At 69.4% G+C, this 56,262-nt stretch carries 49 protein-coding genes and 6 pseudogenes (1 of these 55 only partly in view); 23 read left to right on the top strand and 32 right to left on the bottom strand.

Going from position 1 to position 56,262, the window contains the following annotated elements; all coding sequences use genetic code 11:
- Positions 1–130: 130 nt before the first annotated feature.
- Both GA0115254_RS09415 and GA0115254_RS09420 read left to right on the top strand, forming a co-directional pair.
- Positions 131–802, top strand: a complete 672-nt coding sequence (locus tag GA0115254_RS09415) for a TetR family transcriptional regulator (RefSeq protein WP_093894815.1) — start codon at positions 131–133, stop codon at positions 800–802.
- Between the two features lie 154 nt (positions 803–956).
- Positions 957–1,307 (top strand): Zn-ribbon domain-containing OB-fold protein, encoded by a 351-nt coding sequence (locus GA0115254_RS09420; RefSeq protein ID WP_370740845.1) that lies wholly within the window; start codon positions 957–959, stop codon positions 1,305–1,307.
- Between the two features lie 407 nt (positions 1,308–1,714).
- Here GA0115254_RS09420 and GA0115254_RS09425 read toward each other — a convergent pair whose 3' ends face one another.
- Positions 1,715–2,737, bottom strand: coding sequence for a LacI family DNA-binding transcriptional regulator (locus GA0115254_RS09425; RefSeq protein WP_093894817.1), 1,023 nt, complete (start codon positions 2,735–2,737; stop codon positions 1,715–1,717).
- Between the two features lie 407 nt (positions 2,738–3,144).
- On the opposite strand from GA0115254_RS09425, the gene GA0115254_RS09430 reads away from it, so the two are divergent.
- From GA0115254_RS09430 to GA0115254_RS09460, 7 genes are all read left to right on the top strand, one after another.
- The gene (locus GA0115254_RS09430; protein ID WP_093894818.1) at positions 3,145–4,431 is read left to right on the top strand and encodes an ABC transporter substrate-binding protein; all 1,287 of its coding nucleotides are present in this window, start codon (positions 3,145–3,147) and stop codon (positions 4,429–4,431) included.
- A 139-nt stretch (positions 4,432–4,570) separates the two neighbouring features.
- Positions 4,571–5,440: a carbohydrate ABC transporter permease gene (locus GA0115254_RS09435; RefSeq protein WP_093894897.1), complete on the top strand. Its 870-nt coding sequence runs from the start codon at positions 4,571–4,573 to the stop codon at positions 5,438–5,440.
- Positions 5,441–5,840: 400 nt separating this feature from the next.
- Positions 5,841–6,701 carry a carbohydrate ABC transporter permease gene (locus tag GA0115254_RS09440; protein ID WP_093894819.1) on the top strand — a complete coding sequence of 287 codons (861 nt, stop codon included), beginning with the start codon at positions 5,841–5,843 and terminating at the stop codon, positions 6,699–6,701.
- A gap of 46 nt (positions 6,702–6,747) precedes the next feature.
- Positions 6,748–8,001, top strand: a complete 1,254-nt coding sequence (locus GA0115254_RS09445) for a glycoside hydrolase 5 family protein (protein ID WP_093894820.1) — start codon at positions 6,748–6,750, stop codon at positions 7,999–8,001.
- Positions 8,002–8,058: 57 nt separating this feature from the next.
- Positions 8,059–11,088 (top strand): alpha-mannosidase, encoded by a 3,030-nt coding sequence (locus tag GA0115254_RS09450; protein WP_093894821.1) that lies wholly within the window; start codon positions 8,059–8,061, stop codon positions 11,086–11,088.
- 51 nt (positions 11,089–11,139) lie between these two features.
- Complete coding sequence (locus tag GA0115254_RS47440; RefSeq protein ID WP_093894822.1) at positions 11,140–11,418, top strand: gamma-glutamyltransferase; 279 nt, start codon at positions 11,140–11,142, stop codon at positions 11,416–11,418.
- 63 nt (positions 11,419–11,481) lie between these two features.
- Entirely contained in the window at positions 11,482–12,309 is an 828-nt protein-coding gene (locus tag GA0115254_RS09460) for an inositol monophosphatase family protein (RefSeq protein ID WP_093894823.1), read from the top strand.
- Here the strand turns inward: GA0115254_RS09460 and GA0115254_RS09465 are convergent.
- Together GA0115254_RS09465 and GA0115254_RS09470 are read right to left on the bottom strand one after the other, a co-directional pair.
- Positions 12,285–12,710: a VOC family protein gene (locus GA0115254_RS09465; protein ID WP_093894824.1), complete on the bottom strand. Its 426-nt coding sequence runs from the start codon at positions 12,708–12,710 to the stop codon at positions 12,285–12,287. The genes GA0115254_RS09460 and GA0115254_RS09465 overlap by 25 nt on opposite strands.
- Positions 12,707–13,510 (bottom strand): nucleotidyltransferase domain-containing protein, encoded by an 804-nt coding sequence (locus GA0115254_RS09470; RefSeq protein WP_176740051.1) that lies wholly within the window; start codon positions 13,508–13,510, stop codon positions 12,707–12,709. The genes GA0115254_RS09465 and GA0115254_RS09470 overlap by 4 nt, the downstream gene beginning before the upstream one ends.
- A gap of 159 nt (positions 13,511–13,669) precedes the next feature.
- On the opposite strand from GA0115254_RS09470, the gene GA0115254_RS09475 reads away from it, so the two are divergent.
- Together GA0115254_RS09475 and GA0115254_RS09480 are read left to right on the top strand one after the other, a co-directional pair.
- Positions 13,670–15,085 carry a phytoene desaturase family protein gene (locus tag GA0115254_RS09475; RefSeq protein ID WP_093894826.1) on the top strand — a complete coding sequence of 472 codons (1,416 nt, stop codon included), beginning with the start codon at positions 13,670–13,672 and terminating at the stop codon, positions 15,083–15,085.
- Positions 15,086–15,477: 392 nt separating this feature from the next.
- Positions 15,478–16,002 carry an O-acetyl-ADP-ribose deacetylase gene (locus GA0115254_RS09480; protein WP_093894898.1) on the top strand — a complete coding sequence of 175 codons (525 nt, stop codon included), beginning with the start codon at positions 15,478–15,480 and terminating at the stop codon, positions 16,000–16,002.
- Positions 16,003–16,356: 354 nt separating this feature from the next.
- Here the strand turns inward: GA0115254_RS09480 and GA0115254_RS45810 are convergent, their stop codons facing one another.
- The 5 genes and pseudogenes from GA0115254_RS45810 to GA0115254_RS09490 form a co-directional block, all read right to left on the bottom strand.
- A complete protein-coding gene (locus GA0115254_RS45810; RefSeq protein ID WP_256102476.1) occupies positions 16,357–17,208 on the bottom strand; it encodes a 3-keto-disaccharide hydrolase in 852 nt (283 codons plus the stop codon).
- 90 nt (positions 17,209–17,298) lie between these two features.
- Positions 17,299–17,490, bottom strand: a pseudogene (locus tag GA0115254_RS45815) (PKD domain-containing protein); the annotation flags it as partial.
- Between the two features lie 9 nt (positions 17,491–17,499).
- Positions 17,500–19,449 (bottom strand): annotated as a pseudogene (locus GA0115254_RS09485) (ThuA domain-containing protein); the annotation flags it as partial.
- A gap of 6 nt (positions 19,450–19,455) precedes the next feature.
- A pseudogene (locus GA0115254_RS47445) lies at positions 19,456–20,664 on the bottom strand (ThuA domain-containing protein); the annotation flags it as partial.
- A 20-nt stretch (positions 20,665–20,684) separates the two neighbouring features.
- Positions 20,685–21,662 (bottom strand): multicopper oxidase domain-containing protein, encoded by a 978-nt coding sequence (locus GA0115254_RS09490; RefSeq protein WP_093894828.1) that lies wholly within the window; start codon positions 21,660–21,662, stop codon positions 20,685–20,687.
- Between the two features lie 751 nt (positions 21,663–22,413).
- On the opposite strand from GA0115254_RS09490, the pseudogene GA0115254_RS09495 reads away from it, so the two are divergent.
- The 3 genes and pseudogenes from GA0115254_RS09495 to GA0115254_RS09505 form a co-directional block, all read left to right on the top strand.
- Positions 22,414–23,946, top strand: a pseudogene (locus GA0115254_RS09495) (OmpL47-type beta-barrel domain-containing protein); the annotation flags it as partial.
- 343 nt (positions 23,947–24,289) lie between these two features.
- A complete protein-coding gene (locus tag GA0115254_RS09500; protein WP_093894830.1) occupies positions 24,290–25,480 on the top strand; it encodes an ROK family protein in 1,191 nt (396 codons plus the stop codon).
- A gap of 54 nt (positions 25,481–25,534) precedes the next feature.
- Positions 25,535–25,804 (top strand): annotated as a pseudogene (locus GA0115254_RS09505) (macro domain-containing protein); the annotation flags it as partial.
- 93 nt (positions 25,805–25,897) lie between these two features.
- Here the strand turns inward: GA0115254_RS09505 and rpsR are convergent.
- Genes rpsR through rpmG form a run of 4 tightly spaced genes read right to left on the bottom strand, consistent with a single transcriptional unit; the run spans position 25,898 to position 27,790 of the window.
- On the bottom strand, positions 25,898–26,134 hold the full coding sequence (rpsR, locus tag GA0115254_RS09510) for a 30S ribosomal protein S18 (protein WP_093894831.1): 237 nt from the start codon (positions 26,132–26,134) through the stop codon (positions 25,898–25,900).
- Between the two features lie 48 nt (positions 26,135–26,182).
- On the bottom strand, positions 26,183–27,337 hold the full coding sequence (locus tag GA0115254_RS09515; RefSeq protein ID WP_093894832.1) for a CobW family GTP-binding protein: 1,155 nt from the start codon (positions 27,335–27,337) through the stop codon (positions 26,183–26,185).
- Positions 27,337–27,591 carry a type B 50S ribosomal protein L31 gene (locus GA0115254_RS09520; RefSeq protein ID WP_093894833.1) on the bottom strand — a complete coding sequence of 85 codons (255 nt, stop codon included), beginning with the start codon at positions 27,589–27,591 and terminating at the stop codon, positions 27,337–27,339. Before GA0115254_RS09520 ends, GA0115254_RS09515 begins: the two co-directional genes overlap by 1 nt.
- A 34-nt stretch (positions 27,592–27,625) precedes the next feature.
- On the bottom strand, positions 27,626–27,790 hold the full coding sequence (gene rpmG, locus GA0115254_RS09525; protein ID WP_093894834.1) for a 50S ribosomal protein L33: 165 nt from the start codon (positions 27,788–27,790) through the stop codon (positions 27,626–27,628).
- A gap of 66 nt (positions 27,791–27,856) precedes the next feature.
- Here rpmG and rpmB point away from each other — a divergent pair, with 66 nt between their 5' ends.
- From rpmB to GA0115254_RS09545, 4 genes are all read left to right on the top strand, one after another.
- The gene (gene rpmB / locus GA0115254_RS09530) at positions 27,857–28,093 is read left to right on the top strand and encodes a 50S ribosomal protein L28 (protein WP_093894835.1); all 237 of its coding nucleotides are present in this window, start codon (positions 27,857–27,859) and stop codon (positions 28,091–28,093) included.
- Entirely contained in the window at positions 28,093–28,398 is a 306-nt protein-coding gene (rpsN, locus tag GA0115254_RS09535; protein WP_093894836.1) for a 30S ribosomal protein S14, read from the top strand. The genes rpmB and rpsN overlap by 1 nt, the downstream gene beginning before the upstream one ends.
- Positions 28,399–28,894: 496 nt before the next feature.
- Positions 28,895–30,367: an AlkA N-terminal domain-containing protein gene (locus GA0115254_RS09540; RefSeq protein WP_093894837.1), complete on the top strand. Its 1,473-nt coding sequence runs from the start codon at positions 28,895–28,897 to the stop codon at positions 30,365–30,367.
- 20 nt (positions 30,368–30,387) lie between these two features.
- Positions 30,388–30,912: a methylated-DNA--[protein]-cysteine S-methyltransferase gene (locus tag GA0115254_RS09545; protein ID WP_176740048.1), complete on the top strand. Its 525-nt coding sequence runs from the start codon at positions 30,388–30,390 to the stop codon at positions 30,910–30,912.
- A gap of 105 nt (positions 30,913–31,017) precedes the next feature.
- Here the strand turns inward: GA0115254_RS09545 and GA0115254_RS09550 are convergent, their stop codons facing one another.
- Entirely contained in the window at positions 31,018–31,602 is a 585-nt protein-coding gene (locus GA0115254_RS09550; RefSeq protein WP_093894838.1) for a TMEM165/GDT1 family protein, read from the bottom strand.
- Between the two features lie 337 nt (positions 31,603–31,939).
- Between GA0115254_RS09550 and GA0115254_RS09555 the strand changes: the two genes are divergently transcribed.
- Positions 31,940–32,344 (top strand): (2Fe-2S) ferredoxin domain-containing protein, encoded by a 405-nt coding sequence (locus tag GA0115254_RS09555; RefSeq protein WP_093894839.1) that lies wholly within the window; start codon positions 31,940–31,942, stop codon positions 32,342–32,344.
- Between the two features lie 85 nt (positions 32,345–32,429).
- On the opposite strand, the gene GA0115254_RS09560 is transcribed toward GA0115254_RS09555, so the two are convergent.
- Complete coding sequence (locus tag GA0115254_RS09560; protein WP_093894840.1) at positions 32,430–33,179, bottom strand: SIR2 family NAD-dependent protein deacylase; 750 nt, start codon at positions 33,177–33,179, stop codon at positions 32,430–32,432.
- Between the two features lie 68 nt (positions 33,180–33,247).
- On the opposite strand from GA0115254_RS09560, the gene GA0115254_RS09565 reads away from it, so the two are divergent.
- The gene (locus GA0115254_RS09565) at positions 33,248–33,442 is read left to right on the top strand and encodes a DUF2191 domain-containing protein (RefSeq protein WP_093894841.1); all 195 of its coding nucleotides are present in this window, start codon (positions 33,248–33,250) and stop codon (positions 33,440–33,442) included.
- On the opposite strand, the gene GA0115254_RS09570 is transcribed toward GA0115254_RS09565, so the two are convergent.
- Entirely contained in the window at positions 33,417–34,619 is a 1,203-nt protein-coding gene (locus tag GA0115254_RS09570; RefSeq protein ID WP_093894842.1) for a hypothetical protein, read from the bottom strand. The two genes, GA0115254_RS09565 and GA0115254_RS09570, sit on opposite strands and share 26 nt — an antisense overlap.
- A 192-nt stretch (positions 34,620–34,811) precedes the next feature.
- Positions 34,812–35,306 carry an NUDIX domain-containing protein gene (locus GA0115254_RS09575; protein WP_093894843.1) on the bottom strand — a complete coding sequence of 165 codons (495 nt, stop codon included), beginning with the start codon at positions 35,304–35,306 and terminating at the stop codon, positions 34,812–34,814.
- A gap of 132 nt (positions 35,307–35,438) precedes the next feature.
- Between GA0115254_RS09575 and GA0115254_RS09580 the strand changes: the two genes are divergently transcribed.
- Entirely contained in the window at positions 35,439–36,554 is a 1,116-nt protein-coding gene (locus tag GA0115254_RS09580) for a glycerate kinase (protein ID WP_093894844.1), read from the top strand.
- 67 nt (positions 36,555–36,621) lie between these two features.
- On the opposite strand, the gene GA0115254_RS09585 is transcribed toward GA0115254_RS09580, so the two are convergent.
- From GA0115254_RS09585 to GA0115254_RS09595, 3 genes are all read right to left on the bottom strand, one after another.
- Positions 36,622–37,131: an SRPBCC family protein gene (locus GA0115254_RS09585; RefSeq protein WP_093894845.1), complete on the bottom strand. Its 510-nt coding sequence runs from the start codon at positions 37,129–37,131 to the stop codon at positions 36,622–36,624.
- Between the two features lie 128 nt (positions 37,132–37,259).
- Entirely contained in the window at positions 37,260–38,219 is a 960-nt protein-coding gene (locus tag GA0115254_RS09590) for an MASE1 domain-containing protein (protein ID WP_093894846.1), read from the bottom strand.
- Between the two features lie 110 nt (positions 38,220–38,329).
- A complete protein-coding gene (locus GA0115254_RS09595) occupies positions 38,330–39,157 on the bottom strand; it encodes a PP2C family protein-serine/threonine phosphatase (RefSeq protein WP_093894847.1) in 828 nt (275 codons plus the stop codon).
- A 185-nt stretch (positions 39,158–39,342) separates the two neighbouring features.
- Here GA0115254_RS09595 and GA0115254_RS09600 point away from each other — a divergent pair, with 185 nt between their 5' ends.
- Positions 39,343–40,374 carry a zinc-binding alcohol dehydrogenase family protein gene (locus tag GA0115254_RS09600; protein ID WP_093894848.1) on the top strand — a complete coding sequence of 344 codons (1,032 nt, stop codon included), beginning with the start codon at positions 39,343–39,345 and terminating at the stop codon, positions 40,372–40,374.
- A gap of 127 nt (positions 40,375–40,501) precedes the next feature.
- On the opposite strand, the gene pssA is transcribed toward GA0115254_RS09600, so the two are convergent.
- From pssA to GA0115254_RS09650, 10 genes and pseudogenes are all read right to left on the bottom strand, one after another.
- Entirely contained in the window at positions 40,502–41,323 is an 822-nt protein-coding gene (pssA, locus tag GA0115254_RS09605; protein WP_176740052.1) for a CDP-diacylglycerol--serine O-phosphatidyltransferase, read from the bottom strand.
- Positions 41,324–41,345: 22 nt separating this feature from the next.
- Positions 41,346–41,993 (bottom strand): phosphatidylserine decarboxylase, encoded by a 648-nt coding sequence (locus GA0115254_RS09610; RefSeq protein WP_093894850.1) that lies wholly within the window; start codon positions 41,991–41,993, stop codon positions 41,346–41,348.
- A gap of 181 nt (positions 41,994–42,174) precedes the next feature.
- Positions 42,175–43,380, bottom strand: a complete 1,206-nt coding sequence (locus tag GA0115254_RS09615) for an acyl-CoA dehydrogenase family protein (protein ID WP_093894851.1) — start codon at positions 43,378–43,380, stop codon at positions 42,175–42,177.
- A gap of 2 nt (positions 43,381–43,382) precedes the next feature.
- Positions 43,383–43,910 carry a MaoC family dehydratase gene (locus tag GA0115254_RS09620; RefSeq protein WP_093894852.1) on the bottom strand — a complete coding sequence of 176 codons (528 nt, stop codon included), beginning with the start codon at positions 43,908–43,910 and terminating at the stop codon, positions 43,383–43,385.
- A gap of 2 nt (positions 43,911–43,912) precedes the next feature.
- Complete coding sequence (locus tag GA0115254_RS09625) at positions 43,913–44,932, bottom strand: HpcH/HpaI aldolase/citrate lyase family protein (protein WP_256102473.1); 1,020 nt, start codon at positions 44,930–44,932, stop codon at positions 43,913–43,915.
- On the bottom strand, positions 44,929–46,941 hold the full coding sequence (locus GA0115254_RS09630) for a protein meaA (RefSeq protein WP_093894853.1): 2,013 nt from the start codon (positions 46,939–46,941) through the stop codon (positions 44,929–44,931). Before GA0115254_RS09630 ends, GA0115254_RS09625 begins: the two co-directional genes overlap by 4 nt.
- A gap of 1 nt (position 46,942) precedes the next feature.
- Positions 46,943–48,280: a crotonyl-CoA carboxylase/reductase gene (ccrA, locus tag GA0115254_RS09635; protein ID WP_093894854.1), complete on the bottom strand. Its 1,338-nt coding sequence runs from the start codon at positions 48,278–48,280 to the stop codon at positions 46,943–46,945.
- 358 nt (positions 48,281–48,638) lie between these two features.
- Positions 48,639–49,435: pseudogene (locus GA0115254_RS09640) on the bottom strand (GNAT family N-acetyltransferase).
- A 128-nt stretch (positions 49,436–49,563) separates the two neighbouring features.
- On the bottom strand, positions 49,564–50,379 hold the full coding sequence (locus GA0115254_RS09645; RefSeq protein WP_093894855.1) for a TetR family transcriptional regulator: 816 nt from the start codon (positions 50,377–50,379) through the stop codon (positions 49,564–49,566).
- Positions 50,380–50,470: 91 nt separating this feature from the next.
- A complete protein-coding gene (locus GA0115254_RS09650) occupies positions 50,471–52,252 on the bottom strand; it encodes a 3-hydroxyacyl-CoA dehydrogenase family protein (protein ID WP_093894856.1) in 1,782 nt (593 codons plus the stop codon).
- A 340-nt stretch (positions 52,253–52,592) separates the two neighbouring features.
- Between GA0115254_RS09650 and GA0115254_RS09655 the strand changes: the two genes are divergently transcribed.
- Positions 52,593–53,165: an adenylosuccinate lyase gene (locus GA0115254_RS09655; RefSeq protein ID WP_093894901.1), complete on the top strand. Its 573-nt coding sequence runs from the start codon at positions 52,593–52,595 to the stop codon at positions 53,163–53,165.
- 39 nt (positions 53,166–53,204) lie between these two features.
- Here the strand turns inward: GA0115254_RS09655 and GA0115254_RS09660 are convergent, their stop codons facing one another.
- The 3 genes from GA0115254_RS09660 to GA0115254_RS09670 all read right to left on the bottom strand — a co-directional run.
- A complete protein-coding gene (locus GA0115254_RS09660; protein ID WP_093894857.1) occupies positions 53,205–53,747 on the bottom strand; it encodes a GNAT family N-acetyltransferase in 543 nt (180 codons plus the stop codon).
- 65 nt (positions 53,748–53,812) lie between these two features.
- Positions 53,813–55,417, bottom strand: coding sequence for an alpha/beta hydrolase (locus tag GA0115254_RS09665; protein WP_093894858.1), 1,605 nt, complete (start codon positions 55,415–55,417; stop codon positions 53,813–53,815).
- Positions 55,418–55,570: 153 nt separating this feature from the next.
- Positions 55,571–56,262, bottom strand: the 3' portion of a protein-coding gene (locus tag GA0115254_RS09670; protein ID WP_093894859.1) for an Rv2578c family radical SAM protein. Its footprint extends 358 nt past the window's final position; 692 of the gene's 1,050 nt are visible here — the last part of the coding sequence; its start codon lies beyond the right edge, outside the window — the gene reads right to left on this strand; its stop codon occupies positions 55,571–55,573.

A 56,262-nucleotide genomic window follows, 5' to 3' on the forward strand; every position in this document is an offset into this window, starting at 1 on the left:
TGGGTGCGGTTCGTATCGACGACATTATGGCACTCAGTACCCTCTGTAAAGGAACTTGGTGCCAGAAAGGGTCTTCCGGTGCTACGTTCCCCGCATGACTGACGCACACAGGCCAGGGAAGAAGCCCCCCATGCGGGAGGTGCTCGCCGAGGCGGCCTTCCAGCTCTTCCTGGAGCGGGGCTTCGAGCGGACCACGGTGGACGACATCGTGGCGCGGGCCGGGGTCGGGCGCCGGTCGTTCTTCCGGTACTTCCCCTCCAAGGAGGACGCGGTCTTCCCGGATCACGAGCGCTGCCTCGCCGACATGACGGCGTTTCTTGCGGCGGCCGGTGACACGGAGCCGGTCGACGCGGTGTGCGACGCGGCCCGGCTCGTGCTGCGCATGTACTCCGCAAACCCGGAATTCTCCGTCCAGCGCTACCGGCTCACCCGGGAGGTGCCCGGGCTGCGTACCTACGAACTGTCCGTGGTGCGCCGTTACGAGCAGACGTTGGCCGGTCATCTCCGTGACCGGTACGGCGAGTCGGGGGACGGGGCGCTGCGGGCCGAGGTGATCGCCGCATCCGTGGTGGCCGCGCACAACAACGGGCTGCGGAGCTGGCTGCGTTCGGGCGGTGAGGGGGACCCGGAGGCCGCGGTGGATCACGCACTCGGGCTGGTGCGCCAGGTGTGGGGGAGTGCGCCGGCCGGGGGCGCGCCCCCGGCCGCCACCGACGGTGACGTGGTGGTCATGGTTGCCGCCAAAGGGGCCCCGATGTGGCGCGTCGTGCAGCAGATCGAGTCGGTCATCGGCCAGGGCTGACACCGGGGCCGACCTCGGTTTGGTACTGAGTGCCTTTACGTTTCGACACTCAGTGCCCTATGGTGCGGACGCGCCGACGCGCAGGTGCGGCGCATCCGAGCCGAGCGCAGGGGGTCGAACCGTGTCCCAGTCATCAAGTGGCACCGTGCAGACGGTGCATGAGGAAGCCGGCCTGTACTACCAGCGGTGCCGCTGGTGCGGCACGGCCTCCTTCCGGAGGCTGCTGTGTCCGGTGTGCGCATCGAGTGATCTGATGCCCGAGCGCAGCGCCGGTCTGGGTGTTGTGGTGAGGTCCGGCGTCGTCCATCGCTACACGGACGCGGCGCGCAACGAGTCCCTGGTCCGGCTCCCCGAGGGCTTTGTGTTCCGTTGCCGTGTCGTGGGCGCCGCGCCGCACGAGGTGTCGGTCGGCGCGCGGGTGCGCCCGATTGCCGGCGGTGATCGGGACACGGGCGAGGTGGTCTTCGAACTCTGCGATCCGCCCAGGCGCGACGACTGGTTCTGAGGCTGCGCGGGACCGGCCTGTGCGCCGCCGGGTGTGCTCGCCGACCGGGCCGCGATGCTCGCCTTGTTCTCCGCCGACTACGTCCCCACCGCTCGCGCCAAGGGGCTGTCCGGACGGGCCGTCGTCGGCGGGCACGCGCTGCGCAACTTGCTCGTCATCGTCGTGACCGTCCTCGATCTCCAGCTCGGCAAGGGGTGCGCGCCAGTCACCCGGGCCCATCCCGCCCGCCGGTCGCGCAACCGCAGCCCAGCAGGGCGTTCACGCAGGAGCGCGACCCGGTACGGTCCGGATACCGAGCGCGTCGCGGGGCCGCTCCGGGGCGTGATCGCCGGAATCCGGTATCCCTACGCTGCCACGGCCCGGCAGCCGGTAGCCGCACTCGGCTCGGCCGACGCGACGGGCTCGCCTCATGAACCGCCGTGCGCCGCCGCCGTGCTTCCGCGTTCGATCAGCCCGGGCAAAGGTACTTGTACGGTGCGGGCGGCGCCGCCGTCGAGCAGCGAGGTCAACTCCCGCGCGGCGATCCGCCCGAACGCGATCGTGTCCCGGGACAGCGCGGTCAGCCAGGGGGCCGTCAGTCGGCACAGCGCGGAGTCCTCCCACGACACGACCGAGACATCGTCGGGGACGCTGCGGCCGAGGCCTGCGATGACCGCGGCTCCGGCCGCGGCCATCACATCGTTGTCGTAGATGATCGCGGTCGGCGGGGTGGACTGTTCCAGCACTCGGCGGGTGACGGCCGCTCCCTCCGTGTCGGAGTAGTCCGTGGTCACCGAGTGGGCCTCGGCCAGCCCGCGCCGGTCGGCCTCGATCCGCAGGGAGCGGATGCGCCGGTCGGTGTGGGCGAGCGAGGGCAGACCGGCGATGTGCACGATACGCCGATGGCCCAGCTCGTGGAGCCGGCCGACGATCGCCGCCATCGCGCCGGCATCGTCCGCGCGTACCTGCGAGAGGCCGGGATGCGGACCGGTGTCGCTGCCGGGCAGTGCGCCGATCACGACCCCCGGCAGCCCGAGTTCGTCCAGCAGGTCGGTCCGGGGGTCGTCGGTCCGCGGATCGACGACCAGCACCCCGTCGACCCGGTGCTCCGCCCACCAGCGTCGGTAGACGCCGCACTCGGCCTCCACATCCTCCACCACCTGGAAGAGCAGGCCGAGTTGGCGCTCGGCCAGCACCTCCTGGATCCCGGAGATCAACTGGAGGAAGAACGAGTCCACGCCCAGGCTCGCCGCCGGGCGTGCCACGACAAGCCCCACGGTCGCCGACCCCTCGCCCGACAGTGCGCGGGCGGCGGTGCTCGGACGCCAGCCCAGCTGCTCGGCGACCCGCCGAACGCGGTCCCGGGTGATCTCCGAGACGCCGGGGCGGTCGTTGAGGGCGAAGGACACGGCGCTCTCCGACACTCCGGCACGCTGGGCGATGTCCTTCATGGTCGGCCGTCGCGCAGGTGTGCGCCTGGCCGGCGGAGTCTCTCCGGCCGGCGGCCGCTTCGGTGTCACCCGGTGCTCCTCTTCCTGTGTTGCCCATGGTCCCTGGGGGGCGCGGTGTTCCTCGCCCCCGCGGGCATCGTAAGCCTTCCGAGCGTATTGGTCGACCGAAGTTCTCCGTCGACTAAAGCGCTTGAGTGAAGGTGTCCTAAAGCGCATTAGTCATGCGTCGCTGCAACCTGCTCATATCTGTCTGACCTGCAAGGATAGTGGGATGTTGAGTTAGCTTCGAGCGAATGTATTGACTTTGCGACGCGTGCATTGGAAAGTCTGCTGGGCATACGCAGCCGGTGGGCCCACGTCCCGGCTCGCCGTCCGCACGCCTGGTCCGAGCAAAGGAGCCGTTCACCGTGCGCATCTCCCGCAGAGCAGTCGCCGCTGCCGTCGTTCTCGCCACCGTCCTGCCGCTGAGTGCCTGCGGCGGTGGATCCGACGGAGGCTCGTCCGATGCCTCCGGCAAGGTCGAAGGCGAGATCACCTTCCAGACCTGGAACCTGCAGGCGAACTTCAAGGACTACTTCAACGGGGTGATCGCGGGCTTTGAGAAGAAGTACCCGGGGACCGACGTCAAGTGGGTCGACCGGCCCGGCGAGGGCTACGCGGACAAGATCAGCGCCGACGCGGCCGGAGGCACGCTGCCGGACGTCGTGAACGTCTCGCCCGACCTGGTCGCACCTCTGGCCAAGGCCGGGATCGCACTCGACCTCGACAAGGCGGCATCGAAGTACCGCAAGGAGTACCTGCCGGGCGCCTGGCAGAGCCATCGGATACCGGGCACGGAAGGGACGTACGCCTTCCCCTGGTACCTCAACACCGGACCGCTGTTCTACAACAAGAGCCTCTTCAAGGACGCCGGACTCGACCCCGAGAAGCCGCCGACCACCTACGACGAGCTCTTCGAATCCGGTCTGAAGCTGGCCGAGAAGAGCAAGGGCAAGATCGCCACACTGGCGAACGTGCCCGCCATCGAGGACTTCGGCCGCTACGGCGGGCAGCTGATGAACAAGGAAGGTACGGGCTTCGCCTTCAATGACGCCAAGGGTGTTGAACTCCTCACGCACTACAAGGAGTTGTACGACGCCAAGGCGCTCGACCCGCAGGCGCTGACCGCTACGCCCGAGTCGTCGGGCCACAAGTTCCTCACCGGGTCCGTGGCGATGAACCCCGGCAGTGCCCTGGATCTGGACCACTTCAAGAAGCAGGCCCCGAGTCTCTACAAGAACATCGGGATCACGGACCAGATCAGTAGCACCGGCAAGGCCAACATGTACGTCATGGGCGTCATGGTGAATGCGCAGACGAAGCAGAAGCCGGCGGCCGTGGCCTTCGCCCACTACGTGACCGACGCGACCCGGCAGGTGGAGTTCGCGAAGCAGGTCGCCATCTTCCCGAGCACCGCCGGGTCCCTCGACGATCCGTACTTCACCAAGGAGGACGGCACTGACGGGACGCGCGTCCGGGTGGCCGCCGCCAAGTCCCTGAAGACGGCCGTAAATTACACACCGGTTCTCTTCAGCGAACAGATGAAGACCGAGCTGCGCAACCAGATCGCCAAGGCGCTGCAGGGCAAGCAGAGCCCCAAGGAAGCTCTTGACAACGCTGTCAAGGGCTGTGACCGGCTACTGCAGCAGAGCTGAGCCCCTCGTGAAGACCCTCACTGTGAAGACCCGTGGCATCAACACGCGCACCGCAGCGACGGCGACAGGGCCGGATGCCGACGAGGCGGGACCGGAGGCCCGGAGTGCGCGTTCCGGCGGCCGCCGACCCGCCCACCGGATCAGCCGTCATCTTCCTTTCAGCCCCTGGCTGTTCGCGGCACCCGGCCTGCTCGTCGTCGGCGCCTTCAGCCTGTTCCCGTTCTTCAGCACCCTGGTCAACGCCTTTACGGACCGTCGGACCCTGATACCGGGGAAGTTCGTCGGCCTGGCGAACTTCCAGGAGCTGATCCACGACGAGATGTTCTGGACCGGACTGCGCAACAGTGCGCTGTACGTCGTCGGCGTCGTCCCCGCGCTCGTCATCCTGCCGCTGCTGCTGGCGATGCTCGTCCAGCGCCACATCCCCGGCATCACCTTCTTCCGCTCCGCCTTCTACACCCCCGTCGTCGCTTCCATTGTCGTCGTCGGTCTGATCTGGGTGTGGATGCTCGACGACCGGGGGCTGATCAACGCGCTGCTGGAGGCGGTAGGGATCGGCAGGGTCGGCTTCCTCAGCGACCAGTGGCTGCTGCTGTTCAGTGCGATGACGGTGACGGTCTGGAAGGGGCTCGGCTACTACATGATCATTTATCTGGCCGCGCTGGCCAACGTCCCACGGGAGCTCCACGAAGCCGCCTCCGTGGACGGTGCCGGAGCCGTGCGCCGCTTCTTCACCGTGACCGTCCCCGCTGTCCGCTCCACCATGGTTCTGGTCGGAGCGCTGGCGTCGGTCGCCGCCTTCAAGGCCTTCTCCGAGGTCTACCTGATGGCCGGCCCCTCCGGCGGCCCGGCAGGCGAGGACACCACGCTGGTGATGCTCGTCCAGCGCGTCGGCACCGGACTGACCGGGCGGGTCGGCTACGCCTCCGCCATCTCGGTCGTGATCTTCGTTGTGACGGTCGCCCTGATGCTGCTGGTGCTCCGCGCCGACCGCAAGGAGGACGCGTGAGTTCCCTCAGTCAACCTCTGTGCCGCCAAGAGGGTGTCGTCGGCTGTCGACTCGATGTCTTGCTCGGTGTGTGCCGGCTCCCGGCGGTCCACGCGGGTGCCGGGGTTGTCCATGACGCCGACGTCGTGGGTCTCGGTCGCCCGGTCCCATCCGATGAACACGAAAAAAGTACTCCTGTGACGTCGACGGAGCACCTGCCCGGTGGTGAGGTCGTCTGCCGGGAGCTCATTGATCGGCCCTGTGCGGGGCGTGTCCCCGCAGCCGATCGGACGGCCTCGGCCCGGCGGGGCCGGCGTAACTCATGCCGGCCGTCGAACGGCTCGCGCACTTGGCCGCGCACCCACCGGGACCGAAAGGTCACAACCGTACCGAAGAGGGCTGCAGAAGGGATGGTCCTCTGATGAGCTTCCTGAGCATCACCGATGCCGAAGGCCGCCGCATCCCGGTCTGGCAGCTCCTGCTGCGCTACGTCCTGCTGCTCGCCGTACTCGTGCTGACCGTCGGACCGTTCCTGTGGCAGCTCTCGACGTCGCTCAAGGGGCCCGGCGAGGACATCTTCAGCTCGCCGCCGAAGTTCTTGCCCAGCCATCCGACCCTGGACAACTACACACGGGTCGCGGACACTATCCCGGTCTGGGACTACGCGCTGAACTCCCTCAAGGTGGCCACCGCCAATGTGGTCACCAACTGCGTCGGCTCCGCCCTGGCCGGCTACGCGCTGGCCCGGTTGCGCTACCGCGGGCGCAGGGCTGCCACGCTGGCGTTCATCCTCGCCATGCTCGTACCCGTCGAGGGCATCATCATTGCCCAGTTCACCACCATGCGTGAGCTCGGTCTGAACAACACCCTGATCGGTGTGCTGCTGCCGGGATCCGTCGCGGCGATGAACGTGCTGCTGATGCGCAACGCCTTCCTCAACCTTCCGCACGAGGTGGAGGAAGCGGCCTTCATCGACGGCGCGAACGTCTGGCAGCGCTTCTTCTGGATAGCTCTGCCCTCGGTCAGAGGGACCCTCGCCGTCGTCGCGATCTTCGCCTTCATGGGGGCCTGGGACGACTTCCTGTGGCCGCTGATCGTGCTGAGCGACCCGGCGAACTTCACCCTGACGATCGGGTTGAACTATCTCCACGGCACGTTCGCGAACGACGAACGGCTCGTCGCCGCCGGCACGATCATTGCCGTGCTCCCGCTCATTTTGCTCTTCGCCTGTCTCCAGCGCTTCTTCTTCCGGGGGGTCGGCGAAGGCGCCGTCAAGGGCTGACCGATTTGCCGCCACCCGCACCACAGAACCAGGAAACCCATACCGTATGAGCAACTCCGCGCCGCGCTTCGGCGTCAACTACACGCCCAGCCAGGGCTGGTTCCACCACTGGCTGGACTTCGACCTCGACGCCGTGCGCGCCGACCTGGACTCGATCGCCGCACTCGGGCTCGACCACATCCGGGTCTTCCCGCTCTGGCCGCTCTTCCAGCCCAACCGCACCCTGATCCGGCCGCGCGCCGTCGAACAGCTCGTCCAGCTCGCCGACGCCGCGGCGGAACGTGGCCTCGATGTCAACGTGGACGGACTGCAGGGCCATCTGTCGAGCTTCGACTTCCTTCCGGCCTGGACGCAGACCTGGCACCGGCGCAACATTTTCACCGACCCCGATGTCGTGGCCGGCCAGGCCGAGTACCTGCGTACGCTCGCGGCCGCTCTCGCCGACCGCCCCCACTTCATCGGCATGACGCTGGGCAACGAGATCAACCAGTTCTCCGGCCCCCCGCACCCCGACCCGGATGCCATCACCCCCGAACAGGCGGGCAGTTGGCTGCGCACCCTGCTCGACGCCTGCGAGGGGGGAGCACCGGGAAAGCTCCATCTGCACGCCGAGTACGACGCCGCCTGGTATCAGGACGACCACGCTTTCACACCCGCCCACGCGGCCCGGATCGGCGCCCTCACCGCCGTGCACTCCTGGGTCTTCAACGGCACCGCCCAACGGCACGGCCGTACCGGAACTGCCACCGAGCACCACGCCGCGTACTTGATCGAACTGTCCAAGGCATGGGCCACGGACCCGCACCGACCGGTCTGGCTGCAGGAGGTCGGCGCCCCGTCCCCGCTCATTCCCGCCGAGCATGCCGCCGCGTTCACCGAGGCGACCGTCGCGAACGCCCTGGACTGCGAGGACGTGTGGGGCGTCACTTGGTGGTGCTCCCACGATGTGTCCCGCTCCCTGGCCGACTTCCCCGAACTCGAATACAGCCTGGGCCTGTTGACCAACGACCGGCAGGTCAAACCGGCCGGCCGGGCCATTGCCCGGATCGTCGAGCAGCAGCGGGCGAGGACCGACCGGCCGGCTCCCCGTACCACGGCACTGGTGGTCGACACCGGTGACGACGAGACCGCGCCGCGCCGTTCGACCTGCGCCCCCGGCGGCACGTTCTTCGAAGCGTTCGCCCGTCTCACCGCAGACGGGGTCCGGCCCACGGCTGTCCTCGCGAGCCAGGCCGGGAACAAGGAACACCTGGACACCCGCGGGATCACCGACGTCCTCAAGCCCGACGAGGTCCGGTGACCGCGCACCCGCACCTGTATCCGCCCCCGCACCCTCATCCAGCTCGGAGCCACCCTCATGCATGACGACCGCAACCTGGTCGAAGCCCGTCTCAAGCGCGTCCTCGACGAGCGCATCCGGCCGGCCGTCCACCCGGAGTCCGTACCGTTGGACGTCGCCGTCTGGAACGCGCCCGGTGAGCCCGTTCCGGTCGCCGAGGGCCTCGCCGCCCTGACCGAACCGATCGCGGTCGGTGACCGGTGGGGCGCGCCCTGGGGCACCTGCTGGTTCCGGATCTCCGGGACCGTCCCCGAGGCGTGGGCGGGCCGCACCGTCGAGGCGATCCTCGACCTCGGCTTCGACGAGAACATGCCCGGCTTCCAGTGCGAGGGCCTCGTCTACCGGCCCGACGGTACCCCGGTGAAGGGCCTCAACCCGCGCAACCAGTGGGTGCGCATCGGCGCCCCGGTCGCGGGTGGGGAGGACGTGCTGCTGCACATCGAGGCGGCGTCCAACCCGGTCATCCTCGACTACCACCCCTTCCTGCCGACGCAGCTCGGCGACAAGGAGACCGCCGGGAGCGAGCCGCAGTACGCTCTCGCCCGGATGGACCTCGCGGTCTTCGACGAGAACGTGTGGAACCTCGTCCAGGACCTGGAAGTGCTGGGCGAACTGATGCAGGAGTTGCCCGTCGAGGGGGCCCGCCGCTGGGACGTCCTGCGTGCGATCGGCCGCGCCCTCGACGCGGTCGACCTGCAGGATGTGAACGGCACCGCGGCCGCCGCCCGCGCCGAACTCGCCGCCGTCCTCACCACGCCCGCGGAGCCGACCGCCCACCGCATCAGCGCCGTCGGCCACGCGCACATCGACTCCGCCTGGCTGTGGCCGCTGCGTGAGACGGTTCGCAAGGTCGCCCGTACGACGTCCAACATGACTGCGCTCCTGGAGGACGAGCCCGACTTCGTCTTCGCGATGTCGCAGGCCCAGCAGTTCGCCTGGATCAAGGAGCACCGCCCCGAGGTCTACGCCAAGGTCAAGAAGGCCGTGGCGGACGGGCGGTTCGTGCCGTCCGGCGGCATGTGGGTCGAGTCCGACACGAACATGCCCGGCTCCGAGGCGATGGCCCGTCAGTTCGTGCACGGCAAGCGGTTCTTCCTCGACGAGTTCGGTATCGAGAACGACGAGGCATGGCTGCCCGACACGTTCGGCTTCGCCGCCGGGCTGCCGCAGATCATCAAGGCCGCAGGCTCGAAGTGGCTGCTCACCCAGAAGATTTCGTGGAGCCAGACCAACAAGTTCCCGCACCACACCTTCCAGTGGGAGGGCATCGACGGCACGCGGATCTTCACCCACTTCCCGCCTGTCGACACCTACAACTGCTCGATGAAGGGCAGTGAGATCGCCCACGCGGCGAAGAACTTCAAGGACAAGGGCGTCGCCCGGCACTCCCTTGCGCCGACCGGCTGGGGGGACGGCGGGGGTGGCACCACCCGCGAGATGATCGCGAAGGCCGCCAGGATGCGCAGCCTCGAAGGCTCGGCGACCGTGACCTGGGAGACGCCCACCGACTTCTTCACCAAGGCGGAGGCGGAGTACCCGAATGCGCCGGTATGGGTCGGCGAGCTCTACCTGGAGCTGCACCGCGCCACTCTGACCAGCCAGGCGAAGACCAAGCAGGGAAACCGCCGCAGCGAACATCTGCTGCGCGAGGCCGAGCTGTGGGCCGCAACCGCCGCCGTACGGACCGGTTTCCCCTACCCGTACGAGCAGTTGGACCGGATCTGGAAGACGGTCCTGCTGCACCAATTCCATGACATCCTGCCCGGTTCGTCGATCGCCTGGGTGCACCGTGAGGCCGAGAAGACGTACGCGGCCGTCGCGGAGGAGCTGAACGGCATCGTCGACGCTGCGATGCGCGCCCTGGCGAAGGAGACCCCGTCGGGGGAGACGCTTGTCTTCAACTCTGCGCCGCACACCCGCGGAGGGGTTCCGGCCGGTGGCGCCGCGGCCGTCACCGTCGGCAGCGGCGGGCGGCTCGCACCGCGCGAGGACGGCGGATACGTACTCGACAACGATCTGCTCCAAGTGGAGATCGACAACCGTGGTCTGGTGGTGTCCGCGTACGACATCGGTGCCGAGCGCGAGGCCGTGGCGCCCGGCCAGGCCGCGAACCTGCTGCAGATCCACCCCGACTTCCCGAACATGTGGGACGCGTGGGACGTCGACGCGTTCTACCGCAACACCGTCACCGACCTGACGGACCTCGATGAGCTCACCCCCGTCGAGGAGGGGGGCATGGTCGGCGTACGCATCGTTCGCAGCTTCGGCGACTCGAAGGTCACCCAGCAGCTGATGCTCCGCCCGGGTGCCAAGCGGCTCGACATCGACACCGAGGTCGAGTGGCACGAGACGGAGAAGTTCCTCAAGGCGGCGTTCCCGCTGGACATCCACGCCGAGCGGTATGCCTCCGAGACGCAGTTCGGGCACTTCTACCGGCCCACCCACACCAACACCAGCTGGGAGGCCGCCAAGTTCGAGGCCTGCAACCACCGCTTCGTCCACCTGGAGGAGCCGGGCTGGGGCGTTGCGCTCGTCAACGATTCGACGTACGGCCATGACGTAACCCGGTCCGTCCGCGACTGCGATGCCGGGACGACCACCACCGTCCGGGTGTCTCTGCTGCGCGCCCCGCGCTTCCCCGACCCGGAAACGGACCAGGGTGTGCACCGCTTCCGGCACGCGCTCGCGCCGGGCGCGGCGATCGGCGACGCGGTCCGCGAGGGCTTCCGGATCAACCTGCCGGAGCGCCGGGTCGTCGGCGAACGCGCGGTGGCTCCGCTGGTGACCGTCGACAACGACGCGGTCGTCGTCAGCGCCGTCAAGCTGGCGGACGACGCGAGCGGCGATGTCGTCGTACGGCTCTACGAGTCGACGGGTGGCCGTGCCAGGGTCCGGCTCGGTACCGGGTTCGAACTGGTCGGCATGACAGTGACCGACCTGCTGGAGCGGCCGCTCGCCGTGGGGAACGTGCCGGTGCGGGTGGACGGCGGCGTACAGCTGTCGCTGCGCCCGTTCGAGCTGGTCACGGTGCGTCTGAAGCGCGGCTGAGCGGAGCCGGGCCCGCCCCTCGGGGGCGGGCCGACTCCGATCAGCAGCAGGGTGTTCGGTGCAGCCGACCGCGAGGCCTGGTACGGCGACGCCGCCGACATCCCCCTCGACACGCTGCTCCCGGAGCCGTACAACGCCGAGCGCCGCGCCCTCGAGGAGGGCATGGACCCGGAGGTCGTCGAGGAGCTGCGCCGCCGCGGCCATGACGTCACCGTCGGCGACCCGTGGTCCGAGGGCCGGATGTGCGCCGTGGCCCGGGACCCGGAGACGGGAGTGCTGTCCGCGGCCGCGAACCCGCGCGGCATGCAGGGGTACGCCGTCGGACGCTGACCGGCCACCTCCCCGTCATGACCAGGTCGTCGGCACCGCGGTGGACCGTGCTTAGCTGGGGTCATGATCGATGAATTCCTTGCCGGAGACCTGACCGAGGTCGAGGCGGCGGTCCGCGCAGCGGCCGCCGCCGAGATCATGCCGCGCTACCGGCAGCTCGCCGCGCACGAGATCGTCGAGAAGAGCGGCCCGCACGACCTGGTCACCACCGCCGACCGCCTCGCCGAGGAACATCTCACCGCATCCCTGACCAGGCTCCTGCCCGGCTCGGTCGTCGTCGGCGAGGAGGCGGTCCACGCCGATCCGAAGGTGTACGACGCCCTGGGCGGCGACGCGCCGGTGTGGGTCGTCGACCCGGTCGACGGCACCCGCCAGTTCGTCCGCGGCGAACCGGGTTTCTGCACCCTGGTCGCCCTCGCCCACCGCGGCGAACTCCTGGCCTCCTGGACGTATGCCGCAGCCCTGGACGAGATGGCGATCGCCGTCCGTGGCCGCGGTGCCACGCTCGACGGCAAGCCGATACACTCCGGCTCGCCTGCGCCCGGGGCTGTTCTGCGGGTGGCGATGTCGCACCCCGACTACACCACCGAGGCCCAGAAGCGCGCCCTCCTCGGCCTGCGCACCGAGGGCATCGATGCCCGCCCCTGTGGTTCCGCAGGCCTCGAATACCTCGCCGTCGCCCGCGGCGACCAGGACGCGGTCGCCTTCAACTGGGAGTACGCCTGGGACCACGCGGCAGGCCTGCTCCTGGTCACCGAGGCGGGCGGCGCCCAGGCCACGCTCTCCGGCGCCCCGTTCCGCATCACCGGCGGCAACGCCCTGCCGTTCACGGCGGCCCGTGACGAGGCGACCGTCGAGCGCGTCCTTCAGGCGCTCCGCGGCGAGGCCTGACCCACCGCCGCCTCGCCGTTGCCGTGCTGGACCAGGCAGAACGGATGCCCGGCCGGGTCCGCGTAGATCCGCCAAGGGCGCCCCGTCCCGGCTCCGTCGTCGAGGACCACCGCACCGGCCGCCACTGCCTGCGTCTGCGCCGCGTCCAGGTCCGGGACGCCGAAGTCCAGATGGAACTGCTGCGGATGCGCCGGATCCCCCCACTGCGGCGGCCGGTGGTCCGCCACCCGCTGGAAGGCGAGGACCGGCCCGGCTGCCGTGTGGAGCGTCGCCCAGCCGTCGCCGAGCGCCCATCGCCGGTCCGGCCGGTCGACCTCGCCGCCGAGCAGACAGTGGTAGAACCCGGCGAGGCGTGCGGGATCGGCGCAGTCGAGCACCACGCACTGGAGTTCGGCGATCACGAGGGGCTCCCGGGTTCTCCGGCGCCCGCCGCCAGCACCGATCGGACGTCCCGTACCAGCTCCGCAGCCCTGCGCACCGCCGCCGCGTCCAGCCCCCGCAGCGCCTCGCCGACCCGTTCGGCGAAGTCCGCGGGGGTGTCCGGCAGGGCGGCCGCAGCGGCCATCGCACCCTTCTCGTTCAGACACCAGGTGCGGTGGTGGGCGTGGAGCGACTGGGTGAGGATGCCGAACGCCCGCGACAGGCACAGGGCGACATGGAGCGGGTCCCCGGCAGAGGCCGACTTGCGGGCGGCCGCAACCGAGAATTCCGCCTCCCATGCGGCTTCGACGAGCGCGGTGCGCAGTGGCTCCGGGTAGGTCCGGGTCTCCTGCTGAAGCACCGTCAATTCGCCCCGGGGATCGGCGAGCACATGCCCGAGCGCGACCTCGCCGGGATAGGCGGGGGACCAGAACCCGAGCGGGTGCCCCGGCTGTACGCCCACTTCGAAGCGGCCTTCGAGGCAGTCGGACCAGACCGCCTCCACCCGGTCCAGATCGCGCAGGATCCAGTCCACCGGGGCGCCGTCCACCCGCAGCCAGGCCCCGCCGTCGACCCAGGGCCCCCAGCCGCCGGGACCCGCGACCTCTGCCGGGGAACCCTGTACCTCGGACGCCAACGCGGTCAGTGCGGCCAGGTCGGGAGTGCCGCGGTAGTACAAGCCCAGATCCCAGTCGGAGTCCGGGCGATGCGTGCCGCGGGCCCGGCTGCCGCCCAGGGCGACGGCCCGGATGCCGGGCAGCGCGGCGAGCCGGGAGGCCATGTCCGCGATACGGACGGGCGTGGCGGAGCAGGGATGCGGCACGGGCGCGGTATCGGAGTTCGGCGTGTTCATCGAGCGGCGACCCTACCCGCGACCGAGCTGTCGGCGCCTCGGAATATCCTGGGTGTCCTGGCCATCGGCTGACGAAGGAGTCCGAAGGTGCCGTCGATGCTTGATGCCGTCGTCGTGGGGGCGGGGCCCAACGGACTGACCGCCGCGGCCGAACTGGCCCGCCGTGGCTTCGCCGTGGAGGTCTTCGAGGCGGCCGAGACCGTCGGAGGCGGTGCCCGTACCGAAGAGCTCACCCTCCCCGGCTTCCGCCACGACCCCTGCTCCGCCGTCCATCCGCTGGGCATCGGCTCGCCCGCGTTCAACGCGATGCCGCTGGCCCGGCACGGCCTGGAGTGGCTCCAGCCCGAGCTGGCACTCGCCCACCCGTTCCCGGACGGGTCGGCCGCCGTGCTCACCGGGTCGGTGGGGGAGAGCGCCATGTCGCTCGGCGCCGAGGACGCCGGGGCGTACCGCAGGCTCGTCGCCCCGTACCTGGGGCACTGGGACACCCTCGCCCAGGACTTTCTGCGCACTCCGTGGGACGGGCTGCCCCATGACCCGTACCGCTGGGTGCGATTCGGTCTCGACGCGCTCCAGCCCGCGACACTGCTCTCCCGCCGCTTCCGCGGTGCGAAGGCGCGCGGCCTGTTCGCCGGGCTCGGCGCCCATGCCATAGCGCCCGTCAGCGGCCTGGCCACCGGCGGGGTCGCCCTGCTCTTCGCCCTCGCCGCGCACGAGAAGGGCTGGCCGGTGCCGCGCGGCGGATCGCAGTCCATCTCCGACGCCCTCGCCTCGTACATCCGCGAACAGGGCGGCACGATCCGTACCGGCACGGAGGTCAAGCGCCTGGACGAGCTCCCGCCCGCCCGCGCCTACATCTTCGACACCTCGCCGACCGCCCTCGCCCGCATCGCGGGGCTGGGCCGGGCCTACAGCGGCTATCGGTACGGGGCATCCTGCTTCAAGATCGATTACGCGCTGTCGGGCCCCGTCCCGTGGACCGCGAAGGAGGCCCGGCGCGCCGGAACGGTCCACGTCGGCCCCACGGCCGGCGAGATCAACTCCGCGCTGAGCGCCGCGGTGGCGGGCCGCGACCCGAGTGTGCCGTTCCTGATCACGGCGCAGCCCAGCCTGGTCGATCCGTCCCGCGCGCCCGAGGGCCGGCATGTCTTCTGGGCGTACGGACACGTCCCGGCGGGCTGGGAGGGCGACGCCACTGATGTCATCGAGCGGCAGCTGGAGCGCTTCGCCCCGGGCTTCCGCGACCTGGTGCTCGCCCGAGCAGTCGCGGGGCCGCCCCAACTCGCGGCGCGCAACGCCAACTACGTCGGCGGCGACATCGCGTGCGGCGCGTTCTCCGGCCTCCAGACGGTGATACGGCCCAAGCTCGCACGGGTTCCGTACGCGACGGCGCATCCGGCGGTGTTCATCTGCTCCTCGGCCACTCCGCCCGGCCCGGGCGTGCACGGCATGTCCGGTCACCATGCGGCGAAGGCCGTCTGGCGGCGGCTGCGGGCGGTCTGAGCGCCTCAAGGCGGTCCGGAGCGACGGGGCCGTCCGGCCCCGGGCCGATGTGCCCCCTGCCCCACCGGGCAGGGGCGCCGGTCGATTCCGGCCGGTCACGGCCGCGCAACCCCGGCCGTGACCTCCGGGGCCTTCGCCGGCCGACCGTGGACGCCCGGACGACGGCGACCACGACCGGGATCACGTCGAGCACGGCGAGGGAGACCGGCGGAGGCATCCGGACCACGGCGGCACCGGCGACGGCGCAGGCGGTGCGTGCGATGAGTCGTCCGGCCCGGTCCCGGCGGGTGATGACGCGGGAGTGGCGGGCCCGGTCGGCCAGGTGGACCACAGGGGCGCCGTACAGCGGCGCCGAGGGCCGTGCGGCCAACGGGGTACGGCATCATGGCCGGATGCGCACACCCGAGGGCGTCACCGTCACCCTGGTACGCGGTGACATCACCCAGCAGTCCGCCGATGTCATCGTCAACGCGGCGAACTCCTCCCTGCTCGGCGGCGGCGGAGTCGACGGAGCGATCCACCGGCGCGGCGGTCCGGAGATCCTCGCCGCGTGCCGCGAGCTGCGTGCCTCGCGGTACGGAAAGGGCCTGCGCACCGGCCAGGCCGTTGCCACGACGGCCGGAAGGCTCGATGCCCGATGGGTGGTCCACACCGTGGGTCCGGTGTACGGGAGTTCCGGCAGTGATCCGTCCCTGCTGGCGTCCTGCTACCGCGAGTGCCTGCGCGTCGCCGACGAGCTCGGTGCGACGACCGTCGCTTTCCCAGCCATTTCGGCTGGTGCGTACGGTTGGCCGCTGGAGGATGCCGCGCGTATCGCGGTGGAGGCGGTGCGTACGGCTCACACGGCCGTCGAGGAAGTCAGATTCGTCCTCTTCGACGATCAGGCCTACGAGGCGTTCGCCGCGCAGGTCGGCTGACGTTGCTGAAGCGATTGCCCGGCCTGAATCGCTACCAGTGGCAGCCGCTGCAGCACGATCCGTCACTGAGGTGTCGTGCGGCCAGGCATGACTCGTCGCTCGTCGCTCGTCGTGTCTGTGAAGGGTGTACGTGAGGCTGAGGTCGCTGGTGCAGGACAGTATCCACCGGCGACGTGATCCTGATGATGCATCAGGTGGAGTGCGTGGCTATCCTCGAACTGGTCGCGAAGGGGTCCTGACCTGTGGCTTTGCGCGTGCGCATGGCAGCTCCCGGAGTCACGCTTCGGGTTGACCGCTCGCGTCGATGCCGGGCCCGGAGCTGTTGCTCCGAGCCCGGCGCCGGTCGCTGGGCGACTACAGGTTCCGCACCCGGATGTTGCGGAACTCGATCAGGTCGGTGTTGCTGTGGTTCTGCAGTCCCAGGTACCCGCTGAGGAACTGACGCAGGTCCGTGGGCGGGTCACCGGCACGGGACGAGTTCTTGCCGGGCGTGTTGTCGAACTCGTTGATCACCACGCCGTTGCGGATGATCGTGTAGTGCTGTCCGACCACGCGTACCTCGTAGTCGTTCCACTGGCCCTTCGGCGTCACCCCCGCCTTGTCCAGGCCCACCGGCTTGAAGTTGTACACCGAGCCGGTCTTCTGGACCTCGCCCGTGGCCCCGTCGTAGATCTGGATCTCCTGGCCGCAGTAGATCGCGACCCATTCGGGCGCGGTGCGAGCCGAGCCCACAGTCCCGCAACTGCCGGCCGGGCGGTCGGCCAGTGGCGTCCGCGGGTCCGGGAACCGGGTGAAGACCCCGCTGTTGGCGTTGCTGGTGCCCGGAGCCATGTCCCGGAACTGGAGCCTGACCGAGAAGTCCTTCAGCTCCTGCTTGGCGTACCACAGCATGCCCATGCCGCCGGAGCTGCGCATGGTGCCGTCGGGCAGGAGTGAGAACTTCCCGGCGCCCGCCTGCCGCCAGTCGGCCAGGCTGGCCGCGGTCCCGTCGAAGATGGGCTTGTACCCGGCGACCTTGCCGATCTGGCTCTGAGCCGCCGCCTTGCTGATCGCCGACGACTCGCGGTTGTCGAGGACGTCCTCCTTGCGAAGGTCATTGACCACGGCGTTGACGTGACTGACGAACGCGCCGTGGTTCGACCAGGATGCCTCGTCGTCGATCAGGTCGTTGACCGTGCAGCCGCCGCCTGCGCGGTGGTTGGCCACGCCGGTGTCGGTGTCGAGCAGCTTGACGGTCGGACGGGCGTCGGGCGCGGGGCAGCCGGCCTCGGCGTCGAACGCCGCGGTGGCTTTCTCGCCATCGGCGTAGGTGACCGTCAGCTTCGCGTGGTACGTGCCGTAGTCGGCGTAGGTGTGCGTGGGGTTGGCCTCGTGCGACGGCGCGCTGCCGTCACCGAAGTCCCACTCCCAGGCCACACCGCCGACCTTGGCACCGGAGAACGCCACAGTCCTGGGCTTGCTCTGGGTGATGACGCGCGCCCCGGCGTCCTGCGGCTTCGGGGTGGCCGGGCCACCCTGGTAGCTGATGCGGATGAGCTTCTGGTTGGAGTGCAGGCTGAAGAAACCGCCCGCGTAGTCGAGCATGTACAGCGCACCGTCGGGACCGAACTTGGCGTCCATCCAGCTCTGCAGCTGGGTGGCACCGCTGCCGGGTGCGATGATGCTGCGCAGGTCCTCGCCGAAGGCCGGCGCGCCCGCGTCCTTGACCCGGTCGGGGTCGACGGTCACCGCGACCCGGTTGTTGGCGTTCGATTCGTCACCGATGAACCATTTGTCCTCCCAGTACGCCGGCCAGGCGACACCGCTCTTGGTGTCCACCTGGGAGCGGTGGTAGGTCGGACCGGACATGACGGCCTGGCCGCCGCCCTTGAGGTACGGCTGGGTGTAGGTGGCCTCGCTGTCGACGTAGCTCGGGACACCGCTGCCGTCGGAGCGCTTGGGGAAGACCGGGCCGCCGCCCTGGGGCGAGTACCAGATCATGTTGTCGCGGGCCGGCGGGATGTCCACCAGGCCGGTGTTGCGCGGCGACTCGTTCTTGAGGTGGTCGCAGTCGTACCAGCCGGTGAGGACACTGGCGTCGGTGTTGCTGCGGTCACGGTACGGCTGCCGGTTGCCCATGCAGTACGGCCAGCCCTGGTTGCCCGCGGAGGTGATGATCGTGGCCGTCTCGTACTTGGCCGGGCCCAGCTCGGGGCTCGGGGCTCCCGCGTCCGGCCCGACCCAGCCGGCATTCAGCCAGTTGTGTACCGGGTCGACGGAGAGCCGTGAGATGTTGCGGACACCCATCACGTAGATCTCGGGGCGGGTCTTGGCCGTGCCCGGCGGGAAGAGGTTCCCCTTGGGGATGGTGTAGGTGCCGTCGGGCTCGGGGTGGATGCGGATGATCTTGCCGTTGAGGTCGTTGGTGTTGCCGGCGGTGCGGCGGGCGTCCTGGAAGGAGACACCCTTGTAGTCCTGGGTCCAGTTGTTCCCGGAGTAGCCGCTGGAGCCGCCGGAGGAGTTGCTGTCACCGGAGCCGATGTAGAGGTTGCCGTCCTTGTCGAAGGACATGCCGCCGCCGGCGTGGCAGCAGCTGTGTATCTGGGTGTCCCAGTGCAGCAGGTCCTTTCGGGTGCGCTGGTCGATGGACTCGGTCGCGAAGTCGTAGGTCAGCCGGGAGACCGTCCGCTGGCCGATCCGCTTGTCGCGGTCGATCGACTCGTGCGGCATCCAGTAGATGTAGATCCACCCGTTCTTCTCGAACTTCGGGTCGAGGGTGATGCCGACGAGGCCTTCCTCGTTCTTGACCAGTTCGTCGCCGCTGCCCCGGTTGCCCATCACATCGAGTGTGGTCAGCAGCTTGACCTGCTTGGTCTTGGAGTCCCACTGGTGGATGGTGCCGCAGCCCAGGCCGACCTTGGGGTCGTTCCAGGAGCTGATCGGGCCGGACGGGCAGGCGGCCTTGCCGATGTAGAAGGCATTGCCGTCAGGGGCCATGGTGAGGCCGTGCGGCTCACCGATCTGGTCGAGCTGCCCCGCCTGGTTCTGGGCGGTCAGGCGCTCGGTCTTGTAGTTGGACGCGATGGTCGCCTGGCAGTCGCCGCGGACCATGCCGGTGGTCCACCGGATGGCGCCGAGGAGGTGGCTCTGGAACTTCGTGTCGGTGGTGTAGCTCTCCTCGGTGCGGCCCATGCCGGTGTAGAAGGACCGGCCGCCGTCGTAGTCGCGGCACCACGAGATCGGGTGGAACGGGCCGTTGGCGCTGATTCCCGGCTTGTACTTCCACTCCTCGACCTGGGCAATGGTGTGGACCTTGCCGATCGGGTTGGGGTCCCAGTTGATCCACTGGTCCGAGCGGGTCCAGTTGAGCGGCAGGCCCTTGTTGGCCGGGTGCTGGCGGTCCGTCACGTCGACGACGGCCTGCTGGACCTTGGAATCCTGCGGAGGCGTCGGGTTGGAGTTGAAGAGCCGCAGCTCGGCCAGCTGGGTCAGCGGCTCACCACTGTTCGCGGTGATCTCCAACCGGTAGTTCTGGTAGGCCTGCTTGTTGGTGAACTGGAACTGCCTGGTCTGGAACCGCGACGGGAAGGTCTCGCCGGTCCGGGTGTCCAGGGTCGTCCAGCTCTCGCCGTCCTGCGAGCCCTGCAGCTTCCAGTCCTTCGGGTCCCGTCCCGTGAAGTCGTTGGCGGAGGTCAACGCGTAGTTGACCACCGCGGCGGGCTTGTCCAGCTTCATGGTGACCCAGCCGGTCGGCGTATGGGCCAGCCACTTGGTGTCGTTCTTGCCGTCGAACAGCTTGTCCTTGGTTTCGTTCGGCGGGTTCTCCGAGTTGACCGCGCTCTCGACGACCTTCTCGGGGTCGGGGAGGCCCAGGGCCGGGCGGGTGCCGATCAGCCCGGTGAACCAGGAGGAGTCGGACTGGGCCCGGGCGGCGTCGTGGACGCCGACGAAGCCGCCTCCGTTGTTGATGTACGACTGGAACGCGGCTTCCTGCTCGGCGTTGAGCTTCACGCCGTCGGCCGACAGGAACACCACACCTCGGTACTTGGCGAGGTCGGCGGTGTTGAACACGCTCGCGTCCTCGGACTCGACGACCTCGAACCCGTTCTTCTCGCCGAGGTTCTCGATCGCCGCCGTTGCCTTGTTGACCGGGTCGTCCTGCTTGGCGGCCGGTCCGTGGAAGACCAGGACGTTCACCTGGGTTTCGGCGGCGGCGTCCTGGTCCCGGGTGACGCGTTCGACGGGTGGCTGCGCCTGCGCCTGGACGGTCGGCAGCGTGGACAGCCCGACGGTCATTGCGGCGCTGGACAGCAGAACGACCGCGCGGCGCCAGGGCCACGCGTGACGAGAGGTCCGCGCAGGACGTGACGGCGGTGATCCGCTTCGTCTCGACAGGGAGAACCGGTCTCTCTTGCCCATGCTTGCTCCTTGACTCGATCCGGAAACGGAAGAGCGATCAGGGGATGGAGCGAGGGCTGCCGCAGAGGCCCCGCCCGGCATGCGCCGGGCGCGACGGCTTTCAGCGGGCGGTGACGCGGCCCGCGAAGGACGGGGTGCCGGAGCAGGGAGGTCAGGTTCGCCTCCGGTCCTGGCGGGCGAGTACCGAACGGCGGCAGACTGGTACACGCCCGTCAGGCCGTCAGGCAGGCCTGACGGGCGTGGCTTCGGGGGCGGAGCCCGCATCAGGACCCCGCCGCTGCCTTCTAGTGGTGGGGCATGCCGCCGGGGACCGTGCCGTCGGCCTCGGTCACGAGGAAGACCCCGACCATGCCCATGTCTGCATGGCTCTGGACATGGCAGTGGTACATCCAGGCACCAGCGCCGACCCGGGCACCCGCGATCACCTGGAACCCGAAGGAGTCACCGGGGCCGACGGTCTTGGTGTCGATGACCGCGCTCACGTCCTGCGGACCTTGCAGGATCCCGGTGCGGTTGTCCACCCAGCGGTGCCCGTGCACATGGAAGGTGTGGAAGAACTCCCCGTGGGTGATGACGATGAACTCCACGCGCTCGCCGCGGACAGCCGTGAAGGTGGGTGCGTTGTGGTGGGCCTTGTTGTTGATCGTCATGTCGTTGAAAACGACCGTGAACTGCTTGTCCGGCAGCACGTCGCCCTTGCGGCGCACGATCACGGGTCCGTACAGGCCCTTCTTGAGGCCGCCCGTGCCGTGTTCGGTCCCCACATTGTGATCGTGGTACTGCCAGTAGCCGGCGCTGCCGGCCTCCCACGTCCCGTCGTGATTCGGTCCCGGGGCGTGGGTGCGCCAGACGTAGGTCCGTCGGCCGCCCGGCTCGACAACGCTGTCATTCATCTTGGTGCCGTCGCTGGCGACGTCGTAGTCCACGCCGTGCACGTGCAGACTCGCAGCGACGTTCAGGTTGTTGACGACCTCGATATGCATCGTGTCGCCCTCGGTCAGCTCGATGAGCGGGCCGGGAATCGACGCCTTACCGGGCTCCAGGCCGTAGCCCATCTCCCCGTTCGGCAGGTTCTCCATGTACAGCGTCAGCTCACGGACGGTGCCCTTGCCGTTTCCTTGACCGTTTCCTCCACCGGGCTTGTCCTTCGGGGCGGCGGCGGTGGCGCCGAGCACCGTGGGCACGACCGCCGCGGCGGCCGCGCCGGTGGCGAAAGCTCGCCGGGAGAAGAGGCGTCTCGTGCCTGCGCCTGAGTCGGTCATCGCTCTCCAATCCTCGAAACGCGAAGGTGCTCGAAGGCGTTTCGTGGTCGTGGTGTGAGCCGCCGCAGACGGCAGCTGTCCCGTCGCGGCGGTACGCGGTGGTGCGCCGGGCGTTCGGCCCCGCGAGGCAGGCGGGGCGTTCGCCGAACCGAACTCCGGTGGAGACGATCCGACTTGGCCGGACCCCCGTGGAAGCGGTCCGGCTTGGCTCGATGTGCCGGCCAGGGCCGGGATCGGATCGGCTGGGCGAAGGGGATTCGCCTCGGGACCTGGACACCGTAGCGGGCACGTATCCAGTTTTTCCAGACTCAGGTCAAAGTTGGTTGGATCCTGGTCATAGGTCTTGGCAGATAGTCAAAAGACCCGCTAACTTCCCATCGTTGCCGCATGGAAAGAGGTTGCGTGAACCCCGCCCTCGGGTTCGCGGTGCCAGCGGCCTCGTAACGACAGGGGCGGATGCCGCCTGTGCGTGACTGACGGCGGCCCCCGCCGTCGTGGCGCGCGGGCGATCTACCTAAGCGCGGCACTCGCCCCGTTCCGTCCAGGGCGCCGGTCCGGTGAGTGGAGTACTCGCGTCTCGAACGCGCTCATCCCAGCGGCTGATTGTCCACCCGGCGTGACCGCGAGTCCTGCGCGGTGCCGCACAAGCGAATTCCCGAAAGGTGCAGCGGTGTCCAGAAGACTGCTCCATGCCCAGACGGATCCGCCCCCCTCAAGATCCGCGCTACGTGACCGATTCAGCGAGCATCCGGTGCTGATGGCGCTGATGGCCGTTGTCTTCACAGCTTTCGCATTGGCCGTTCCGGCCGCGTACGCGGCGGTGAATCGCGCGGAGGAGCCCGCAGCGACCCAGGTGCTCACCTGGACGGCCGGCGACGACTACATGAAGTACACGTCAGCCCCCGCCACCGCGGTGGCGGGCAAGGCGACCATTGTGTTCGAGAGCAGCGCGGCGACCGGCAACACGACGGGGTTGACGCACACCCTGACGTTCGACGTCTCGAACCCCGACTACAACAGTGACGTCAGCCTCAACATCCTGGCGAGCCCCTTCGACCCCGAGGGAGGCAGGCACACGGCCGAAGTCACCCTCACGCCTGGCGTCTACCGCTATTTCTGCGCGATGCCGGGCCACCAGATGATGACGGGTGAGCTCATTGTCACCGCCGCGCCCGGCGACGACACCACTGCGCCGGAAACGTCGGCGACGGTGTCGGGGACGAAGGACGCTGCCGGGAACTACGTCGGCAGTGCGAATGTGACGGTGACTGCTTCCGACGCGGAGTCGGGTGTGGCTGGAATTGAGTACTCGCTCGACGGTGCGGCGTACAGGAGTTACACAACTCCGGTTGCTGTCAGCAGTGTTGGTCAGCATGCGTTGGCCTATCGGGCGACGGACAAGGCGGGCAACACCTCGTCGGTGAAGTCGGTGGAGTTCACTGTTGTGGCGCCTGAGCCGCCGAAGGACACCACTGCGCCGGAGACGTCGGCGACGGTGTCGGGGACGAAGGACGCTGCCGGGAACTACGTGTCGAGCGCGACGGTCACGGTGACTGCTTCCGACGCGGAGTCGGGTGTGGCTGGAATCGAGTACTCGCTCGACGGCGCGTCATACCGCGCCTACACGGCGCCCGTTGCTGTCAACGCCGTGGGCCGACACGCATTGGCCTATCGAGCGACGGACAAGGCGGGCAACACCTCGTCGGTGAAGTCGGTGGAGTTCACCGTCGTGGCGGCTCCGCCCGAGGACAGGACACCGCCGCAGGTGTCGGCCTCCGCCTCCGGCACGAAGAACGACTCCGGTGACTACGTCGGCAGCGCGAAGGTGACGGTGACGGCCTCGGACGCGGAGTCGGGTGTGGCCAGGATCGAGTACTCCCTCGGCGGTGCCCCCTACCTCCAGTACTCCGCCCCGGTGGCGATCGACAGAGCCGGGAGCCACACCTTGCTCTACCGGGCCACCGACAAGGCCGGCAACACGTCCACGCCGCAGTCGCTGTCCCTCACCATCGTCGACAGCAAGCCGCCGACCGACTGTCCTGAAACGGACGACCGCTCCACCGTGTTCACCGGCTCGATCAACACCGGTGTCCCGAACCGCATCACGACCAACGGCTGCACGGTCAACGAGCTGATCGAGGATCACCGGGCCTGGAAGAACCACGGCGCGTTCGTCTCGCACGTCGGGGAGATCGTCACGACGCTGCGGAAGGAGGGAGTCCTCGACCAGCGGGAGGCCGCCGAGATCAAGAAGGCGGCCGGCCAGTCCGACGTCGGCATGCCGACTCGCGGTCCCGCCGGTCGCTGAGTCACGGCCCGGCGGTGACACCGCCTGAGCCGTGTGCCTCGGTCGACTGCATCAGCAGTCCGCCGCGGCGACCCAGACAGCACACCAGGGTTGATGGGGTGGAGAGTTGGACGGCTCCACCCCATCGCCCGGCCGCATCAGCAGCCGAGGCGGCAACGATGCAGTGCTGCCCCGCACCGGCTTTGTCCGTCAGCTGATGAAAGTCCTGTGAATCGGTGCACGAGTTTCTTTTGCCTTCGAGCACGGTGCTACGGTCCGGGTGGAAGTCGCACCCCCAAACACCGGGCATGCGAACGGCTCTGGCCACGACGGGGGCGGCGTGAGGAGTACGACGGCTCGACCGGCCAATGTCCATCAGGCCCGGCTGCTTCGCCTCCTGCGCGACCTCGGCCCGCAGTCCCGGGTCGCCCTCGGCGACCAGGTAGAGCTGTCGCGCTCCAAGCTCGCGTTCGAGATCGACCGCCTGCTGGAAACCGGCCTGGTCGTCCCGGACGGCCTCGCCGCCTCCCGCGGCGGCCGCCGCTCGCACAACGTCCGGATTGCCCCGTCACTGCGGTTCCTCGGCGTGGACATCGGCGCCACCTCCGTGGATGTCGCGGTCACCGACGCCGAGTTGGGCGTCCTCGGCCATGTGGCCGAGCCGCTGGACGTGCGCGACGGCCCGGTCGCGGTCTTCGAGCGGGTGCTCGCGTTGGTCGGCAAGCTGCGCGAGACGACATCGGTGGAGCACTTCGACGGCGCCGGGATCGGCGTGCCGGGACCCGTCCGGTTCCCCGAGGGTGTCCCCGTCGCGCCGCCGATCATGCCCGGGTGGAGCGGCTTCCCCGTCCGCGAAGCGATGAGCCAGGAGCTCGGCTGCCCCGTTCTCGTCGACAACGACGTGAACCTGATGGCCCTGGGCGAGCAGCAGGCCGGCGTCGCCCGGTCCGTGCGCGACTTCTTGTGCGTGAAGCTCGGGACCGGTATCGGCTGTGGCATCGTCGTCGGCGGCGAGGTCCACCGAGGTATCACCGGCAGTGCCGGCGACATCGGCCACATCCAGGTGGACCCGGACGGGCCGCGGTGCGCCTGCGGCAACACCGGTTGCCTGGAGGCGTACTTCGGCGGCAACGCCCTTGCACGCGACGCGACCGCGTTCGCCCAGTCCGGCCGCTCGACGGAGCTGGCCGGACGGCTCGCATCGGCCGGAAGGCTGACCCCCGAGGACGTGTCGGCCGCCGCGGGCGCCGGAGACGCCGCGGCCCTGGATCTGATCCGCTGGGGAGGCAACCGTACCGGTCAGGTCATCGCCGGCCTGGTCAGCTTCTTCAACCCCGGCCTGGTGGTCATCGGAGGAGGGCTCACCGGACTGGGCCACAACCTCCTGGCGAGCATTCGTACCCAGGTCTACCGTCAGTCGTTGCCGTTGGCGACCGGCAACCTGCCGATCGTGCTCGGAGACCTCGGCCAGGTCGCCGGCGTCGTCGGCGCCGCGCGGCTGATCAGCGACCACATCTTCTCACCGGCCTGACGCTTCGACACGCGGCCGGAACCCGTGGTGAGGCGGGCCATGCGACGTACCTGCCCGGTCTGGAGCGGCGCCGAGGACCGTTCCGCGCTCCTCGCCTCCTGCTGCCGCGAATTGCTTCGTGTGGCTGCGCAGCCGGTGGCTCGTACCGTCGCCTTCCCCGCCATCTCGACCGGGATCTACGGTTTGCCCATGGGTGACGGGGTGTGTATCGCCGTCCGTACGGTTCCGTAGGAGGCCGCCCCGCTCGTCGAGGAGGTGCGGTTCGTGCTGTTCGACGCGCATGCGTATGCGGAGTTCGAGGAGGCCCTGGCAGCGCAGGACTGATGGGCGTGGCGCGTACGCAGGGCCCTGACGCGAGGGGGCCGCGTGCGGTCGACCGGCCGGGGAGGGGCCGGCGAGCGCACGCAACCTGCGCCGTTACCTGTGCGCGTAGGGCAGCAGGGCCATCTCACGAGCATTCCTGATTGCCCGGGCGAGCTGTCGCTGCTGCTGCGCGGTGACCCGGGTCACGCGACGGCTGCGGATCTTGCCGCGGTCGGAGATGAACTTCCGCAGCAGATCGGTGTCCTTGTAGTCGATGCAGGTGATCCCGGCCGCGTCCAGCGGATTGGGGCGGGACTTCAGCGGCTTGTGGGGATCGTTGTGTCGTGCCATGTGACATTCCTTGGAGGTGGGGGCTGCGCCGCCGTGTTCGGCGCGGGGTCAGGAAACCTGGTTGAGGAGCGAGTCGAAGGGGGCCGGGAGCTGTTTCCACGCCTCGGGTCCTGCGGCGTATTCGGTGTCGGTGAGCAGACAGGATTCGAGGAGTTCGGCCAGCCCGTCGCGGTCGAGGCCGGGGGAGGTGAAGACGAGGTGCTGGCAGCAGTCGCCGTGCTCGGGGTGCCAGTCGAGCGAGGCCGCCGCCCTGCGCATGGGGGGCACCATGTCCCAGGCCGCGTCCGGCAGGGAGGCCAGCCACGGCCCTGCGCTCTCCAGGCAGAGCGCACCACCGGCGGCGTCCCAGGCCAGAAGGGTGTCGGGGCGGTCGGCGAGCCAGAACCGGCCTCGGCTGCGCGCGGCCGCGCAGCACAGGTCTTCCAGCGCCTCGTAGAGCCGCTCGGGATGGAAGGGGCGGCGGCGGTGCCAGACGAGCGTGGCGACCCCGGCCTCGTCCGCCTCCTGCGGCAGCAGGGCGCAGGCGGGGTGCTGGGCCGCGGCCGCAGCCTCCACGTCGAAGCCCGCGAAGGCCAGTCGGCCGAGTTCGCCCGAACCGGCGGGCACCTGATGTGCGGTCGGGTGGAGCTGAGTGAGCAGCGCGCGGTCCTCGTCGTCGGCCGCTTCGCTGTCGACGAGCGCGAGCACGGGCGCGTACTCCAGCTGTCGCGCCCAGGTGTCTCCCACGGTTCGCCGGTCGGTGGTGGCCGCCGCGAGACCCGCTTCGGCCAGGTCGTCGCCGTTGCCGAGGTACGGCAGCACGAGCGCGGGGTCGACGGCCGTCATCACATTGGTGAGTTCGAGTACGTGACCGCCGTGCGCGACGACGACCTCGGCCATCGCCCTGGGCTCGACGGAGTCCCAGAGCTCGACGATCGCCAGCCGGGTCGGACCGCTGCCGGCCAGGCGCTCCAGCTCGGGGACCAGGTCCTCGCGCAGAGCGCAGCAGGCGCAGTCGTTGACGAGCGGGGCAGCGCTGTGGGACAGCTCGCCCGATGCGTCCCGTACGACGCGCCGCACGGTGCCCTCGGCGCCGGTGGCCAGATCGTGGTGGAGGGCGACGCTGCCGGGGACGATGCGCAGCAGCCGGTCCACAACCTCCTTGCGGGCATCGGAGTGCAGCCCGCCGACGATCACGACGGGCAACCGGGCCTGGTCCCGCATCAGTTCGCCCCGCGGCGGCCGTAGCGGCGCTCGAACCGCTCGACGCGTCCCGCAGTGTCCAGAACGCGGGCGGTGCCCGTGTAGAAGGGATGGCTCACGGAGGAGATCTCGACATCGACGACGGGGTAGGTGTTGCCGTCCTCCCACTCGACCGTCTTGTCGCTGGTCGCGGTGGAACGGGTGAGGAAGGCGGAACCGGCGGCCTTGTCGCGGAAGACGACGGGACCGTAGGCGGGGTGGATTCCTGGCTTCATGACGGTGTCCTTTCCTGGTGGCGTGCGGGAGCGGTCAGCGCTCTTCGCGGAAGTCGACGTGTTTGCGGGCGACCGGGTCGTACTTGCGCAGGACCATGCGCTCGGGGTCGTTCCGGCGGTTCTTGCGGGTGACGTACGTGTAGCCGGTCCCCGCGGTGGAGCGGAGCTTGACGACCGGGCGTAGTTCGGTGCGAGCCATGGCGCTACTATATGGCAATGATTTCCATTTCCAACAAACGGTTCGCCGTGGAAAGCAGGTAGCGCCATGTCCGCCCACTGCCAACTGACCGGCGCCCGGCCGGGCTTCGGCAACAACATCTCCCACTCGCACCGGCGCACCTCGCGCCGCTTCGACCCCAATATTCAGCGCAAGAGGTACTGGCTGCCGAGCGAAGGCCGCAGCATCCGGCTGACGCTCAGCGCCAAGGCGATCAGGACGATCGACAGGATCGGGATCGAGGCGGCCGTCGCCCGTATCCGTGCCGGGGGAGTGACGGTCTGATGGCCAAGAAGAGCAAGATCGCGCAGAACGAGAAGCGCAAGGCGATCGTCGAGCGGTATGCCGCTCGCCGTGCCGAGTTGAAGGAGATCATCCGTCGGCCGTCCTCCACGGACGCCGAACGCCGTGCCGCCGTGGACGAGTTCCGGCGCCAGCCGCGTGACGCCGCTCCGACCCGGGTGCGGAACCGGGACGGCGTGGACGGGCGGCCGCGCGGGCATCTGCGGAAGTTCGGGCTTTCTCGCGTCCGTATGCGCGAGCTGGCCCATGCCGGATACCTTCCCGGAGTCACCAAGTCCTCCTGGTGACCCGCTCGTTCGTGATGTGTGGTGGCCGGTCGTGATCCCCCGGCCGCTGCGGTTCGCTGAGCGCAGGTGTGGCATGACACAGCCCCGGTGGCCGAATCGGCTACCGGGGGCTGCGGGCGAGAGGGGATCAGGGGGCGCGGGTGACGGTTCCGGCCGCCGTGAGCGCGACGGTGACGGCCGGTGCGGTTGCCGCGCGAGCCGTACGTTTCATCGATGGTCTCCCGGATGTGGGTCCGAAGGGCATGCGGAGACGAACGCTCCGCACCCGGATGCCTGTCCTGCGATGGCGACCGGAACGCTAGGGCCGGGTGTTCGGTGGAGACCAGAAGGGTGCTGTTCATGCTCGTTGATCGCCCTTTAGATCATTCTGCTCAAGATCGATCACCGTCCCGTCCGTTTTGTTCGAGAGGTGAGGAATTCGAAGAGGCCCTGGCAGCGCAAGGCTGATGTCGGATTCTCGCCAGCCCCCGCGTGCCCCGTGACCGATGCTTGAGTCATGCACACCGACACCGAGCGCTGCGTGCGGGCCGTCCAGTCCAAGGACTCCCGCTTCGACGGCTGGTTCTTCACGGCGGTCCTGACGACCCGGATCTACTGCCGCCCCAGCTGCCCCGTCGTGCCGCCCAAGGTCGAGAACATGACCTTCTACCCCAGCGCCGCCGCCTGCCAGCAGGCCGGATTCCGGGCCTGCAAGCGGTGCCGCCCCGACACCAGCCCCGGCTCCCCGGAATGGAACGCCCGTGCCGACTCCGTCGCCCGCGCGATGCGACTCATCCGGGACGGCGTCGTCGACCGCGAAGGGGTCCCCGGTCTTGCGGCCCGGCTGGGCTACTCCGCCCGCCAGATCGAGCGCCAGCTGCTCGCCGAGCTGGGCGCCGGCCCGCTGGCCCTGGCCCGTGCGCAGCGCGCCCAGACCGCGCGGCTGCTCATCGAGACGACCGGGCTCCCCATGGCCGAGGTCGCGTTCGCAGCCGGGTTCTCCTCGATCCGTACCTTCAACGACACCGTCCGTGAGGTCTTCGCACTGGCCCCGGGCGAGCTGCGCAGCCGCGCCGCCCGTTCCGCGACACCGTCGCCCACTCCGGGCGTGATAGCGCTGCGGCTGCCGTACCGGGCCCCGCTCAACCCCACCAACCTCTTCGGCCACCTGGCCGCGACCGCGGTCCCCGGCGTAGAGGAGTGGCGCGACGGCGCCTACCGCCGCACCCTCACCCTCCGGTACGGACACGGCACCGTCGCGCTCAGCCCGCACCCCGACCACATCGTCTGCAGGCTCTCGCTCACCGATCCGCGCGATCTCACCCTCGCGATCAGCCGCTGCCGCTGGCTGCTCGACCTGGACGCCGACCCCGTGGCCGTCGACGAGCAGTTGCGCGCCGATCCACTGCTCGCCCCCCTGGTCGACAAGGCACCGGGACGACGGGTGCCGCGTACCGTCGACGGGGCGGAATTCGCTGTACGGGCGGTGCTCGGCCAGCAGGTCTCGACCGCGGCCGCCCGCACCCACGCCGCCCGCCTGGTCACCGCCCACGGCCTCCCCGTCGACGACCCGGAGGGCGGCCTCACCCATCTCTTCCCGACCCCCGAGGCCCTCGCCGCGCTCGACCCCGAACAGCTCGCCCTGCCGCGCAGCCGTCGCACCACCCTCACCACACTCGTCGGCGCACTCGCCGACGGCACACTGCGACTCGGCACCGACACCGACTGGGAGAAGGCGCGGGCCGAGCTGACCGCCCTGCCCGGCTTCGGCCCCTGGACCGTCGAGGTGATCACGATGCGGGCGCTCGGGGACCCGGACGCGTTCCTCCCCACCGACCTCGGCATCCGCCGCGCGGCCGGACAACTGGGCCTCCCGTCGACACCCGCAGCGCTCACCGCCCGCGCGGCGGCCTGGCGGCCCTGGCGGGCGTACGCAGTCCAGTATCTTTGGACCGTGGACGATCACCCCATCAACCACCTGCCCGCATAAGCAAGTTGGGAAGTTCACTCATGACCGCGACGCATAAGCGTGACGTGACCCGGCAGCACACGGTCGTCGACAGCCCGTACGGTCCGCTCACTCTCGTCGCCACCGACGGAGTCCTCGCAGGCCTCTATATGACGGACCAGCGGCACCGCCCGCCCGAGGAGACCTTCGGCGACCCGGACCCGCGCCCCTTCGCGGAGGCGATCCGTCAGCTCGACGCCTACTTCGCCGGTGAACTGCGCGAGTTCGACCTTCCGCTGCGTCTGGACGGCACCCCGTTCCAGCGCAGCGTCTGGGCGCAGCTCCAGCTGATTCCGTACGGCGAGACCCGCTCGTACGGCGAACTGGCCGAGTTCCTCGGCAAACCGGGCGCCTCACGCGCGGTGGGCCTCGCCAATGGCAAGAATCCGGTGGGCATCATCGTCCCCTGCCACCGTGTCATCGGCGCCTCCGGCAGCCTCACCGGCTACGGCGGCGGGCTCGACCGCAAGCAGCGGCTGCTGGCCTTCGAGAACGGTACGCAGGACGACACCCCGGCACTCTTCTGACGCCGACCGTGGGAAGAACGTGAGGACGGGCTCGGAAGACCTGGTCCGAGCCCGCCCGGAAGCCACGCACGAAAGAGCCGAAGCAGCGCCGTAGCGGCGGAGGCGTCAGCCGGTGAAGATCTCCACGAGGGTCCAGATCGCCAGCCCCAGCATGCAGAGCCCACCGATCCGCTGAACCGTCTTGAGGGGCACCCGCTTCGCGATGAACCGCCCTGCGAGCAGCGCCAGCGCCGAGACGGACATCAGGGCGGCCGCGGACCCGATCGCCGTGGACCAGGTGCCGTTGCTCGCGGCCAGATTGGCCGTGGTGATCTGGGTGAGGTCGCCCCACTCGCTGATGAAGACCGCCATGAACGCGGTCGAGTAGACCGGCCAGAAGCCGGTCACCGTTTTGGTGCCGCCCTCCTCCTCGCCATCGCCGCCGCCGTTGCGCAGCAGCATGAACGCGCCGAACGCGAAGAGGGACGCCGAGACGAGCTTGACGATCCAGTCGGGCAGCAGCCCGATCAGGCTGCCTGCCCCGACGGCGATGGCGACGTGCACGATGAATGCGGAGGACGTACCGAACCAGACATACAGCGGTCGCATACGGGTGCCCATGGCAAGCGACGCGAACATCGTCTTGTCGGGGAGTTCCGCGAGGAAGATCAGCCCGAAGGCGGTGAGGATCGCCAGGGGGTCGAGGTGCATTCCGGGTGGCTTTCTGTAAGAGCCGGGCCCCGGGCCTTCGCGAAGCGCCACTCGGGCTTTTCGGAGGACCACTCGGCCCGGCATGACGTCAGCGCCCACGGGGCGCGGGCGCGTCATACCTGACCGAAGGTCTCGCCCGCCCGTAAGAATCTTCGGGCCCGGCCACCGGGAACCCGGGGGCTCCAGTGTGTCGACGACCGGTTTGCGGGGCTACTCCCCTTCGCAGCCATCCACTCTACCTCACCGGCCGGCGGGGCAGAGCAGGTGTTCGACCCGACGGCAGGGACCGGTAGAGTCCCACGGTGATCATCCGCGCCGGCACCGGAGGCGTCCCTGTATGAGCCGCCGCACCCGCAAGGCCGACCCCGCCCAGGGCACGCCTCGCCCCACGGTCAGCGTCTGCCGCGGCTGCTGCTGCGGGACACCGAAGATCCCGGACGTCGACCACGCCGGTCAGCTCGCCGAGCTGCGCCGCTCGCTCGGCGAGACCGCCACGGTCCGTGCCGTCGAATGCCTGGACGCCTGCGAGCAGGCCAACGTCATCGTCGTGCAGCCTTCCGCGCAGGGACGCAGGGCCGGCGGCCGCCCGGTCTGGCTCGGGCTGGTCAACGACCCGGACGCCGTGACGGACATCGCCGCCTGGGTCGCGGCGGGCGGCCCGGGGCTGGCGGACCCACCCGGGATCCTCGACCTGTACACGTTCCGCCCCTCGCGCCGCATACAGCAGGAACTCGATCACTAGGCCTTCAACAGCCCGTCTCTCGCACTCCCCGGCTCGATCGGTGCCGCTGTGGCAGGGGTGAGCGTTTTTCGGCCGTACCGACCACTCAGCCCCTGGAGCCCGTACCCGTGTCCGGGCCCGCGGCCAGTCGCTTCAGCAGTGCGGGAAACGCCGTGCCGATGGGCTCGCGGATCGTCTCGTCGGCCAGTTCGTCGTACGGCGTGGGATCCGCGTTCACCACGATCAGCCGCGCCCCGTTGTCCACCGCGATCCCGGCCAGCGAGGCTGCGGGCTGCACCTGCAGCGTCGTACCGACCGCGATGAATACCTCGCAGGCCTTGGCGATCGACATCGCCTCGCCCAGCACCACCGGATCGAGCCGCTCGCCGAACATGACCGTCGCCGATTTCAGGATGCCGCCGCAGACGGTGCACGGCGGGTCGGCCTCGCCCGCCTCCACCCGGACCAGCGCCTCGGCCATCGAGGAGCGGGCATGACAGCGGGTGCAGACCGTCTCGCGCGCCGTCCCATGCAGTTCGAGTACCTTGCGGGCGGTCAGACCGGCGAGCTGATGCAGACCGTCGACGTTCTGAGTGATCACCCGCACCGCGGCCCCGGACCGCTCCAGCTCCGCCACCGCACGGTGGGCCGCGTTCGGCTCCGCGCCCCAGGTCGCGCTGGTGCGGCGCATCTGCCAGGAGCGGCGGCGGACCTCCGGATCGGCCATGTAGAAGTCGTACGTGACAAGCTTCTCGGCCTCCGGATCCTTGCGCCAAAGCCCATGGGGCCCGCGGTAGTCGGGGATGCCGGAGTCCGTGGAGATACCGGCGCCGCTGAGGATCGCGACGAGCGTCATGGCACGAGCCTACGCATCGCCGGCCGTCTCCCGCGAGGTCATTTCACCCGGTGCCGCGGTCCCCGCCCATGGCCGAGGCCACCGCAGGTCTCGATGCGGAACGCGTGGTGACGGTGCTCGCGGGCGTCGGCAGCCCGCGGGACGCCGTCGGACACGTGGCGCACGACCACATCGCGCGCGGCCACCGCACCGGAGCGCGGACCGCCGCACGCGAGGAGTCGCTGCGCGAGGTGGACGTCAGGCCGCAGGACCGACAGGGCTGAACGGCGACGGGGTCCGGCCCGTCCAGGTGTTCAGCACGGCGCGGGCCGTCTGCTTGGTGACGCCGCCGTCCTGGACCGTGCCGCTCCGAGCCACATAGAACCGCCCGTCGTCGAGCGAGATCAGCCCGTACTGCCCGTACTGCCCCGGCACCGGCCACCCGTACGTGCCGGTCGCCGCATCGTGCGCGCCATCGCGCAGCGGGGGGAGCAGCAGACCGCGCTCCGGCTTCTGCTGACCGAGGACGGGGCCGCGTACCGGCTTCCTCGCACCGTCCAGTGCGAAGACCGAGTAGTTGGGGAAGCCCGGCTTGGTGCCCTTGTAGACGGCCATCAGCCAGTTGCCGCTGTAGCCGTCGTACTCCAGGTTCTGCACGCCGTACGTGGTGTTCCCGGTGTACGCGAAGAACTTTCCGTCGACGTGTGCGGGGCCGCTGGTGTGCGGGGCGGACTCGGTCAGCGGCCGCTCGTACTTCTTCCACCGTGCGACGTCGTACTGGAGCAGCACCTGGTGGTCGTTGTCCGTGCGACCCGTGTTGGCGTACACGCCGTACGCGACCGTCAGCTTCTGCTCACCGCGCTTGCCGCGCCGGTCGCCGAACGCCGGGCCGAACGCGACGCCGTCGATGCCGCTGCAGCCGTAGCGGTGGTCGGGCGTATGGGCCGTGTCGCCGTCGAAGACGCCGTCGCCGTTCATATCGGCGGTGAAGTCCTTCACCACTTCCCTGAGATGGACGGTCGACACGACACCCGTGGACTGGGCGTCCATGCCCATCCGGGTGATGCGGTCGACGTCGAGGATCGCGATGTAGAAGGACTTCGCCTCCTTGTACTCCAGCGAGCCGTAGACCCTGCCGTCCTTCTCGTTGAAGTCCAGATCGCCGAGATGGCCGGTGAATCCGGTGACCGAGCCGACCGGGTTGCCCTTGAGGTCGGTCTTGACCAGCAGGTTGGTCATCGAGAAGTACATGAAGCCCTTGCGGCGGTCGATGGCCATGCCCTGGACATGCCCCGACTGCCACGCGCCGCCGTCGACCGACAGCGGCACCTTGCGGTGTGCGGCCGGGGCCGAAGCCGGTTCCGCGGCCGCGGTCGACGCCGTGGCGACAACTGCCGTACAGGCGAACGCTGCGACGATCGTGGCCGGCAGCCTGCCGAGGTGTCCCGTGTGCGTACGCATGATCCCTCCGCTGTCGTGGAGTTCGGATGATGCCGGTCGAGCGTGCACTGCGGACAAATGACACATGAACTCGGGTGTCCGGCAGCTGTCGACCGGACTATCAGCTGACGGTCGGTCAAGACAACGGGACGCAAAGGGAATACGGGCTATACGTGACGGGTGGTGGATGCGGGGCGCGAGCGGGCGCATACGTCAGCCGGCCACCGGGCGGCCGTCCTCCAGCTCCACTGCACCACTGCTGGAATCGAGCACGTCCAGTGCCGCCCTCAGGCGCAGCGCGAGACCGCCGTGCAGATAGCGGTCGAGGTCGTCGCGCTCGACCAGTTCCCAGGACAGGAGTTCCTCCTCCTGCAGCCGGATCGCCTTCAACTCCGCCTCGTCCAGCACTCCGCCGTCGTACAGATACGCGGCGATCGGTGGCCGCTTCGGGCCGCGTGCCCAGTCGATCGCGAGCAGCCGTCCCGGCTTCAGATCGAGACCGATCTCCTCGGCCGTCTCGCGTCGCGCGGCCTGCCGAGGGCTCTCGCCCTCGTCCGACTCGACCGTTCCGCCGGGCAGCGCCCAGCCGTCCCGGTAGTTCGGCTCGACGAGCAGCACTCGTCCACGGGCGTCCCGGAACACGGTGGCCGCGGCAGCGAGAACCCGGGGGAGTCCCGCGATGTAGGTGGCGTAGTCAGTGGTGGTCACGCGGGCAGCGTAGTGGGGGCGGAGCCGGTGCGAGGTCGGCTCTGGGCAGCAGGTATCCGCTGCGGATAGGGTCAGGGGCGGCGCGACTGCCTGTTCGAAAGCAAGGGATTCAAGGTGGCGGACGGAGCAGTGATGGAGACCGCACGCGTGCTCGTCGCGGCGGACAAGTTCAAGGGCTCGCTCACGGCCGTACAGGTCGCGGAGCGGGTGACGGCCGGGCTGCGGCGCGTCGCCCCCGGGGTGCAGGTCGAGACCCTGCCGGTGGCGGACGGCGGCGACGGAACGGTGGCGGCGGCGGTGGCCGCCGGGTTCGAGCGCCGCGAGGTGCGGGTGACGGGGCCGCTCGGGGATCCGGTGACCGCGGCGTACGCGCTGCGCGACACCACGGCGGTGGTGGAGATGGCCGAGGCCTCGGGCCTCCAGCACCTCCCCGCAGGGGTGTTCGCCCCGCTCACGGCCACGACGTACGGCTCCGGCGAGCTGCTGGCCGCGGCGCTCGACGCGGGTGCCCGGACGATCGTGTTCGGCGTCGGCGGCAGCGCGACCACGGACGGCGGCGCGGGCATGCTGGCCGCGCTCGGAGCCCGCTTCCTGGACACGGACGGCAAGCCGGTCGGCCCCGGGGGCGGCGGGCTCGCCGACCTGGCCGAGGCGGACCTGTCCGGCCTCGACCCGCGCATGGCCGATGTGGACCTGATCCTCGCCAGCGACGTGGACAACCCGCTGACGGGCCCGAAGGGTGCGCCCGAGGTCTACGGGCGGCAGAAGGGCGCGACCGAGGACGACATCGCGACCCTCGACGCCGCGCTCGCCCACTACGCGTCCGTCCTGGGCCCGGACCACGCCGGACTGCCCGGAGCAGGCGCCGCGGGCGGCATCGGCTACGGGGCGCTGGTCGCTCTCGGCGCCCGGTTCCGCCCCGGCATCGAGGTCATGCTCGATGTCCTCGGCTTCGCGCCCGCACTGGCACGCGCCACGCTGGTGATCACCGGGGAGGGTTCGCTCGACGAGCAGACCCTCCATGGCAAGGCCCCGGCAGGTGTGGCCGCTGCAGCCCGTGCCGCGGGCGTCGAGGTCGTGGCGGTCTGCGGCCGCCTCGCCCTGCGGCCGGAAGCCCTGGCCGGCGCGGGCATCAGCCGCGCGTACGCCCTCACGGACCTGGAACCGGACCCCGTGGTCTCCATGGCCCAGGCGGGACCACTACTGGAACGGGCGTCCGAGGCGATCGCGCGCGATTTCCTGCTGTAATCCGCCGCGGTTTCGGGAAGGGCGGGCAGAGGGCAGCCCTTTCCCGAAACCGCATCCCCACCTCGCGTCACCCCACAGAGGGCGCCGCCCCCTGATCGTCGGTCGTGTCCCCGTCGGTCGTGTCCGCGTCGGGATGGTCCCCGTCGGTGAGCAGCTCCGCCAGACACTGCAGCTCCGTCGGCAGATCACGACGCCACGCCATTGTCACGAACGGCGCAAGAATGATCATTCCGCCGTCCAGATGGGGCTTGACCGAAACGGTGACCATCGTTCCCTGCCGGCTCGGACTCAGCCGGAACTCGAGTTCCGGGGAGTGGCGGCCCAGCGGGGTCCACATTCGCGCACCGCGGAACACCAGGTACTCGACGGGTGTACTCACGGTGCACGTGAGGCGATGCATCCGCCGCCTGCCCGGGAACTTGCACGTGTACTCGTCGCCGCGTTCCGTGCTGATCGGGCCCTCGATCACCTGATCTATGCTCGACGACCACACGGCCAGATTCCGCGGATCCCGGAGAAACGAGAAGATCTCGTCGGCGGGGCGGGACACGTGGACCTTCGCAGACACATAGGGCATGGCTCCACCTCTTATGGCGCCCGTCCGCCGAGTCTCGGCGTCCGGTTGCCCTCGTTGCGGTGCCGTTCGCCCATCAGCTTGCTTCGGATCGCGGGTCCGCGCACTCTTCGTACGGCCGTTGGAGTGATTCAGAGGTCCTGTTGTGACACCTTTTCGGAGAGTTGCTCACAGAGTCGCTTGATCTCCTGGTATGTGCGGTTCCGTTCGGTGACGACCGCCGCGAGGAGCAGCGCTGTGAGTGAGGTGGCTCCGTTGAATGCCTGGAGCGTGATCATGCTGGTGAGGAGACCGTGGTGGGCGAAGGGGCCTGTCATCCGTCCGGCGGCGAGGATCACGAAGACGGACACGCCCAGTGCGCAGCATGCGGCGCCGGCCCGCTCGAAGCGGAAGGCGGCCCAGATCAGGAACGGGAACACGAGGAAGAGCAGGGAAGCGTTGGAGGTGTCGGTCGCCAGGAGGGTGACGGTCAGCGTGCACGCCACCAGCGCGGCGGCCTCCACCCACCTGGGCAGGCCGACGCCGTGCGGCCATCGGACCCTTCGGACGACGAGGAGGAACGGCGTGACGACCATGACGCCCATGGCGTCGCCCGTCCACCAGACCGACCAGGTCGGCCGGAAGTCACCGGCCTGGAGCGCCCCCGACAGGACCAGGATGCCGGTGCCCACGGTCGCGCTGATCAGCATGCCGCCCAGCGCACCGAGGAAGACCAGCGCCAGCGCGTCCCGTAGGCGGTCGAGGGTGTCGTGGAAGCCGGCACGGCGCAGCATCAGGTAGGAGCAGATCGGGGCGAGAGTGTTTCCGGCCGCGATGAACAGGACGGGCACAAGGGAAGGCCCGATGAAAATGTTGACGACGAGGGCGCCGAGCGCGATTCCCGGCCAGATCCGCATACCGAACACGAGCAGCGCCGCGACCGCGATACCGGTCGGGGGCCACAGCGGCGTGACCTGGCCGCGCACCAGCTGCTGGAGCAGCCCCAGACGGGCCGTCGCGAAGTAGCAGACGGCCACCGCCAGGCACGTCAGGACCGTGACCGTGTGCTGCCGGAGCTGTGCGCTGTCCACCACCACAGCATCAGACACCATGCCGAGGCGGCCCGGCCGGTCAGGCACGCCGACGCCACACCGATGAAGCGGACGAACGAGGCACGCCCCTGCCCGGGCTGCCGCCGTGGCCGACGAGTGAGGACGTCCCGCTAGCCGCCGCCCGGCACACCGTCGTAGCGGACGACGAGGACAGCGGCGTCGTCCTCATGACCGGTCAGATCCGCCACCTCGATCACTCGCGAAGCCAGCTCGCCGGGATCGGCCCCGTCCGCCGCACCGACCAGCGCGGACACCGCAGCCAGTCCCTCGTCCATGGGGAAGGCCGGTCCTTCCACGACCCCGTCGGTCACCAGGACCAGATAGCCGGGCTGCTTCAGCCGCCGACGGGTCACGGGGTACTGCTGGCCGGGCAGTATCCCCAGGGGCACCCCGCCGGCGTCCAGGGAGATGCCCGAATGGCCGCCGTCGGTGCCCCAGACGATCGGGACGTGCCCGGCCCGGGCGACGCAGAACTCACCGCTCTGCGGGACGATGCTCAGCAGGCAACAGGTCGTGAACAGGTCGGAGCCCATGGAGATCAGCAGGTCGTTGGCGCACGCAAGCACCTTCCCCGGGTCGACCGTGACGCTGGCGAGGGCCCTGAGACTGGCACGGGCCTCACCCATGAAGGCCGCGGCCTCCACCCCGTGACCCTGCACATCACCGATGGCGATCTCCGCCACCCCGTCCCTCATCGAGAACGCGTCGTAGAAGTCGCCGCCGACAGCCAGACCGTTCTGCGAGGGCGAGTACCGGGCCGCGATCCGGATGCCCGGAAAGTCCGGCAGCTCGGCCGGGAGCATGTGCCGCTGCAGCGCCATGCCCATCTCCGCCCGGGCTCGCTGCAGCCTGATGTTCTCCAACGCCTGATCGACCAGACGCCCCAGGGTGACCAGGAGCTCCTGGGTGCTGTCCGGTGCGCTGCGGTGTCGGTGCATGACGTCCCTGGGCGTTCTCGGTGCGCCCCTGTTGAAACCTTAGCGCTCCTGCCGCCACACGCAGGAGCGCACGGGTGAACACGGTCCGAGCACCGCGGCGGTCCTGGTTCGGGGCTGTGGCTGTCTTCTCGCACACGGACGACGGGCCGGTTGCCTCTCCGACTCCGCCGCCGCACGCTGGATGGGTGGATGGCTCCGTATCCGTCCCGGCCGAGCAGAGCGGCTGGGCCGTCCGGACACCCGGTCCGATCGGCACCGGGCCCCTGACGCGCGTGCACCGCACGATGCCTGCTCCCGGTCCCGGGGAGCTTCTGCTGACCGTGGAAGCGTGCGGTGTCTGCCGCACGGATCTCCATCTGGCCGAGGGCGATCTCCTGCCGCGTCGTCCCTCCACGGTGCCCGGTCATGAGATCGTCGGCCGGGTGGCGGCCGTCGGCGACGGGGCCGGCCTCTTCCGTATCGGCGACCGCGCGGGTGGAGCGTGGCTGCGCGGAACGTGCGGGAGCTGCCGGTACTGCCTGGGCGGCCGGGAGAACCTCTGCCCACGGTCCACCTATACGGGGTGGGACGCGGACGGCGGCTTCGCCGACACGGCGCTGGTTCCGGAGGCGTTCGCCTACCGGCTCCCGGAAGACCAGGACGCCGTCCGGCTCGCACCACTCCTCTGCGCGGGAATCATCGGATATCGGTCGCTGAGGCGCAGTGCGCTGCCGGAGGGCGGGCGGCTGGGAATCTACGGCTTCGGGGCGTCGGCCCATCTGGCTGCCCAGGTGGCCATCGCCGAGGGCGCCACCGTTCATGTGCTGACCCGCTCGGCACAGGCACGCGCGCTCGCTCTGGACCTCGGCGCCGCGTCGGTGGGCGGTGCCTACGACCGCCCACCGGAGCCCCTGGACTCGGCGATCCTGTTCGCACCCGTCGGCGACCTGGTGCCGGTGGCGATGGAGGCACTGGACAGGTCCGGCACGCTCGCCATCGCCGGAATCCATCTGTCGGACATTCCCGTGCTGAACTACCAGCGCCATCTGTTCCAGGAGCGCAATCTGCGCAGCGTCACCTCAAACACCCGCGAGGACGGCCGCGATTTCCTCGCTCTGGCCGGGCGCGTGGGCATCCGGGTCACGGTGAGCCCCTACCCGCTCAGCAGGGCCGACCAGGCACTGGCCGATCTGGCGGCCGACCGGGTGAACGGAGCCGCTGTGCTCGTGCCCGGCTGAGGGCCGGGCGGTGCGCAGCGAGCGGCAGCACCGGGACACGTGCGTCAGCGGGTTCGCTCACCGGCACATGCAGAGGGCCCCGGGTGCTGGGGAACACCCGGGGCCCTCTTACGTATCCGCTGTACCGCTATGGCAGCTGTGTCGCCCGTGCCTCACGCCGGTTGTCGCGGAAGGTGTTCACCCGCCGCGCCGTCGCGAAGAGCGGGATGACCGCTCCCAGGACCACCTGCAGCGCACAGCCGGTCTGGAGAAGCAGCTGACCGCCGGGGGCGTCGAACGCCCACGCGGCGAGGAGCCCCATCGCGGCCACGATCCAGCTGAGCATCGCCACCGCGAGGACACCCCGCGGCTTCGGGTACTCGACCCGGCTGACCATCAGCCACGCCACTCCGACGATCGCGAGCAGCGTCGGTACGAAGGGCAGCTCCAGGAGCACGATCGAGACGACCGTGAGCGCTCCGAAGGGGCTCGGCATGCCCTGGAACATGCCGTCCTTCATGGTCACACAGGAGAATCTGGCAAGTCTGAGCACCACAGCCAGCAGCACCACGATCGCCGCCAGCGCCGAAACCCGTTGGTGTGCGTCGTCCGCGACCATGCCGTACACGAGGACGAAGTACGCCGGGGCGAGGCCGAAGCTGATGAGGTCCGAGAGGTTGTCCAGCTCGGCACCCATCGGCGAGGAGCGCAGCTTGCGTGCCACGAGCCCGTCGAAGAGGTCGAACACCGCGGCCATGAGCATGAGGATCACGGCGGTGGCCGCGGAGTGCCGGGCCATGCCGCTCTCGTCGCTGCCCGTGAGGTGCGGGATGAGGATTCCGGTGGTGGTGAAGTACACCGCCATGAAACCGCATGTCGCGTTGCCGAGAGTGAGGGTGTCCGCTATCGACAGCCGCAGAGAGAGCGGCATGTCCTCGCCGGCGTCCTCCTCGGACTCCGCCTCCGGCACCCAGCCCGCCTGCGTGTCAGGATCAATCACGGTCAATTCGAGTCACCCCCGCGGTGGTGGCCTGGCCGACCTCGACCGCGACATCGATACCTTCCGGAAGGTAGATGTCGACCCGGGAGCCGAAACGGATCAGGCCGATGCGCTCGCCCTGCTCCACCTTCGTGCCCTGCGGGATATACGGGACGATGCGACGGGCGACCGCACCCGCGATCTGCACCATCTCGATGTCACCGAGCTCGGTGTCGAAGTGCCAGACAACGCGCTCGTTGTTCTCGCTCTCCTTGTTGAACGCCGGAACGAACCCACCGGGGATGTGCTCGACCGAGGTCACCGTGCCGGCCAGGGGCGCACGGTTGACATGGACATTCAGCGGGCTCATGAAGATCGCGACGCGGGTGCGCCCGTCCTTCCACGGCATGATGCTCTGCACCACGCCGTCGGCCGGCGAAATGACCCGGCCCTGGGTGATCTCACGCTCGGGGTCGCGGAAGAACCACAGCATGCCCGCCGCGAGCGCAGTCGTGGGCACGGCCACCGCGGCCCAGCGTCCGGACTTGCGGGCCCGGGTGAGGCTGAGTGCCGCGGTGGCGACGGTCGGGAGGAGCCACGGCGAAGCTCCGCGCGCAAGGCGGACTCCGCCGCGTGGTGCAGAGGTTTGGCTGTCGGGCATGGATGACCTTCGTAGCGGATGATGCCGCGCTGGCAACGGGGGACGGCGGCTTTTCCGGCGATGTTATCGGTTGCGAGCCGCAACTGGGCAAGCCAGCAGCCGAGTCGGACGGCTTGAACGCACCGCCTGAGGTTGACAGGGTGTGATCTTCTTCGCGGTTAAATCACCTCGAAAGGGACGATCACCCCTGGAACCGGTACTCCTCGAGGAGTCGGCGCCCAATGATCATTTTCTGGATCTCGGCGGTACCCTCACCGATCAGCAGCATCGGGGCCTCCCGGTAGAGGCGCTCGATCTCGTACTCCTTGGAGAAGCCGTAACCGCCGTGGATCCGGAAGGCGTCCTCGACGACTTCCTTGCAATACTCGGAGGCGAGGTACTTCGCCATCCCTGCCTCCAGGTCGTTTCGTTCCCCGGAGTCCTTTTTGCGCGCTGCGTTTACCATCATCGCATGGGCGGCCTCGACCTTGGTGGCCATTTCGGCCAGCTTGAACTGGATCGCCTGGTGCTGAGCGATCGGCTTTCCGAAGGTGTGGCGCTGTTGGGCATAAGCAACACCCAGCTCGAATGCACGCTGTGCGACGCCGCAGCCACGTGCAGCCACATTCACCCGGCCGACCTCTACGCCGTCCATCATTTGGTAAAACCCCCGGCCGGTGGTGCCGCCCAGGACTCGATTGGCCGGAATGCGTAGCCCGTCCATGATGAGTTCGGTCGTGTCGACGCCCTTGTAGCCCATTTTGTCGATTTTGCCGGGGATGGTGAGACCGGGCCGCACCTCGCCGAAACCGGGCTCCTTCTCCACCAGGAACGTCGTCATCGACTTGTGCGGGGCGGTCCCCTCGGGGTGGCCTTCGTCACTCCGGCACAGCACGGCGACGAGCGAGGACGTGCCGCCGTTCGTCAGCCACATCTTCTGGCCGTTCAGGACGTACTCATCGCCGTCCTTGACGCCCTTGGAGGTGATCGCCGCGACATCGGAGCCCAGTGCCGGCTCGGACATCGAGAAGGCGCCGCGGACCTCGCCCAGCGCCATCCGCGGCAGGAACGTGTCCTTCTGCTCCTGCGTGCCGTGCTGCTTGAGCATGTACGCCACGATGAAGTGCGTGTTGATGATTCCCGACACGCTCATCCAGCCGCGGGCAATTTCCTCCACGCACAGCGCGTATGTGAGAAGCGACTCACCCAGGCCCCCGTACTCCTCGGGAATCATCAGCCCGAACAGGCCGAGCTCCTTGAGCCCCTCGACGATCTCGGTCGGGTACTCGTCACGGTGCTCCAGCCGGGTCGCGACCGGAATGATCTCCTTGTCGACGAAGTCCCGGACCGTGGAGAGAATTTCCTGCTGGACATCGTTGAGACCGGCAGTCTGGGCAAGTCGCGTCATGGCTACTTCTCCACGTTCTTCTGCGAAGGCTGGTTCAGCTCGGGGCGGCCGGGCTGCTCCCCGCCGCGCTCCTTGATGTACGTCTCGGTGGGGACCATCACCTTGCGACGGAACACGCAGACCAGCGTGCCGTCCTGCTTGTACCCCCTGGTCTCCACATAAACGATTCCACGGTCGTTCCTGGACTTTGACGGGGTCTTGTCCAGAACGGTCGTCTCGCCGTAGATCGTGTCGCCGTGGAAGGTCGGCGCGACATGCTTCAGCGACTCGACCTCGAGGTTGGCGATCGCCTTTCCGGAGACATCCGGAACGGACATTCCGAGCAGCAGCGAGTAAATGTAGTTGCCGACGACAACGTTCTTCCCGAAGTCGGTCGTCCTCTCCGCGTAGTTGCTGTCCATGTGGAGCGGATGATGATTCATGGTCAGCAGGCAGAAAAGGTGGTCGTCGTACTCGGTGACCGTCTTTCCGGGCCAGTGCTTGTAGATCGCACCGACTTCGAACTCCTCAAATGTGCGTCCGAACTGCATGCTCAGGCCTCCGGTGCTTCGAACTTGGAGGTGCGCTGCATTCCGGCCGCGCGGCCCTTGCCCGCGACGACGAGCGCCATCTTGCGGCTCGCCTCGTCGATCATCTCGTCGCCGAGCATCGCCGAGCCCTTCTTGCCGCCCTCCTCGGAGGTGCACCACTCGTACGCGTCGAGGATCAGCTCGGCGTGGTCGTAGTCCTCCTGCGACGGCGAGAACACCTCGTTGGCCGCGTCGACCTGACCGGGGTGCAGCACCCACTTGCCGTCGAAGCCCAGCGCCGCCGCACGGCCTGCGACCTCGCGGTACGCGTCCACGTCGCGGATCTGCAGGAAAGGACCGTCGATCGCCTGGAGGTCGTGTGTACGGGCCGCCATCAGAATGCGCATCAGGATGTAGTGGTAGGCGTCCGCGCCGTATCCGGGCGGCTGCTGACCGACGACCAGGGTCTTCATGTTGATCGACGCCATGAAGTCTGCCGGGCCGAAGATCAGCGTCTCCAGGCGGGGAGACGCGGCGGCGATGTCGTCGATGTTCACCAGGCCCTTGGCGTTCTCGATCTGTGCCTCGATGCCGATCCTCCCGACCTCGAAGCCCATCGTCTTCTCGATCTGGGTCAGCAGCAGATCGAGGGCGACGACCTGCTGGGCGTCCTGGACCTTCGGCAGCATGATGCAGTCGAGGTTCTGGCCGGCGCCCTCGACCACCGTGATCACATCGCGGTACGTCCAGTGCGTCGTCCAGTCGTTGACGCGTACGACCCGGGTCTTGCCCGTCCAGTCGCCGTTGTTCAGCGCGTCGACGATGTGGTGCCGGGCGCCCTCCTTGGCGAGCGGTGCGCAGGCGTCCTCCAGATCGAGGAAGACCTGGTCGGCCGGGAGACCCTGGGCCTTCTCCAGGAACCGCGGGTTCGAGCCGGGCACTGCCAGACACGAGCGGCGTGGACGCAGACGGTTCGGGACGTGTGCGGCGGAGCCGCTCCCCGGAAGGGTGGTCGCGGGAGACGGGGGGGCGGGCTGGGTCATGCGGGGACCTCCAGAGGGTCGAGCTTGTTCGCTTTCCGGATCTCGTCGACGATACGGCCGATGATCTCCGTGATACCGAAATCCTTCGGGGTGAACACGGCGGCGACGCCCGCCTCGATCAGCGCGGTGGCGTCGGCGGGCGGGATGATCCCGCCCGCGATCACCGGGATGTCGGCGGCGCCCGCCTCGCGCAGCCGGGTGAGTACGTCCGGTACGAGTTCGGCGTGCGAACCCGACAGGATCGACAGACCGACGCAGTGCACGTCCTCGGCGAGGGCGGCCGAGACGATCTGCTCGGGGGTCAGCCTGATCCCCTGGTAGACGACCTCGAAACCGGCGTCACGGGCCCGTACGGCAATCTGCTCGGCGCCGTTGGAGTGCCCGTCCAGCCCCGGCTTGCCGACCAGCAGCCGCAGCCGCCCGGCGCCCAGGTCGGTCGCGGTGCGCGCGACCTTCTCGCGGACCAGGGCGAGCGGTGTGCCGGCCTCCGCGGTGACCGCGACCGGAGCGGACGAGACGCCCGTCGGAGCCCGGAACTCGCCGAAGACATCGCGCAGCGCCCAGGACCACTCGCCGGTGGTGACACCCGCGCGGGCACACTCCACGGTCGCTTCCATCATGTTCTCGGTGCCCGCGGCGGCCTTCTTCAGCGCGGCCAGCGCGTCGGTGGCACGGGCCTCGTCGCGGTTGTCGCGCCACTCGTGGAGGGCTGCGGTGACCCTGGCCTCGTTGGCGGGGTCGATCGTCATGATCGCCCCGTCGAGGTCCGTGGTGAGCGGGTTCGGTTCGGTCGTCTCGTAGATGTTGACGCCGACGATCTTCTCCTCGCCGCCCTCGATCCGGGCCCGGCGGGCGGCGTGCGAGGAGACCAGCTCGGATTTCAGATAGCCGGACTCGACGGCCGCCATGGCGCCGCCCATCTGCTGGATCCGGTCGATCTCGGCGAGCGACTCGGTCACCAGCTCGTCCACCTTGGCCTCGATGACATGCGATCCGGCGAAGATGTCCTCGTACTCCAGCAGATCGCTCTCGTGCGCGAGCACCTGCTGGATACGGAGCGACCACTGCTGGTCCCAGGGCCGCGGGAGCCCCAGTGCCTCGTTCCAGGCCGGCAGCTGGACGGCCCGGGCGCGGGCGTCCTTGGAGAGGGTGACGGCCAGCATCTCCAGGACGATGCGCTGGACGTTGTTCTCCGGCTGTGCCTCGGTCAGGCCGAGCGAGTTGACCTGGACGCCGTAGCGGAAGCGGCGCTGCTTGGCGTCGGTGATGCCGTACCGCTCGCGGGTGACCCGGTCCCAGATGCGGCCGAAGGCGCGCATCTTGCACATCTCCTCGATGAAGCGGACGCCCGCGTTCACGAAGAAGGAGATCCGCGCGACCACATCGCCGAACTTCTCCTCGGGCACCTGACCGGAATCGCGTACGGCGTCCAGGACCGCGATGGCCGTCGACATGGCGTACGCGATCTCCTGGACCGGAGTGGCTCCCGCCTCCTGCAGGTGATAGCTGCAGATGTTGATCGGGTTCCACTTCGGGATGTGGTTGACCGTGTACGTGATCATGTCGGTGGTCAGCCGCAGCGAAGGACCGGGCGGGAAGACATGCGTCCCGCGCGAGAGGTACTCCTTGACGATGTCGTTCTGCGTGGTGCCCTGGAGCCTGGTGGCGTCGGCGCCCTGTTCCTCCGCGACCACCTGGTAGAGCGCCAGCAGCCACATCGCGGTGGCGTTGATCGTCATCGAGGTGTTCATCTGCTCCAGGGGGATGTCCTGGAACAGCCGGCGCATGTCACCCAGGTGCGACACGGGCACGCCGACCCGGCCGACCTCGCCGCGGGCGAGGATGTGGTCGGGGTCGTACCCGGTCTGCGTCGGCAGGTCGAAGGCGACCGACAGGCCCGTCTGGCCCTTGGCGAGGTTGCGCCGGTAGAGCTCGTTGGACGCCTCGGCGGTCGAGTGACCGGCGTACGTCCGCATGAGCCACGGGCGGTCCTTCCGGCGGCCCGTCATGTCAGACATTCCTGAAGCGGTTGATGGCGTCGATGTGCTTCTCGCGCAGTTCCTCGTCGCGTACACCCAGACCCTCGCGGGGGGCCAGTGCGAGCACGCCGACCTTGCCCTGGTGGAGGTTGCGGTGGACGTCGTACGCGGCCTGGCCGGTCTCCTCCAGCGAGTAGACCTTCGAGAGCGTCGGGTGGATCCTGCCCTTGGCCACCAGCCGGTTGGCCTCCCATGCCTCGCGGTAGTTGGCGAAGTGCGAGCCCACGATCTTCTTCAGCGACATCCACAGGTAGCGGTTGTCGTACTCGTGGTTGTAGCCGGACGTGGACGCGCAGGTGACGATCGTGCCGCCCTTGCGGGTCACGTACACCGAGGCACCGAACGTCTCGCGGCCCGGGTGCTCGAAGACGATGTCCACGTCCTCGCCGCCGGTCAGCTCACGGATGCGCTTGCCGAACCGCTTCCACTCGCGCGGATCCTGGTTGTGCTCGTCCTTCCAGAACTTGTAGCCCTCGGCGTTGCGGTCGATGATCGCCTCGGCGCCCATCTTCCGGCAGATGTCCGCCTTCTGGTCGCTGGAGACGACACAGATCGGGTTGGCGCCACCGGCCAGCGCGAACTGAGTGGCATATGAACCGAGTCCGCCGCTGGCGCCCCAGATCAGCACGTTGTCGCCCTGCTTCATGCCTGCGCCGTTGCGCGAGACGAGCTGACGGTACGCGGTGGAGTTGACCAGGCCCGGAGCTGCGGCCTCCTCCCAGCTGAGGTGCTGCGGCTTCGGCATCAGCTGGTTGGACTTGACGAGCGCGATCTCGGCGAGGCCGCCGAAGTTGGTCTCGAAGCCCCAGATCCGCTGCTCGGGGTCGAGCATCGTGTCGTTGTGGCCGTCGGAGGACTCCAGTTCGACCGAGAGGCAGTGCGCGACGACCTCGTCGCCGGGGTGCCAGGCGTTGACGCCGGGGCCGGTGCGCAGGACGACGCCCGCCAGGTCGGAGCCGATGACGTGGTACGGCAGGTCGTGGCGCTTGGTGAGCTCGCTGAGCTTCCCGTAGCGCTCCAGGAAGCCGAAGGTGGACATCGGCTCGAAGATCGAGGTCCAGACCGAGTTGTAATTCACCGAGCTGGCCATGACGGCGACCAGTGCCTCACCGGGCCCGAGCTCGGGCACCGGAACCTCGTCGAGATGCAGTGACTTGCGGGGGTCCTTGTCACGGGTGGTGAGACCGGCGAACATCTCCGTCTCGTCCTTGTGCACGGTCACCGCGCGGTACGACTCAGGGATGGACAGGGCCGCGAAGTCTGCGGCGGTGCTGTCCTGCGATTGGATCGCGTCCAGGATTTCCTTCACGGTGTGCCTCCGGCGGGTGGGGGCGCTGAGGGAACGCTTGAGGATCCCTGCACGCTGAGGGGAGCGGTGTGGTGTGGAGGTGCTGCCGTCGGTTCGGCTGGTGAGGCTGCGGCTTGCTCTGTGGAGCGGAAGGGTTTGCCTGTGACGCAGGCGTCCGGGCGCGCAGGCACATTGCTTGCGGGGACAGCCGGCGTGCGTGAGGTCTCAGCACGCCGGCCGCCCGGACAACTTCAACGTATGGCACTCCGTGACACCTGGCAAGGCACTCGGTGCCAACAATTTCTCTCACTTGTCACCCGCCGGGTACGCATGAGCAACCCAAGAGGTGTTTCGGGCGGTTCTGTCCCGCCGGAAGCGGTCAGTGCGAGGGCCGGTACACGTGAGGAGTCGTGGTGCTCAGGGCCAGGAATCCGAGTCGCTGGAGGATCGGGCTGCTCTGATCGGAGGCGTCGACCTGAAGGTAGCCGTAGCCGCGCTCCGCCGCGATCCGGGCGCGGAAGGCGACCAGGGACCGGTAGATGCCCCTTCCGCGCCACGCCTCGACCGTTCCGCCGCCCCAGAGCCCCGCGAAGCCAGTGCCCGGGTACAGCTCCATCCTGGCCGAGCTCACCGGCTCGTCGCCCACCATGGCGAGGACGCCGACGAAGCTGTCCGGGTCCTCGGTCAGCCTGGCCAGCACCTGATGCCGCAGCCGCGACCAGTCCGAGCCGAATGCCTGCTCATGGGCGCGGGCCATCAGCTCCACATCGTCCGCGTCACTCACGGTGCGCAGCCGGACGCCCTCGGGCAGCTCCACCGTTGTCGAGAGGGCCGCCACCGGGGCGACCAGCAGGGTCTCCGGCTCCTCCGCCTCGAAACCGGCCGCCAGCAGCCGCTCCGCCAGGTCCACCGGCCGGTCGTGGGTGTACAGCTTCCACTCGAACTCGTCGTGTCCCAGTGCCGTGTAGTGCGCCACCTGTGCCGCGATCGCGGCGTCCGCCCGTACGGCATCCAGGTCCGGGGCCGACCACACGACACCGTTCCAGTCGTCGGCCGCGCCGACCTGCCGTACGACATCACCGGTGCGTTCGACCCGGACCCGGGGCCGTCGGGGCGGGCGTGCTCGCGCATTTCCCGGTCGAAAAGGGTCAGAAGTGTGTCGCGGTCATGATTCATCCGCACACCACAGCACCGGGGTGCGGGCGCGGCAACCGAGATTCCGAGGCGGGCCGGGTACCGGCCCGCCGGCCGAGCGGGGCCGGTACGTCTCCGGCCGGCAGGGGCCCCGGTCGGTACGTCCCCGTTCAGCGGCTCTTGAGCGCCTGCTGGATCGTGCGCATCACTTCTTCGAGGGGTGCGTCCGTCCGCGCCACCGTGACGAGTACCTCGCCCTGGGACGTCACCGAAGCGGCAGGCTGCTTCGCCGGTTCGGTGCCGGCGATCCGGCCCGCGCCGATGCCGGTCCCGAACGTGTCGCGGACGATCGAGAAGGCGTGGTCGAGCTGGGCCTCCACATCGCCTTCGCCGCCCGCCCGCAGCCAGCGGCGCAGCACATGGTTGTGCGCGGTGACGACGGCGGATGCGGCGACCTCCGCGAGCAGCGGGTCGTCATTGCCGACATGGTGGTCGCGCTCGTCGAAGTGGCCCAGCAGATAGCGCGTGAACAGCCGCTCGTAGCGGGCCACCGAGGCGATCTCGGCCTCACGCAGCGTGGGGACCTCACGGGTCAGCTTGTAGCGGGCCACGGAGACCGCGGGCTTTGCCGCGTACATCTTCATGACTTCCTTGATGCCGCGGCAGACGGTGTCGAGCGGGTGCTCGTGCGCGGGGGCGGCATTGAGGACGGCCTCGGCCCTGACGAGGGTGTCGTCGTGGTCCGGGAAGATCGCCTCTTCCTTGGAGCGGAAGTGCCGGAAGAAGGTCCGCCGGGCGACTCCCGCGGCGCCCGCGATCTCGTCGACCGTCGTCGCCTCGTACCCCTTCGAGGCGAAGAGTTCCATTGCCGCGGCGGCCAATTCGCGACGCATTTTGAGCCGTTGGGTGGCGGCGCGGGTGCCTGCGGCACTCTCCTGGGCATCGGGCGCGGCGGAGACACGGGGGGACCTGGCGGGCTGGGACATGGTGTGAACGTACTGCATCGGTGCAGGGGAATGCGCCCGCGGGGGCGGGCCGCCCGAAGGATCGAGCAGCCCGCCCCACCCGGCTCCCGGCTCAGCGCCGGGCATATTCGCGGAAGCCGCGCCCCGTCTTGCGACCGAGGCAGCCGGCGGCCACCAGATGCTCCAGCAGTGGAGCCGGGGCCAGGCCCGGGTCGCGGAACTCGCTGTGCAGCACCTTCTCGATGGCGAGCGAGACATCGAGTCCGACGACGTCGAGGAGCTCGAACGGGCCCATCGGGTAGCCGCCGCCCAGCTTCATCGCGGCGTCGATGTCGTCGAGGCTCGCGTAGTGCTCCTCGACCATCTTGATCGCGTTGTTGAGGTACGGGAACAGCAGCGCGTTCACGATGAAGCCGGCCCGGTCCCCGCAGTCCACCGGGTGCTTGCGGACCTTGACGCACACCTCGCGGACGGTGGCGTGGACATCATCGGCGGTGAGCACCGTACGGACGACCTCGACCAGCTTCATCGCGGGCGCCGGGTTGAAGAAGTGCATCCCGATGACGTCCTGCGGGCGCGAGGTGGCCCGTGCGATCGCCACGACCGGCAGTGACGAGGTGGTGGTGGCGAGCACCGCACCCGGCTTGCACACCTTGTCGATCGTCCCGAACAACTGCTGCTTGACCGACAGGTCCTCGGCGACCGCCTCGACCGCGAGATCGACATCGGCGAAGGCGTCCAGCGAACCGGATGCGGTGATCCGGGCCAGGGTCTCGTCCCGCGCCTCGGCGGTCAGCCGCCCCTTGGTGACGGATCGCTCCAGGGACTTGGCGATCCGGCCCTTCGCCGTGTCCGCCTTCTCCTGGCTGCGGGCGGCGAGCACCACGTCGTAGCCGGCCTTCGCGAAGACCTCGGCGATCCCCGAGGCCATCGTCCCGGAGCCCGCGACGCCCACCGAGCGCACCGTGCGCCCGCCGGCCCCGGACACGCTCTCCCGCGGGGTCAGCGAGTCCGGCACCACGGTCCGGCTGCCGGATTCCGTGTACGTGTAGAAGCCGCGGCCCGACTTGCGACCGGTCAGCCCCGCCTCGCTGAGCTGCCTGAGGACGGGGGCCGGGGCGTGCAGCCGGTCGTGCGACGCGGAGTACATCGCCTCCAGGACGGTACGGGCGGTGTCGATCCCGATCAGGTCGAGGAGGGCGAGCGGGCCCATCGGCAGGCCGCAGCCCAGCTTCATCGCCGCGTCGATGTCCTCACGGGAGGCGTAGTTCGCCTCGTACATCGCGGCGGCCTGGTTGAGGTACCCGAACAGCAGCCCGTCGGCGACGAAACCCGGCCGGTCGCCGACCGCGACCGGCTCCTTGCCCAGGCTGCGGGCGAGCGCGGTGACCGCCTCGACGGCCGGCGGCGCGGTCAGCACCGAGGAGACCACCTCGACCAGCTTCATCGCGGGCGCCGGGTTGAAGAAGTGCAGACCGAGCACGCGCTCGGGGTGCAGCGATTCGGCGGCGAGCCGGGTGACCGACAGGGCATTGGTGCCGGTCGCCAGGATCGCGGTGGGGGAGACGATCGCGTCGAGCTCCCGGAAGAGCTGCTGCTTGATCTCGTACGACTCGGGCACGACCTCGATGACCAGCTCCGCCTCCGCGGCGGCCTGGAGGTCACCGAAAGTACGGAACCGGGCGAGGACGTCGCCGCGCTCCTCCTCCGTGATCCGCTCGCGCCGCACGGCGCGGGCGGTTGCGGCTTCCAGGGCCGCGACGGCCTGACGGGCGGCCGCGTCGCTGATGTCGATACCGATGACCTCGTGGCCGGCGCGGGCCAGGACTTCGGCAATGCCGGTGCCCATGGTGCCGAGACCGACGACGGCAATGGTGCTGAGCGGGGTGTCCATCACGGGACTCCAGACAATGAGTGACGACTGTGAGGAGCACGGCGCGCGCACAAGAGGCGAACTGGCGCAGGGCGTGCGGGATTTGCGTGTCGTGGTGCTCAGGGCCTGGGCGCGACGGGCACGCCCGGACCGGGAAGGGGTGACGGACTCTGTCCCGGAGTCACGTCTCGCAAAGCTGCCGAACCGACAAGCACTCCGGGTGGCTGCGTCACCAGGCCACCGGAGCCGGCGGGGAGTGTGTCCCGCTCACATGAGCTTAACCGGCGAGTAACGAGCGCGCCAGCCCCGAGTTGCTGTGGTCCGCCTCACACTCACCGTCATCGTCGATACGCTGAGGGTCATGGATGAGGAGTTCCGGTCGCTGACGGACCGGCTGGCGGACGAGGCGGGGGAGTCGGCGGCGTACCGCAGACTGCTCGCCACCGACGACGACGAGGAACTGGCCCGGGTCCTCGTGGAACGCGAACGCCCGCTCTGGGCGCGGGAGATCGCCGCGTTCCGGCTCGGCTGCGGCGGTGACCGACGGGCCTTCGAGGCGCTGGTCCTGCTGCTCAACCACCGCGACCCGGAGCGCTGCGTCTCCGCCGCCCACGCCCTGGTGCGCCTCGGCGACCCCCGCACGCCCCGGGCCGCCGCCGCCCTGGCAACGAACAACCTGCGCACCGCGTACGCCCTGCACCCGGTGCGGCTGCTCACCGCGCTTCGGGCCCCGGAGTCCGTCCCGGCGCTGATGAGCACCCTGGAGCGGCTCCTGGCCCCGGACGATCCGCACTGGCGGGTGGCGCTCGCCTGCGTGGAAGGGCTCGGGCAGCTCGGGGACGAACAGGCCCGCCCGCTCCTGGAGGCGGCGCTGCCGCACCCGCGACTGGGCGGTGCGGCACGGGACGCGCTCAGCCGCCTGCGGAGGGCCTGAGAGCGCGGACCGCTGCCGGCCGGTCCGGCGCCGACGCGTTCAAAGGGCGCCGAGGGCACGCACGTACCGCACCTCGGGCACGAGTACGCCGTCCACCTCGAAGGGCTCCTCGGCGCCGTCGGGGAGGAAACCCGAGCGCTCGTAGAAGCGGCGGGCCGGGCCATTCTCCTTCAGCACCCAGAGCGCCAGGTCCGGGAAGCCGTCCGCGGTGGCGCGGGTGAGCATCTCCGCCATCAGGGCGCGGCCGGCCCCGGTCCCGATCTGCTCGGGCAGCACATAGATCGCGTACAGCTCGCCCCGCGCCGACCGTCCGCCGTTCTCGCGGTACGGGCCGTAGCAGGCCCAGCCGATCACACCGAGGCCTGCCCGTTCGGCCACCACATTCACGACCGGGTTGCCCTCGGCCAAGAATCCACGACGCCGTTCCGCGTCCTCGGCGATGTCCATGGCGTCCAGATGAGACTGCGGCATCAGTCCGGCGTACGCGGCCTGCCAGCCGCGCACCCGGACTCGCGCGACCGCCTCGCAGTCGTCGACAGTCATGTCCCGTACAAGCGCATCCGGCGTGGTCCGCATCGTCATACGGGCCATCCTGACGCATGCGTCAGGATGGCCCGTACGGGAATCCGGCCCGGGTTCGCAGGGCGTCAGCCGCGGAAGCCGAGCAGGCCGTGCAGGATGCTGCCCCTGCTGCCGGAACCCGTTCCCCGGGCCGACTCCACTGCCGCCCTGCCGGTCAGCGGCTTCGGGTCGGGGGACTTGGCGCAGATCGCGTCCGCGTCGGCCCCGCTGCCTCTGCCGCGTGGGACGGTGCCCTTGTCGAGATAGTCCGCCAGATAGGTGTCCAGGCAGTCGTTGCCGCTCAGTGTGATGCCGTGGTTGCCGCCGCCCTGCTCGACCACCAGGCTGGAGTCGCGCAGCTTGCGGTGGAGGGTGACTCCGCCCTCGTACGGCGTGGCCGCGTCCTCGGTGGCCTGGAAGAGCAGCACCGGCGGCAGGCTGTCGTTGGAGACCTGTACCGGGTTCAGCGGCTCCACCGGCCAGTCGACGCACGGGGCGTTGTACCAGGTGTTGTTCCAGGTGAAGAAGCGTGCCTTGTCGTGCACCTTCCAGCTGTCGTTGCGCCAGGTGTTCCACTGGCGGGGCCACTGGGTGTCGCGGCACTGCACGGCCGAGTAGACCGAGTACCCGTTGTCGGCCTTCGCGTCGACCGCGCCGAACTTCTCGTACGCCTTCACGAGCGCGTCCGGGTCCTGGTCGTTCACATACGCCGCGAACGCATCGGCCAGATAGGGCCAGTAGCCGTTGTAGTAGCCGCCGGGCAGGAAGGTGTCCTCCAGCTCGCTCGCCCCGACCTTCCCGCCCGCGGGGTGCGCCTTGACGGCGGCGCGCATCGCGTACCAGACATCCTCGACCTTCGCCGGGTCGTTGCCGAGCCGGTATGTGGTGTCGTGCTTCGCGACCCAGGCGGCGAACGCCTTGTGGCGGGCGTCGAAGGCGTAGTTCTGGCCGATGTTGTCGTCGTACCAGACGCCCTCCGGGTCGACGTTCGAGTCGAGGACCAGGCGCCGCACCCGCTCCGGGAACAGCTTGGCGTACACCGCGCCGAGGTAGGTCCCGTACGAGTACCCGAAGTAGTTGAGCTGCTCGGAACCGGTTGCCTGCCGGATCACATCGAGGTCCTTGGCGGCGCTGACGGTGTCCATGTAGGGCAGCAGATCCGGGTACTTCTCGCCACATGCCTGCGCGAACGAGCGGGCGCGGTTGCGGTTGGCCTCCTCGACCGCGAGCGAGTCCGGCACCGAGTCGGGGCGCAGCGGATCGAAGTACTTCGGTACGCAGTCCAGCGCGGGCTCGCTCTCGCCGACGCCGCGCGGGTCGAACCCGATCACGTCGTACTGCGCGGCAACCGACTTCGGCAGCGAGGACGCCACGAAGCCGGCCATCGAGAGGCCGCTGCCCCCGGGACCGCCCGGGTTGACGAGCAGGGGACCCTGGAAGGTCTTCGCGGTGTGCGGGATGCGGGACAGGGCGAGGGTGATCTGCCGACCCGACGGATCGTCATGATCGAGCGGCGTACTGACCGATGAGCACTGCAGACTCGGGTACGACTTGGTGCCGCAGTCGGTCCATACGGGCTCGGCCGCGCTGCGCCGCGCACCGTTGTCGGCGGCTGCCGGGGACGGGGCGGCGGTCACCAGACCGGCGACCGTCGCACCGACGGCGAGCAGAATTCCTGGACGTTTCGTCATATGGCCTCCCGTAGTGGGGAAAAGACGGCGGCGCGTGACGCGGCCCCCGCCGCATGCTCCCCACATTCGCGCCCGGAAGGACATGTTCTGTTGAGAGTTGACCCGTTTGCCCGCTTCGGATGCGCCGGGCCCGCCCTTGGCGTATCCGCCGGGTCAGAGCAGGGTCAGCTGGGTGGGCCCGGAGCCGTCGAGCGGTGACCGCCGCTCCTGGCGCGCGGGGAGCCGGCGGGCCGAGCCGCGGTGCGAGGGGCCGATGCCGAACTCGGTCGCCAGTTCGTGGACGTACCGCGTGATGCGCCGCTGGTACCACTTGGGCGCATAGGCCCCCTCGGCGTACAGCCGCTCGTAGCGCCGTACCAGGTGGGGGTGGCGCTGCCCGAGCCACCGCATGTACCACTCCCGGGCGCCGGGCCGCAGATGCAGGACGAGCGGGGTCACCGAGGTCGCCCCGGACGCGGCGATCGCCCGGACCGTGGCGCGCAACTGGTCCGGGTGGTCGCCGAGGAACGGGATGACGGGTGCCATCAGCACGCCGCAGTCGATGCCGTGCTCGCTCAGCGTGCGGACGGCGTCGAGGCGGCGCTCGGGGGAGGGTGTGCCGGGCTCCACGGTGCGCCACAGCCCGTCGTCGACGAAGCCCACGGAGACGGAGATCCCGACATCGGTGACCTCGGCCGCCTGCCGCAGCAGCTCCAGATCGCGCAGGATCAGAGTTCCCTTGGTCAGGATCGAGAACGGGTTCGCGTGATCGCGCAGGGCCGTGATGATGCCGGGCATCAACCGGTAGCGGCCCTCGGCGCGCTGATAACAGTCGACGTTGGTCCCCATCGCGATGTGCGCGCCGT

Origin of the sequence: Streptomyces sp. Ncost-T10-10d (genome assembly GCF_900091955.1) — a bacterium.
Taxonomy (GTDB): domain Bacteria; phylum Actinomycetota; class Actinomycetes; order Streptomycetales; family Streptomycetaceae; genus Streptomyces.

Excerpts from the sequence above, each read along its gene's own strand:
- GA0115254_RS09595 (WP_093894847.1), bottom strand. The coding sequence starts at position 39,157 with ATGCACCGACACCGCAGCGCACCGGACAGCACCCAGGAGCTCCTGGTC.
- GA0115254_RS09560 (WP_093894840.1), bottom strand. The coding sequence starts at position 33,179 with ATGACGCTCGTCGCGATCCTCAGCGGCGCCGGTATCTCCACGGACTCC.
- GA0115254_RS09445 (WP_093894820.1), top strand. The coding sequence starts at position 6,748 with ATGAGCAACTCCGCGCCGCGCTTCGGCGTCAACTACACGCCCAGCCAG.
- GA0115254_RS09460 (WP_093894823.1), top strand. The coding sequence starts at position 11,482 with ATGATCGATGAATTCCTTGCCGGAGACCTGACCGAGGTCGAGGCGGCG.
- GA0115254_RS09515 (WP_093894832.1), bottom strand. The coding sequence starts at position 27,337 with ATGCGGGACCAGGCCCGGTTGCCCGTCGTGATCGTCGGCGGGCTGCAC.
- GA0115254_RS09565 (WP_093894841.1), top strand. The coding sequence starts at position 33,248 with ATGGCCGAGGCCACCGCAGGTCTCGATGCGGAACGCGTGGTGACGGTG.
- GA0115254_RS09585 (WP_093894845.1), bottom strand. The coding sequence starts at position 37,131 with ATGCCCTATGTGTCTGCGAAGGTCCACGTGTCCCGCCCCGCCGACGAG.
- GA0115254_RS09665 (WP_093894858.1), bottom strand. The coding sequence starts at position 55,417 with ATGACGAAACGTCCAGGAATTCTGCTCGCCGTCGGTGCGACGGTCGCC.
- GA0115254_RS09580 (WP_093894844.1), top strand. The coding sequence starts at position 35,439 with ATGGAGACCGCACGCGTGCTCGTCGCGGCGGACAAGTTCAAGGGCTCG.
- GA0115254_RS09570 (WP_093894842.1), bottom strand. The coding sequence starts at position 34,619 with ATGCGTACGCACACGGGACACCTCGGCAGGCTGCCGGCCACGATCGTC.
- GA0115254_RS09520 (WP_093894833.1), bottom strand. The coding sequence starts at position 27,591 with ATGAAGCCAGGAATCCACCCCGCCTACGGTCCCGTCGTCTTCCGCGAC.
- GA0115254_RS09545 (WP_176740048.1), top strand. The coding sequence starts at position 30,388 with ATGACCGCGACGCATAAGCGTGACGTGACCCGGCAGCACACGGTCGTC.
- rpmG (WP_093894834.1), bottom strand. The coding sequence starts at position 27,790 with ATGGCTCGCACCGAACTACGCCCGGTCGTCAAGCTCCGCTCCACCGCG.
- GA0115254_RS09645 (WP_093894855.1), bottom strand. The coding sequence starts at position 50,379 with ATGTCCCAGCCCGCCAGGTCCCCCCGTGTCTCCGCCGCGCCCGATGCC.
- GA0115254_RS09620 (WP_093894852.1), bottom strand. The coding sequence starts at position 43,910 with ATGCAGTTCGGACGCACATTTGAGGAGTTCGAAGTCGGTGCGATCTAC.
- GA0115254_RS09415 (WP_093894815.1), top strand. The coding sequence starts at position 131 with ATGCGGGAGGTGCTCGCCGAGGCGGCCTTCCAGCTCTTCCTGGAGCGG.
- GA0115254_RS09550 (WP_093894838.1), bottom strand. The coding sequence starts at position 31,602 with ATGCACCTCGACCCCCTGGCGATCCTCACCGCCTTCGGGCTGATCTTC.
- rpsN (WP_093894836.1), top strand. The coding sequence starts at position 28,093 with ATGGCCAAGAAGAGCAAGATCGCGCAGAACGAGAAGCGCAAGGCGATC.
- GA0115254_RS09630 (WP_093894853.1), bottom strand. The coding sequence starts at position 46,941 with ATGACGGGCCGCCGGAAGGACCGCCCGTGGCTCATGCGGACGTACGCC.
- GA0115254_RS09440 (WP_093894819.1), top strand. The coding sequence starts at position 5,841 with ATGAGCTTCCTGAGCATCACCGATGCCGAAGGCCGCCGCATCCCGGTC.
- rpsR (WP_093894831.1), bottom strand. The coding sequence starts at position 26,134 with ATGGCACGACACAACGATCCCCACAAGCCGCTGAAGTCCCGCCCCAAT.
- GA0115254_RS09650 (WP_093894856.1), bottom strand. The coding sequence starts at position 52,252 with ATGGACACCCCGCTCAGCACCATTGCCGTCGTCGGTCTCGGCACCATG.
- GA0115254_RS09660 (WP_093894857.1), bottom strand. The coding sequence starts at position 53,747 with ATGACGATGCGGACCACGCCGGATGCGCTTGTACGGGACATGACTGTC.
- GA0115254_RS09625 (WP_256102473.1), bottom strand. The coding sequence starts at position 44,932 with ATGACCCAGCCCGCCCCCCCGTCTCCCGCGACCACCCTTCCGGGGAGC.
- GA0115254_RS09610 (WP_093894850.1), bottom strand. The coding sequence starts at position 41,993 with ATGCCCGACAGCCAAACCTCTGCACCACGCGGCGGAGTCCGCCTTGCG.
- GA0115254_RS09655 (WP_093894901.1), top strand. The coding sequence starts at position 52,593 with ATGGATGAGGAGTTCCGGTCGCTGACGGACCGGCTGGCGGACGAGGCG.
- GA0115254_RS09540 (WP_093894837.1), top strand. The coding sequence starts at position 28,895 with ATGCACACCGACACCGAGCGCTGCGTGCGGGCCGTCCAGTCCAAGGAC.
- GA0115254_RS09615 (WP_093894851.1), bottom strand. The coding sequence starts at position 43,380 with ATGACGCGACTTGCCCAGACTGCCGGTCTCAACGATGTCCAGCAGGAA.
- GA0115254_RS09555 (WP_093894839.1), top strand. The coding sequence starts at position 31,940 with ATGAGCCGCCGCACCCGCAAGGCCGACCCCGCCCAGGGCACGCCTCGC.
- GA0115254_RS09590 (WP_093894846.1), bottom strand. The coding sequence starts at position 38,219 with ATGGTGTCTGATGCTGTGGTGGTGGACAGCGCACAGCTCCGGCAGCAC.
- rpmB (WP_093894835.1), top strand. The coding sequence starts at position 27,857 with ATGTCCGCCCACTGCCAACTGACCGGCGCCCGGCCGGGCTTCGGCAAC.
- GA0115254_RS09450 (WP_093894821.1), top strand. The coding sequence starts at position 8,059 with ATGCATGACGACCGCAACCTGGTCGAAGCCCGTCTCAAGCGCGTCCTC.
- GA0115254_RS09490 (WP_093894828.1), bottom strand. The coding sequence starts at position 21,662 with ATGACCGACTCAGGCGCAGGCACGAGACGCCTCTTCTCCCGGCGAGCT.
- GA0115254_RS09470 (WP_176740051.1), bottom strand. The coding sequence starts at position 13,510 with ATGGCCTCCCGGCTCGCCGCGCTGCCCGGCATCCGGGCCGTCGCCCTG.
- GA0115254_RS09480 (WP_093894898.1), top strand. The coding sequence starts at position 15,478 with ATGCGCACACCCGAGGGCGTCACCGTCACCCTGGTACGCGGTGACATC.
- GA0115254_RS09425 (WP_093894817.1), bottom strand. The coding sequence starts at position 2,737 with ATGAAGGACATCGCCCAGCGTGCCGGAGTGTCGGAGAGCGCCGTGTCC.